We start from the raw sequence: 57,671 nt of genomic DNA, 5'->3' as shown, positions 1-57,671 counted from the left end.
GCCCGAGGTCGTGGCACACCGGGGTCTTGACCTCGACCTGCGTGGTGAGCAGCTCGTGGTCCAGGTCGAGCCCGAACCGCTCGCGCGCCGCGGCGACCACCTCGTGGGCCCTGGGCACCGGCACCCCGGTCGCGGGGTCCACCAGGAGGAACTCCTCCTCGACGCCGACCGTCGGGGCCGGGGGTGACGGGAGTGGCTGACCCATGGCTTCCACCGTTCTGCTCTGGCGCCCGGTGCCACGGGTGGGAGTGCCGCGCACGGCGACCACCACCCGGCGGCGCCGGCGCGCTGTTCGACCGGCTGAGCGGGCCACCCGTGCAGGGGAGGTGGCCCTGAAACCCCGGTTACCCGAGCGGGACAAGGCGAAAACCACCGGCCTGTTCGGACGGTCCGTTGTGGACTGACGAGGCGGCCGGAGGACGGGTGCGCGGAAGTCCCGGCGGGCACCGGGTGCGCACGGGAGGACGGCTGCCGCCCCCGCCCTACCCCTTCCCGGGACCATCAGTCAAGCCTCACCCGATCGGGCAAGGAATCTCACCCGTATGCCCGCCAGCCGGGAGAGAAGGCATACCGTCGAGGGGCGGTCCCGCCTGGCGGCCCGTCCGGAACTCCGCATATCTTCCACGCGGAGGGGGAAGGCTGTGTGCGTGGAACTGGCCAGGGTGCTGACGGAAGCGGCTCGGACGCTCGCCGCGCAGCAGTCGTTCGACGCGACCGCCGAGCACGTCGTGGAACTCGCGCTCGGCATCGTGCCCGGCGCGGGCTCCGCCTCGCTGTCGCTGGCCCGCACCGGCGCCCTCCAGACCGTGGCCGCCACCGACGAGGCGGCCGCGTCCGCCGACGCCGCCCAGTACGACGCCGGCGAGGGACCCGGCCTGCACGTGCTCCCCCACGACCGGGTGCTGCGGGTCGACGACCTGGCCGCGGAGACCCGGTGGCCGCGGTTCACCACGCGCGCGGTCGAGCGGGGTATCCGCGCCGTGCTGGCCTGCCACCTGCCCTCCCGGAACGGCGGGCGGGCGGCCCTCACCCTCTACTCCCGCGAGCCCGGCGCGTTCGACGAGGACAGCCTGGCGGTGGCGGCGCTGTACTCGACGCACGCGGCCCTCGCGCTGGACGCGGTGCTGCGGGAGGAGGACCTGCGCACGGCGGTGGTCAGCCGCGAGGCCATCGGCCAGGCCGTGGGCATCCTGATGCAGCGGCACCGCATCACGTCCGACCAGGCGTTCCAGCTGCTCTCCACCGCATCGCAGAAGCTGAACATCAAGGTGCGGCGCCTGGCCGGGATCGTCGTCGAGACCGGGATCGACGCCCGCGACACCGCCGAGCTGGCCCGCCAGGCGGCCAAGGACGCGGGGAACCGGGCGGACGAACTGCGCCACCGGCTCGCCTCCAAAGCCCCGATGAACGGCACCTCCGGTCCCCGGCACCTCGACGAGGCCAACCGCCGGGCCCGGCAGGCCGCGGCTCGGGCGGCCGACCGCCTGCAACGCACGATGGTCGCGTACCTGTCGGCGGCGGAGGCGCACGAACGAGCCGCGAAGCTGCACGAGAGGATCGCCGAGAACGGGTTCCGGGACGTCCGGGAGCACCACCTGAAGCAGGCCGAGGAGCACCGGCAGGCCGCCGTGGTGGCGCGGCAGGCGGTGGAGAACGGGTGGGCCGGGCCGCCGCCCACGTGACGGGTCCTCACCTCGCACCGGCCGGTCCACACCCGTCTCCGGCGGGTCCACGCCCGGAGCAGGTCCACGCTCCCGGCAGGCCCTCTTCCTCCAGTGGGTCCACGCCGCACCGGCAGGGCGATACCCACGACCAATCCGCCTGGCACTACGGTGATGAACGATTCAGCGAAGGACGTGAGGCATGTCGCAGGCACACCGTGACCTGATCGTGGTGGGCGCTTCGGCGGGCGGTGTGGAGGCGCTGCGGGCGCTCGTCGCCGGCCTGCCCGCCGACCTGCCCGCCGCGGTGGCCGTGGTGCTCCACATGCCCCTGGGCGGGGCCAGCGCGCTGCCCGCGATCCTGCACCGGTCCGGCGCCCTGCCCGCGGTCTTCGCGCGGTCCGGGATGCCGCTGACCCACGGGCGGATCCACGTGGCCCCACCGGACCACCACCTGCTCGTCGTGGAGGACCGGTTCGCGCTGTCTCACGGCCCGACCGAGAACGGGCACCGGCCCGCGGTCGACGCGCTGTTCCGGTCCGCCGCCATCGCGCTCGGCCCGCGGGTCACCGGCGTCATCCTCTCGGGTGTCCTCGACGACGGCGCGGCGGGAGTGGTGGCGATCCGCGCCCGCAGCGGCCGGGTCGCGGTGCAGGACCCGGCGGACGCGCTGCACCCCGGTATGCCGGAGAACGCGCTGCGCCACGTCCGGCCCGATCACGTGCTGCCCGCCGCGGACCTGGGACCGGCGCTGGCGAAACTGGTGCGGGAACAGGTGGCGCCGTCCTCCGCGCCACCCGCGTCACCGCAGGTCGAGCAGGAGAACCGGATCGTCCGGGATTGGCGGGTCACCATGGGCGCGGGCACGATCGGCGAGGCCAGCGAGTACACCTGCCCGGACTGCAGCGGGGTGCTGAACGAGGTCGAACCCGGCACGCTGCGGTTCCGGTGCCAGGTCGGCCACGCGTGGTCGGTGGAGGCCCTCGCGCAGGCCCAGGGCGACGCCTTCGAGAAGGCCCTCTGGACGGCGCTGCGCACGCTGGAGGAGAAGGTGCGGCTGTCCGAGCGGATGGTGGAATCGGCGCGCACCCGCGGTGACGGCCGCCAGGTCAACCGCTACCAGGGCCGGCTGGACGAGTCCGTCCGCGCGGTGGACGTGCTGCGCGACTTCCTCCTCTCCACCGGTGAACCGGTCCCGGTGGAGGAGACCGGCGCGACGAGCGGTGACCCGGCCGGCTGATCGGGTCACCGACGCGCGACGACCCGGCCGCAGCGGGTAACCTCCCCGCTCGTGGAGGCCAAACCCGTCGAGCCGGACAGCAAGCTCGAAGCCGTCCTCAAGTACCTGAAGGAAACTCGCGGGTTCGACTTCACCGGCTACAAGCGCACCAGCCTGGCCCGCCGCGTGCGACGGCGGATGAGCCACGTCGGCATCGACGACTTCGCCGACTACCTGGACCTCCTCCAGGTCAACCCGGAGGAGTTCGACGCGCTGTTCAACACCATCCTGATCAACGTCACGGACTTCTTCCGCGACACCGAGGCGTGGGAGCACATCCGCGCCGAGGTCATCCCCCTGCTGCTCGCCGAGCGCGGCCCGGACGACCCGGTGAGGGTCTGGAGCGCGGGCTGCGCGGGCGGGCAGGAGGCATACACGCTGGCCATGGTGCTCGCCGACGTGCTGGGCCCCGAGCGGTTCCGGCAGCGGGTGAAGATCTACGCCACCGACGTCGACGACGAGGCGCTGACGCAGGCGCGGCAGGCGTCCTACTCGGCCGGTGAGGTGCACAACCTCCCGGAGGAGCAGCTCCAGCGCTACTTCGAGCAGCAGGGCAACCGGTACGTCTTCCGCAAGGACCTGCGCCGGTCGGTGATCTTCGGCCGCAACGACCTGGTCCAGGACGCCCCGATCTCCCGCATAGACCTCCTGGTGTGCCGCAACACGCTGATGTACTTCAACGCCGAGACCCAGGGCAAGATCCTCAACCGGTTCCACTTCGCGCTGTCGCCGCGCGGGATGCTGTTCCTCGGCAAGGCCGAGATGCTGCTCTCGCACACCAGGATCTTCGACCCGGTCGACCTCAAGCGCCGCACGTTCCGCCGCACCCCGGGCGGACTGACGGGCATGGGCAGCTTCATCTCCCAGCCCCGGGTGCCCGACCGCGCCGGCGAGGTGGGCGGCTTGGCCGAACTGCGCGAGCACGCGTTCTCCGCCAGCCCCGTCGCGCAGGTCGTCATCACCGGCGAGGACATCGTCGCGCTGATCAACCAGCAGGCCGAGGTCGTGTTCGGGCTCTCCCACCGCGACATCGGCCGACCGCTGCGCGACCTGGAGATCTCCTACCGGCCGGTGGAGCTGCGCGCCTACGTCGAGCAGTCCAAGGTCGAGCGCCGGGCGATCCGGATCAAGGACGTCGAGTGGACCCGCTCGCCGGGTGACGTGATCTGGTTCGAGATCCACGTCAACCCGCTGGTCCACGCCGACAACGGCCTGCTGGGCGTCACCATCGTCTTCCACGACATCACCGCGGCGCGCAAGCTGCTGGAGGAGCTGGAGCACACCAACCGCCGGCTGGAGTCGGCGTACGAGGAGCTCCAGTCGACCAACGAGGAGCTGGAGACCACGAACGAGGAACTCCAGTCCACCGTCGAGGAGCTGGAGACGACCAACGAGGAGCTCCAGTCCACGAACGAGGAGCTGGAGACCATGAACGAGGAGCTCCAGTCCACCAACGACGAGCTCCAGGCCATCAACGACACCCTGCGCGAGCGCAGCGCCGAGCTGGACCAGGTCAACGACTTCATGGAGGCGATCCTGACCTCCGTGCGCTTCGGCGTGATCGTCGTCGACCCCGACCTGCGGGTGCTGGTGTGGAACCGGGGCACCGAGGACCTGTGGGGCCTGCGCCGCGACGAGGCCGTGGGGGTGCACCTGCTCAACCTGGACATCGGCCTGCCGGTCGGCGAGCTGCGCTCCGCGGTCCGGGCCGCGCTGGCCGGGGCGGACACCCAGGACGTGCTCATGCTCGACGCCATCAACCGGCGCGGGCGCAACACCACCGTCCGGGTGGTGGTCGCCCCGATGCGCGGCCAGGACGGCACCTCCCAGGGCGCGATACTGGTGATGGAGCCCTCCGAACAGCCGGAGTGACCGGCCTCACGCCGCGTCCAGCACCGCCCAGACCACCTTGCGCCCGTTCGCCGGGTCCGGCACGCAACCCCACGTCCGGGCCAGCTGCGCGATGACGAGCAGGCCCGTGCCGCGCTGCGGCGAACCGCCGGGGTCCGGCAGGACCACGGTCGTGGGATCGTCGTCGCCGACCGCGACGGTCAGCACGCCGCGCCGCAGCTCCAGCTTCAGCCTGGCCTCCGACACGGTGTGGCAGACGGTGTTCGTCACCAGCTCCGAGGCCACCTGGACCGCCGTGTGGACCACCGCCGCCGGCACCGACCAGTCCGCGCAGAGCTCGCGGACGAACGCCCGCGCCACCCGGGGGCTGCCCGGGGCCGGGGGCAGCACCCGGTGCGCCCGCCGGCACGGTGCGGGCCCGCCGACGTGCGCCAACGCGTCCTCGACGGTGGCGTGCACGGCCACGTACCGGCGCAGCGCCGTGCCCCGCGGCAGCTGCTCGGCCGCCCCGGCCAGCAGCAGCGGCACCGACGGCCAGTCGCAGGTCCGCAGCCACACTGCGGCGAAGACGCTGAGCAGGCACTCGTCCCGGACCTCCAGGTCCCCGAGGTCCACCACCACACCCCGCGGCTGCTCGACCGCGCACTTGAGCAGGGTGTTGCGCAACGACGCGTAGTTGGCCAGGTCGAGCACGCCCTCCGGGCGCACCACGAGGCAATCCCCCACCGGTCGCACCTCGCAGTGCAACCTGCTTCCCACCTGCATTGACCTCCCCATCCCGCCGTCCGGCTCCGCGTGCCCGGCAGGCTACCCGCCGCGCGGTGCGGGCAATCGTGGGTGAAGACCCGGTCGAACGGGGTGCGCCGGCGGGGCGTCACCCCTGGTCGAGGACCCCGGGTCACTCCAGGCGCAGCACGGCCGTCCCGCCGGCGGGCACGGTGGTCCCGGCGGGCCAGGCCGTGCCGGTGAGCAGGTCGACCCCGTTCAGCGCCACCTCGGCGGCGACGTCGGTGTGGTTGATGACGAAGGCGTAGTCCGCGTGGACGCCGTGGCGGCGCACGACCTCGACGTCCCGGGGCAGGTCGACGGGCACCACGCCGGCGTCGTCGCGGACCTGCCGCAGCACCCCGGCCAGCGATTCGCCGCGCAGCCGGGTGGACAGGTACCAGGCGCTGCCCGCGCCGAACCGGTTGCGGGTGACGGCGGGTCCGCCCGCGGCCGGGCCGTCGGCGTAGTCCAGCACGGACCGGGCGCCGGCCGGCCTGATGTCCTCCGCCCACACGTCGCCGGTGAGGCCGCCGGTCAGCGCGACCCGCTCGTCCCGGCGCAGCGGCAGGAACTCCTCCACGGTCAGCCCGAGCACCTCGCGCAGCGCGCCGGGGTGGCCGCCGGGGTGCACGACGTCGTTGCCGTCGACGACGCCGGAGAAGTACGACACGGCCAGCGTGCCGCCGCCCGCCACGTAGTCGGACAGCACCTTCGCCGCCGGGGTGGTGGTCAGGTACAGCGAGGGCACCACGACCAGCCGGTACTCGGACAGGTCGCCCTCCGGCGGGACGAAGTCCGCGGTCAGGTGGGCGTCCCACAGCTGCTCGTAGAACGCGCCGACCCGTTCCCGGTAGCCCAGGTCCACCGAGGGTCGCCAGGGCAGCTCCAGCGCCCACCACGACTCCCAGTCCCACACCACCGCCACGTCGGCGCGCACCAGGCTGCCGCGCACCTCGCGCAGCGAGGCCAGGTCCTCGCCCAGCCGCACCACCTCGCGCCACACCCGGCTGTCGGTGCCGGCGTGCGGCAGCATCGCGGAGTGGAACTTCTCGGCGCCGGACCGGGAGGCCCGCCACTGGAAGAACATCACCGCGTCCGCGCCCCTGGCCACGTGCGCCAGGCTGTTGCGGGCCATCTCCCCGGGCCGCTTGGCGAGGTTGCGCGGCTGCCAGTTCACCGCGCTGGTGGAGTGCTCCATCAGCATCCACGGCTGCCCGTCGGCGACCGCGCGGGTCAGGTCCGCGGTCAGGGCCAGGTCCACGTGGGGCCGCTCGGCCTCGGCGGTGAGGTAGTGGTCGTTGGCCACCACGTCGACCTCCGCGCCCCACCGCCAGTAGTCGATCGACCGGCAGTTGGTGGTCATGAAGTTGGTGGTGACCGGCAGCGACGAGTGCTCGCGCAGGACGTCGCGCTCGGCGCGGTAGCAGGACAGCAGCTCGTCGGAGCAGAACCGCAGGAAGTCCAGCTCCTGCGCCGGGTTGTTCGCGGTGGCCGTGGCGCGGGGCGGTTCGACCTCGTCCCAGTCGTCGTAGCGCTGGCCCCAGAACGCGGTGCCCCAGGCGGCGTTGAGCGCCTGGGGGCTGCCGTAGCGGGAGCGCAGCCAGCGGCGGAAGGCCCGCGCCGACTCCGCGCAGTAGCAGGCGCCCAGCGGCGCGCCGTACTCGTTGTGCACGTGCCACAGCGCCAGGGCGGGGTGACCGGCGTAGCGGGCGGCCAGGGTCCGGGTGACGCGCGCGGCGGCCTCGCGGTAGGCGGGCGCGCTCGGGCAGAACGTCGCGCGCGAGCCGAGGTCGAGGACCACGCCCTCGCGGGTCACCGGCCGGATCTCCGGGTGGGTCCGGTAGAGCCAGGCGGGCGGCACGACCGTGGGCGTGGCGAGGTTGACCGAGACGCCCGCGCCGTGCAGCAGGTCGAGCAGCCGGTCCAGCCAGCCGAGGTCGAACTCGCCGGGGCGCGGCTCCAGCAGCGCCCACGAGTGGATGGCGACGCTGACCAGGTTGACCCCGGCCCGGCGCATCAGCTCGACGTCCTCGACCCACACCGGCTCGGGCCACTGCTCCGGGTTGTAGTCGCCGCCGTACACCAGCCCGTCCACGCCCACCGGCCAGGGAGGACCACCCGGACGCGAGACCCCGAACGCCATGAACACCCCCGCGACTGTGAACGTGCACACCCTTCAACGCTGATTAACGACGTGCAACAACGCGATGTCAAGTGGTTGACACGGTCCCGGCCCGCAAAACTACTGTGCACGTTCACAGCGCGGTTCCCGCCGGCAAGGGCGTCGGCGACGCGTACACCCCGGAGAGATCCCATGCGACTCGATCTGGCGAAGAAGTCCCTCGCCGTCGGACTCGGACTGGCACTGCTCGCCGGCTGCGGCGGTGGCGCGGAGGACGCCGACGGCCCCGTCGAGCTGACCTTCTGGTCCTGGGCGCCCAACATCGAGGAGGTGGTCGAGAAGTGGAACGCCGGCCACCCGGACGCCCGGGTGGTGGTGAGCAAGCAGGCGTCGGGCGACGACCTGGTGACCAAGCTGCTCACCAGCGCCAAGGGCGGCAACCCGCCGGACCTGGCCCAGGTCGAGTACCAGGCGCTGCCGACCCTGGTGAGCAACGACGTGCTGGCCGACGTCTCCGGGGCCGTCGGGGACGCGGCGGACGAGTTCGCGCCCGGCGTGTGGGACCAGGTCACGCTGGGCGGCAGCGGCGTGTACGCCGTGCCCCAGGACTCCGGCCCGATGATGTTCTACTACCGCGCCGACCTGTTCGAGCAGTACGGCCTGACCGTGCCGAAGACCTGGGACGAGTACGCCCGCACCGCCCGCGACCTGCGGGCCAAGGCGCCCGACCGGTTCCTGGGCACCTTCTCCTCCAACGACCCGGGCTGGTTCGCCGGCCTGGTCCAGCAGGCTGGCGGCCAGTGGTGGTCGGTGGACGGCGACCGGTGGAAGGTCGGCGTCGACGACGCGGCGTCGCGCAAGGTGACCTCGTACTGGAGCGGCCTGGTCGCCGAGGGCGCGGTGGACAGGTCGCCGATGTACACCCCGGAGTGGAACAAGGCGCTCAACGACGGCGTCCAGATCGGCTGGCTCAGCGCCGTGTGGGCGCCGGGCGTGCTCCAGGGCAACGCCGAGGGCACCAGGGGCAAGTGGGCCATGGCCCCGATGCCGCAGTGGGACCCGGCGTCGCCGCGCACCGGCAACTGGGGCGGTTCCACCACGGCCGTCACCGCCGGCTCGGCGCACCAGCGGGCGGCCACCGAGTTCGCGGTGTGGCTCAACACCGATCCCGAGGCCGTCGCCGCGCTGGTGACCGAGAGCGGCGTCTACCCCGCCGCGACCGCCGCGCAGACCGGGGGCGCGTTGAGCGAACCGCCCGCGTTCTTCGCCAACCAGCCCGACTTCTACGCCCGCGCCGCCGAGATCGCGGACACCGCGGCGAGCTTCACCTGGGGCCCCAACGTGAACGTCGCCTACACCACCTACAAGAACGCCTTCGGCGAGGCGATCACGGCGGGTGCGGACCTGGTGCCCGCGCTGGCGCGGGTGCAGGAGGCGACCCTGGCCGACCTGAGGGCGAACGGGTTCTCGGTCGGATGAACAGGGCCGCCGCACGGCGCGGTACCACCTCCCGGCGCAGGACCACCTCCCGTCCGACGACCACCGGGGTGGCGCCGTACGCCTTCGCCGCCCCGGCGGTCGTGCTCTTCGCGCTGACGTTCCTGCTGCCCATCGGCTACACCGCGTACCTGAGCCTGTTCCGGGTCGAGGTCAGGGGGCTGGGCCTGGGCAGGGGCAGCCGCAGCGAGGTGTTCGCCGGCCTGGGCAACTACGCGCGCGCCCTCACCGACGCCGAACTGGGCGCGGGCGTGGTGCGGGTGCTCGTCTACGGCGGCATCCTGGTGCCGACCATGCTGGGGTTGGCGCTGGTCTTCGCGCTGCTGCTGGACGAGGAGCGCGCGCGGGCGCGCGGCTTCGCCCGGCTCGCCATCTTCCTCCCCTACGCGATCCCCGGCGTCATCGCCACCGTGCTGTGGGGCTTCCTGTACCTGCCCACCACCAGCCCGTTCACCCAGGCGCTGCGCGCGCTGTCGCTGCCGGAGGCCGACTTCCTGTCCCCCACCGGCATCTACTTCGCGCTGGCCAACATCGCGGTGTGGGGCGGCGTAGGCTACAACACGGTCGTCCTCCACACGGCGCTGCGGGCGATCCCGCGCGAGCTGTACGAGGCGGCCCACATCGACGGCTGCACGCCGGTGCAGGTGGCGCTGCGGGTCAAGGTGCCGCTGCTCGCGCCCGCGCTCGTGCTGACCACCCTGTTCTCGGTCATCGCCACGCTCCAGGTGTTCGCCGAGCCGACCACGCTGGCCCCGCTGACCAACTCCCTGTCGCGCACCTGGACGCCGCTGATGAAGGTCTACCAGGACGCCTTCGCCCGGGGCGACGTGCACTCGGCGGCCGCCACCTCGGTGCTGATCGGCCTGGGCACGGCCGTGATCTCGTTCGGCCTGCTGCGCGCCACGCGGCGGTTCGGTGGCCTGCGGTGACCGGCCGCCGCCCCCTGCTGCCGACGCTGGTGCTGCTGCTCGGCGCGCTGTACTGCCTGCTCCCCGTGGCGTGGGTGGTGGTCGCGGCCACCAAGAGCAGCGGCGAGCTGTTCGCCACCTCGACGTTCGAGCCGGGCTCGTCCCTGCCGGCCAACCTCGGGGACCTGTTCGCCTACCGGGAGGGGCTGTTCCTGACCTGGATGGCCAACTCCGCGCTCTACGCCGGCCTGGGCGCCCTGCTGTCCGCGGCGGTGTCCGGGGTGACCGGGTACGCGCTGGCCAAGTTCTCCTTCCGCGGTCGGGACCTGTTCTTCAACGCGCTCATCGCGGGCGTGCTGGTGCCCTCGGTGGTGCTGGCGATCCCCCAGTACCTGCTGCTCTCGGAGCTCGGGCTGACCGACTCCCACCTGTCGGTGCTGCTGCCGAGCGTGATCAGCCCCTACGGCATCTACCTGGCGCGCGTCTACGCGGCGGCGGCCGTGCCCGACGACGTGGTGGAGGCCGCCCGCACCGACGGGGCCGGCGAGACCCGCATCCTGACCTCGATCGCGCTGCCGATGATGCTCCCCGGCCTGGTCACGGTGTTCCTGTTCCAGTTCGTGTCCATCTGGAACAACTTCCTGCTGCCGTTCATCATGCTCGGTGACGACCGGAAGTTCCCCGTCACCCTGGGCCTCTACACGCTGCTCAACCAGGGCAGCACCGTCCCGGCGCTCTACACCCTGGTGATCGCCGGTTCGCTGCTGTCCGTCCTACCCTTGATCGTGTTGTTCCTGCTGCTCCAGAGGTACTGGCGGATCGACCTGATCTCGGGTTCGGTGAAGGCGTGAGGAAGGTATGACCGGCGATCGCGACAAGGCCCGGCACAGGGCGACCATCCACGACGTGGCGGCCGTCGCCGGGGTGTCCCGGGGCACGGTGTCCCGGGCGCTCAACGGCGGGCGCAACGTCAGCCCCGGCTCGCTGGAGGCGGTCCGCCGGGCCGTGCGCACCACCGGCTACGTGGCCAACTCGGCGGCGCGCAGCCTGGTGACCCAGCGGGCGCACTCGGTGGCGTTCGTGCTCACCGAGCCGCAGCAGCGGCTGTTCGAGGACCCCAACTTCAGCGTCCTGCTCCAGGGCTGCACGCAGGCGCTGGCCGAGCACGACGTGCCGCTGCTGCTGATGACCGCGGGCAGCGACGTCGAGCGCGAGCGCACCAGCCGGTTCATCGCCGCCGGGCACGTCGGCGGCGTGCTGCTGGTGTCCTCGCACACCGGCAACCCGCTGCTGGAGGACCTGCGGCACACTGGCATCCCGGTGGTGGCCTGCGGCAAGCCGCTGGGCCACGAGGGGCGCATCGCCTACGCCGCCGCCGACGACCGCGCCGGGGCGCGCCGGCTGGTGGAGCACCTGCGGGAACGCGGCCGGCGGCGGATCGCCACCATCACCGGCCCGCCGGACACCCCCGGCGGGGTCGAGCGGCTGGCCGGCTACCGGGACGTGGTCGGCGCCGGGGCCGCCGCGTCGCTGGTCGAGCACGGCGACTACAGCCGGGCCGGCGGCGAGGCCGCCATGGCCCGGCTGCTGGCCCGGGAGCCCGACCTGGACGCGGTCTTCGTGGCCTCGGACCTGATGGCCGCCGGTGCGCTGGACGTGCTGCACGACGCGGGCAGGCGCGTGCCGGGGGACGTGGCCGTGGGCGGCTTCGACGACTCGGTGACCGCCCGCTCGACCAGGCCGGCGCTGACCACGGTCCGCCAGCCGTTCGAGCGGATCACCCGCGAGATGGTCCGCCTGCTGCTGGACCTGACCGCGGGTCACCCGCCCGCGGCGGCGATCCTGCCGACGGAGCTGGTCGTGCGCGACTCCACCTGAGGCCCACCGGTCGCCGGGTCGCGCCGCGCGCCGCCGCCCCGGACCGCCAGGCGGGGTCGCAGGAGCCGGGTGGCCCGGTCGTCCAGCACCGCCCCGACGGCCGCCGCGCCCAGTTCGGCGGGCGACACCGAGACCGAGGTGACGCCCTCGGGTTCGGCGACCTCGTCCGGGCAGAGGGCGGCCACCGAGGCGTCCTCGGAGACCCGCACCCGGCCGGCGCGCAGGGTGGCGAGCACACCGCGGAGCACGGCGCCGCCGTCGGCCACGTAGGCGGTGGGCCGGGCGGTGTCCCCGAGCAGGTCCGGGGCGGGCCAGCGGTGGGGCCGGACCTCCACGCCCCGGGCCCGGCAGGCGCGGGCCAGGCCGCAGAAGAACTCCGCCAGCGGTTCCCCGTGCACGAACGCCACCACCCGGTGGCCGAGGTCGGCCAGGTGGTCGGCGCACAGCTCACCGGCCTCCGCCCGGTCCACGTCCACCCTCACCTGGTCGACGTAGCCGGGCCCGACCAGCACCACGGGCACCTCCGCCCCGAACGGGGCGGTGGCGGGCGCCAGCACGACCAGGCCGTCGTGCCCCTCCGCGTCGGCCACCGACGAGGTGACGACCAGGGAGGCGTCGTCGCGCCGGGCGCGGGCGGCGGCCGCGGCGAGGAACGCCTCCAGCCAGCCGGACCCGGCGTCGAACCCGGGCGGGACGACCACCGCGAGCACGAGGCCGTCGTGCCTGCGCGGCGGGTAGCCGAGCCGGCGCACGCTCTCCTCCACGCGCCGCCTGGTGGTGGGCGACACCGACCGCTTGCCGCTGAGCGCGTACGACACCGTGCTCACGGCGACACCTGCGTGCCGAGCTACCTCGGCGAGGGTGACCACGTCGTGACTCCTGTGACGAGGGGACGGGGGCCTCCCAACATGCAGACCCCGCCCCGGGAAGTCAATGACGAAATCAATTCAGTGGTCGAAACGCGAAACATTTACGAGAAATGTTCACGAATGTGAATAGTTTCGCAAGTACGACCGCCGCCGCACGACGCCACCAGGCAGGACGCGGCTCGGCGAATCGAAGCGATTCGCCTCCGGCGCCCACCCCTCAAACGTGTTTGGGTGAGCGGTTGAACTATTCCGCGGGCCCGCGTGGCGCACGGACAACCCCACTCCCGCCCAAAGGTGAATACGCACCTTCGGGCGAACTCCGGGCGGGGGGCGCGGTCGGCCGGGACACCCCGCCGAATCCGGCCGGGAGCGGCATCGGGGCACCCGGCAGCCGGGCGACAGGTCCACTGAGGACAGACGGCGACCTTCCCGCGCAACCCACCGCGCAACCCACCGCGCAACCCACCGCGCAACCCACCGCGCAACCCACATCGGGTCGCCCGCCGACCCCCGGTCGTTACACCCGCCCGATGCGCCTTCCCGAAGGTGTGATACGTATCACCGCTGTTCCGTTCCAATTCGCGCTTCCTCGCGGTGTGGAGTCGCCGGGCAGGCCGTTCGGCGTAAAACGGCGGTGGTCGCGACCGCGATGGCCACTGACCGTGAGGAATTTCCCACGATCCGGTACCCCGGCCCTGCTCCGACCGGTCCCGTCCGACGCCGCGCCGCTGCGGCACACCGGGTGACGGCACCTCCACCAGGGCAGACGCGGCTCGTTCGGGGCCCCGCCGCGCGTGGTCCCCCGGTCGGCGGCACCGCGCGCCGGGTGACGCCGTCCCAGCGCCCGCGAACCCGCCCCCACCGGTCGCCCACGCGGTCCCGGTCGGTGGGAACCCGTTGCGGGCCGCAGTAGTGTGGCAACAGTTCGACCTGGGGGGTCACAAATCCGTGACCGCACATCCCGTGGCTGCTCGGTGTCGACGAGCACCGGTGGAGCAGCCGACACAACATCGACCCGTCGTCCAGGGGGACACGACAGTGGCCGAGGGCTTGGGAGTGACCGTTCCACGATCGACCAACACCGGGGAGCGTGCCCGCGTGCTGGCCGTCGGCGGGACGGATGACCTGCTCACCTTCTTGTGGACCGTGGAGGCGCTCCAGGAGCTCGAGATCGCCGGAGTGGTGCGGGCCGACGCCGGGGCGCCGGACGTGATGAGGGCGCTGCGGCCGGACATCGCCCTGGTGTACTGCGAGACCGATGCCGAGGAGCAGGTGCTGGAACTGCTGGGGCGGATGCGGGAGGACGGTCGCCACCGGTGCGACGTGCTCCTGATCGTCACGCGGCCGCGGCCGGAACTCGTGCTCGCCGTGGCGCGGTCGGGCGTGTTCTCCTGCTTGGTGGCACCGGTGGAACCGCAGACGTTGCGCAACCTGATGGAGGCGTGGCTCGTCCGGTGGCGCCTCAAACGCGAGGCGCCCGAGCACCTGCCCGAGGACCTGCTCGACGACCGCCCTGCCGATCCCGGTCCGCGTGACGAGCCGCGGCCGTCCACCACCTCCACGCTCGGCCTGGTCGCGACGGCGCTGCGCGACAACCCCGGCCCGCTGTCGGCCTCCGAGGTGGGCGAGCTGTGCAAGCTGTCCGCGGTGGCCAGCCGGCGCTACCTCAAGCAGCTGGTGGACCGGGGTTCGGCCGTGATGACCGTGCAGTACGGCAAGACCGGGCGCCCGCGGCACCTCTACGGCTGGGCGGCCCACCTCATGCGCGGCTGACCCCACTCGCGGCCGACCCGCACGGAGCCGACCCACGCGCGGCCGACCTCACGCGTGGCTGAACGCCAGGCCCACGCCGAAGCTCACCAGCACACCGCCCATGGCGCCGTCGACGGTCCGCCGCACGACCGGGCGCCGCAGCACGTCGCCGATCTTCGCGAACACCAGCGCGTAGGCGGACATGCAGCCGAAGCTGACCACCGCGGTCACCGCCACCAGCGCGACCGGCAGCCACGCCGGGTCGCCCGGTCCGGTGAACTGCGGCAGCAGCGCCGACATGAACAGCGCCGTCTTGGGGTTCAGCGCGTTGGTGAACAGACCGTCCCGGTAGGACGCGGCCACGCCGCCCGGCGGGACGGCCCGCGCGCCGGTCGCGTCCGCCGACCCGTCCGGGCGGATGGCGCTGATCAACGACCGGATGCCGATGTAGCAGAGGTACAGCGCGCCGATCCACTTCAGCACGGTGAACGCCACCACCGAGGTGGCCAGCAGCGCCGCGATGCCCGCGATGGAGGCGAGCCCCCACCCGACCTGACCGGTGCTGCACCCCGCGGCGGCGGCCATCGCCGCCCGGCGCCCGCGCCCCAGCGAGTGCTTGATCACGACCGCCGTGTCCGGTCCCGGGATCAAGGTGGCGAGCAACGACACGCCGGCGAATGCGATCAGCGTCGCGAACATGCCCAGACGATAGCAGCACGGCAGGTCCCGGACCGCGAAGTGCGCGACACCGCCCGGTCGGGGTAGGTGGAGAAGTTTGGAAACTTTGGAAACTTTTCCAAGTGGGCCACCCCGGTGGCACCGGCTGGGCCACCCCGGTGACGACCCCGGACCCCAGTTGACGGCAAATTGTGCCGTGCTTACGTTGAGCCCGTCACTGATTTCCGGGTCTCGGTTCGATTCGTTTTCAGACAACGAGCCGAACCCCCGAGCGGAAACGGGTGGGATCACATGGACGACGTCGCCCTGTACGCGCCGATGACCTACGACGAATCGGGTTACCCCCGCTACGCGTTCCCGGCGAACCACCCCGCGCACGGCGACGAGCAGTACACCGAGCGCCGCAACCGCATCGCCCACCAGGGCGCGCGGCACGTCTACGGCACGCCCGCGCCCGAGATCGACTACCACGAGCAGGACAACGAGACCTGGCGGGTGATCCAGCGGTCGCTGGCCGAGCGGCACGACGAGTACGCGGCCGCGGACGTGGTCCGGTGGGCCGCCGAGCTGGACCTGCCCACCGACCGGGTGCCGCAGCTCAACGAGGTGACCGAGCGCCTCACCGCGATGTCCGGGTTCGCCCTGGAACCCGCCGTAGGCTTCGTGCCGATCGAGCAGTTCTACGGCGTCCAGGCGGATCGGAAGTTCTTCGCCGCCCAGTTCATCCGGCACCACTCGCAGCCGCTGTTCTCGCCCGAGGCGGACGTGGTGCACGAGCTCGTGGGCCACGCGCCGGCACTGGGCAACCCCAAGGTCTCCGAGCTCTACCGGCTCACCGGCGAAGCCGTGCGGCGGGTCACCCTGCCGCGCACCGTCGAACTCGTCTCGCGCGTTTTCTGGTTCACCCTGGAGTACGGCGTGATCGAGGAGAAGGGGCAGCCCAGGGCCTACGGCGCGGGCCTGCTGTCCTCGTTCGGCGAACTGGAGAAATTCCGCGGGGCGGACATCCGACCGCTGGACCTCAAAGGCATGGCGACCACCGAGTACGACATCACCGATTACCAGCACGTGCTGTTCGCGGGACGGTCGATCGACCACGTCCACGACTTCTTCTCGGAATTCTTGCTGACCGTGGACGACGAGGACCCGGACCGCATCGGCGTCTCTTTCTAGGAAACCACCGGCCCGACATCTCCTGGGAGTTCTCAGTGGCCGTACGGACAGGCACGCACGTCACCCCCGCGCGCAGCCGGATCGACGATCTCGACACCAAGCTGATCGCGCTGCTGCACGAGCGGCGGCGCATCTCCGCGGGCATCCAGCGGGACCGGCTCGCCAACGGCGGTGTGCGCACGGACACCGCACGGGAGCGGGAGATCTTCCGCCGCTACCGCAGCGAGTTCGGCAGCGCGGGCACCACGCTCAGCTCGACGGTGCTGGAGATCTGCCGGGGCAGGCTCGGCGCCGAACGCGCGCACCACGCGATCGAACCCGAGACCGGGCCGCTGCGGCTGGGCACGTTCTCCTTCGCCAACTGCGGCACCGTGCGGTGGGGCCTCGCGGACGTGCCCACCGAGACCGGCACCCCGGCGGCCATGGCCGCCGCGCTGCTGGTGGGCGAGGTCGACGTGGCGCCGATCAGTCTCGTGGAGTACCTGCGGCACCACGACGAGCTGCTGGCCCTGCCCGGCCTGGCGATCGGCAGCGACGGCCCGGTCCTGTCGTGCCAGCTGTTCACCCGCGGCCCGCTGGAGGACCTGGCGGGCGGCCGGGTGGCGCTGGGGTCCACCAGCCGCACCGCGGCGCTGCTGGCGACGGTGCTGCTCGCCGAGTGGGCGGGCGTGGACGTCGAGTACCGGGTCGAGCCGCCGGTGCTGGCCGACATGCTGCGGCAGGCCGACGGCGCGGTGCTGATCGGCGACGCGGCGCTGGCCGAGACGCTGCACCCGCGGCCGGGTCTGCGCGTGCACGACCTGGGCGCCCTGTGGCGGGACTGGACCGGGCTGCCCATGGTGTTCGCGGTGTGGGCGGTCCGCCGGTCGACGGCCGCCCGCCGGCCCGACGACGTGCGGGCCGCGCACGCCGTGCTGCTGGAGGCCGCGGGGCGCGGTGCCGCGAACCTGGCGGACGTCGCCGAGTCGCTGGCGCACAACGGCCTGTTCAGCGGCGACGAGCTGACCCGCTACCTGGGCACGCTCGACCACTCGCTCGGCGAGCGGCAGCTCGCGGGCATCCGGCACTTCGCCAAGCTCGCCGCCCGGCACGGCGACGTGGCCGAGGACGCCGACCTCACCTTCTTCGGAGGAGACGCATGATCCGGCACATCGTGCTGTTCAGGTTCAAGCCCGGCGTGTCGTGGGAGGACGACGCCGCGCTGGCCGCGGAGGCCGTCGCGCGCCGGGTCGGCGACGAGGTCCCCGACCTGCGGTACTGGTACGCGGGCCGCAACATCTCCGACCGGCCGGTGGCCTACGACTTCGTGGTGGTCGGGCTGCTCGCGGACGAGGACGCGCTGGGGCGGTACATGGTCCACCCGTTCCACCAGGACGCCATCGCCCGGTGGCGGGAGATCAGCGAGTGGGTGATCGCGGACGTCGTCGAGCAGGACGCGACCGTGGTGACCAACGACGTGCCCGTCACCGCCGCAGGCTGACCCCGGGAGCCGAACGATGTTCACCATCTTCAACGAGGAACTGGCCGAGGTCGCCCGGCGCTTCCGCGACGACCACCGCGAGTTCGCCGCGGGCGGCTGGGACGCGGACCGCCTGGAGGCCCACCGGGTCGCCTCGCTGCGGGCCACCGTGGCGTACACGCGGGAGAACTCGCCGTTCTACCGCGAGCGCCTGGCGCACGTGGACCCGGCGGGCATCACGTCCTCCGCCGGCGCGGCGTGGACCTCGGTCCCGTTCACCACCAAGGACGACCTGCGGTCCGCGCGGCACGACCTGCTCTGCCGGCCGCTGTCCAAGGCGTGGATCTTCTACGAGACCACGGGCACCACGGGCGCCGCGACGCCGTGCCCGCGCGACAACGTGGACTCGCTGGCCAACAACACCGTGCTGACCGTGCACTACGACACGATCTTCCGGCGGCACGGCGACGAGCAGGTCATCGGCGTGTCCGGGCCCACGGAGCTGCACGCGTTCGGCGACACGTTCGGCGACGTGTGCCGCAACCTCGGCCTGGCGGTGGCCAAGATGTGGCCGCACTCCCCCATGGTCGGCTTCGACCGGGCCATCACGGTGCTGCGCGAACTCGGCATCACCGGCCTGTTCTGCACCCCCGGCATGGCCCTGACGCTCGCCAAGCGGGTCCGCGCGGCGGGCCTGGACCCGCGGCGCGACCTGCGCGTCCGGGTGCTGATGCTGACCGGCGAGCTGGCCTCGCCGGAGCTGCTGGCCAACATCGGCGAGGTGTGGGGCGCCCGCGCCTACAACGCCCTGTACGCCTCGCAGGAGGCGTCCGTGCTGGGCGCGGCGGGCGAGGACGGCGGGCTCTACACCGCGCCGCTGATCAACCACTACGAGGTGGTCGACCCGATCACGGGCGCGCCCACCGCGGCGGTCGGCGGCGTGCGGACCGGGGAGCTGGTGGTCACCGCGCTGTACCAGGGCGCGAAGCCGCTGGTGCGCTACCGGACCGGCGACCTGGTGCGGCTCACCGCGGGCGACGGGGCCGCCACGCTGCCCGCCGACCGGCTGGAGGTGCTCGGCCGCACCCGTGACGAGCTGGTCGTGGGCGGTCGCCCGATCAGCGGCTACGACCTGGAGAACCTGCTGCTCGGGCACGTCCGCGGCTACCTGGACTACCAGGTGGTGATCGACACCGACGGCGCGGGCGCCGACCGGCTCGTGCTCAAGCTGGAGGCGGCGGAGGGCGAGCCGCCGCGGGTGGACCCGGCCATCCGGGAGCACTGCCGGGACGTCCTGGGCGTGGACGTGAGCGTGGGCCACGACCGCTTCGGCAGCATCACCGGCACCGGCGCCATGGTCAGCTGGAAGGCCGCGCGCGTGGTGGACAACCGGTCGGAGGTGGACGCCGAGACCGCGACGGCCCGCGCCCTGGCGTCGGCGAGGTCGGCGCCGTGACCGCCGGGACCGCACCGGCCGAGCGCACCGGCAGCAGGCCGGTGACCACGGCGTGGGCCTACCACCTGGACGGCTTCGTGCCGATGGCGCAGGCCACCCTGCCGGTCACCACGCAGGGGCTGCACTACGGCACCGGCGTGTTCGAGGGCATCCGCGCGCACGTCGTGCCGGACCGCGCCGAGCTGGCGGTCTTCCGCCTGCACGACCACCTCGCGCGGTTCGAGCGGTCGTGCCGGCTGCTGCGCATCGACCTGCCGCACGACGTGGACGAGTTGGCCGGCATCGTCGTGGAGCTGCTGTCCCGCAACGGCGTCGTGCAGGACACCTACGTCCGGCCGCTGGCCTACAAGCACCGGCTGCTGCCCGGCACCCCGCCGGGGGTGTCGCTGCGGGGCAACTCCGACGGGCTGTCGGTCATCGCGTTCGCGCTGGGCGCCTACTCCCCCGAGGGCGGCGTCCGGTGCGCGATCAGCTCGTGGGCGCGGCCGTCGGCGCGGTCGATCCCGGTGCGCGCCAAGGCGACCGGCGCCTACCTGAACAACGCGCTGGCCGTGGACGAGGCCCGCGCGGCGGGCTACGACGACGCGATCCTGCTCAACGACCGCGGCCGCGTCGCCGAGGCGAGCACGGCCAACGTGTTCGCGGTGCGCGGCACCGCGCTGGTCACCCCGCCGCCGGACGCCGACATCCTGGAGGGCATCACCCGCGACACCGTGCGGGTGCTGGCCGCCGACCTCGGCCTGGAGCACGTCGAACGCGACCTCCAGCCCGCCGACCTGCTGCTGGCCGACGAGGTCTTCCTCACCGGCACGGGACTGGGCGTCACCCCGGTGGTCGAGCTCGCCGGACGGCCGGTCGGCCGCGGCGAACCCGGCCCCGTCACCACCGAACTGCGCCGCCGCTACCACGACCTGGTGCGCGGCCGCGACGAACGGCACGAGCACTGGCTCACCCGCGTGCCCGTGCCCCGGAACGCTTAGGGAGAGCAGATGTCACTGGCAGAACCCGTGCTGTTGGCCGAACCGCGCTTATCCGTGCTGGCGGCCCGCGACGTGCCGGTCCGGTCGGTGGGCACCCTCGGCCCGGTGGGCACGAGCAGCGAGCAGGCCGCCCGGCACGTCTGGCACGGCTTCGCGGGCAGCGGTGACCCCGTCGTCCGGCTGTTCGACACCTACGAGGACGCGGGCGACGCGCTGCGCGCGGGCGACGTGAGCCACGTCGTGGTGGCCAGCGCGTACGCGGCGGTCAGCGCCTTCTACATGGACACGCGGCTCGCGCTGGCCGGCGCGTTCATCCGGGACACCCCGCTGTACGGCATCGCCCGGCGGCGTGGCGCGGAGGTGCCCGCCGCGCCGCGGATCGCCACCCACCCGGCGCCGCTGCCGCTGGTCGCGCAGCTGCTGCCGGACCGGTTCACCGGCCACGAGACGGTCAAGGTCACCTCGACCAGCGCCGCCGCGATCGCGGTCCGCGACGGCGTCGTCGACCTGGCCCTGACCACCCAGCCCTCGGCGGCGGCCTACGACCTGGAGTTCATCTCCCGCACCCGCACGATCCGCATGCTGTGGTCGGTGTTCACGGCCGCGCCGGCCTGATCGGAGTCCCATGCTGTTCCTCGACGAGCACGAAGTGCACCGGCTCTACCCGGTGAAGGCGGCCATCGACCTGATGGCCGAGGCGATGCGCCGGTACAGCTCGGGCCTGGTGACCCAGCCGCTGCGCACGATCCTGCGCCCGCCGACCGAGACGGGGCTGCTCGGCACCATGCCGTGCCACGTCGCGGGCGACGGCCACGCCGGGTTCGGGCTCAAGGCGATGGTGCTCAAGCCGGAGAACCCGGCCCGCGGCCTGGACCTGCACATCGGCGTGGTCATGGTGTTCGACCCCGACACCGGGCGGCCGCTGGCCGTGATGGACGCGGGCGCGATCACCGCCATCCGCACGGCCGCGGTGTCCGCCGTGGCCACCGACGCCCTGGCCCCGGCGGGCGCGGGCGACCTGGCGGTGCTGGGCTCCGGCGTGCAGGGGCGGAGCCACCTGCGGTCGATGGCCGCGGTGCGCGAACTGCGCCGGGTCCGGGTGTGGAGCCGGACGCCGGAGCACGCCGCGGCCTACCGGGAGTGGGCGGCGACGGAGCTGGACGTCGACGTCGAGGTGGCGCCGGACGTGCGGTCCGCCCTGGCGGGCGCCGACCTGGTCTGCACGACGACGGCGAGCAAGGAGCCGATCGTCGAGCCGGGCTGGGTCGCGCCCGGCGCGCACCTCAACGTGGTCGGCGGCTCGTTCGCCGACGCGCGCGAGCTGGCGTCGCGGGTGGTCGCGGACGCGGCCGTGTTCGTGGACAGCCGCGAGTCGGCGGCCACCGAGTCCGGCGACCTGCGCGCGCCGCTGGCCGAGGGCCTGATCGGGCCGGACCACGTGCGGGCGGAGCTGGGCGAGGTGCTGCTGGGCGGGCACCCGGGCCGCGGCTCGGCCGACGAGACCACCCTCTACAAATCGCTCGGCCTGGCCGTGCAGGACACCATGTCGGGCTTCTACGTGGCCCGCGCCGCGCTGGAGGGAAGATGACGCCGGTACCCCGTCCCGCGCTGGACACCGTGCCGCTGTACGTGCCGAAACCGCCGGTCGCGCGGGCGGACGGCACCTCGCACCGGCTGTTCCTCAACGAGAACCCGTACCCGCCGCTGCCGTCGGTGCTGGCGGAGGTGGCGCGGGCGGCGCGGGTCGCCCACCACTACCCGGAGATCATGCCGGGCGACCTGGTGGCCGCGCTGGCCGCGCGGCTGGGCGTGCCGGAGTCCGACGTGGTCACCGGCCCCGGCTCGGTGGGCATCTACCAGCAGATCGCCCAGGCGGTGCTCGAACCCGGCGACGAGGTGGTCTACGCGTGGCCGTCGTTCGAGGCTTACCCGATCGTGGCGCGGATCGCCGGCGCGCGGGCGGTCGAGGTGCCGCTGCGCGACGGCGCGCACGACCTGGCGGCCATGGCCGCGCGGGTGACGGACCGGACCCGCCTGGTGTTCCTGTGCGAGCCCAACAACCCCACCGGCACCTCGGTCCGGCCGGCCGACCTGGAGGCGTTCCTGGCCGCCGTGCCGTCCTCGGTGCTGGTGGTGCTGGACGAGGCGTACCACGAGTTCTCGGACTCCGGCGTGGACGGCGTGGCGCTGTACCGCGACCACCCCAACGTGGTCGTGCTGCGCACGTTCTCCAAGGCGTACGGGCTGGCGGGGCTGCGCGTCGGGTACGGCGTGGCGCACCCGGTGATCAGCGCGGCGCTGCGGAAGTGCGCGGTCCCCTGCGGGGTCAACGGGATCGCGGTGCGCGCGGCCATCGCGTCGCTGGCGGTGGAGGACGAGCTGTTCGCCCGCGTGGACGGGATCGTGCGGGAGCGGGACGCGCTGCGGGTGGCGCTGGCCGAGCGCGGCGTGCCGGTGCTGCCCAGCGAGACCAACTTCCTGTGGCTGCCGCTGGGACCGCGCGCGGCGCCCGTGGCGGCGACCCTGGAGGCGGCGGGTCTGATGGCCCGCCTCTACCCCGGTGAGGGCATCCGGCTGACCGTCGGCACGCCGGAGGCCAACGCCCGGGTGGTCACCGTGCTGGAGGACGCGCTGGTGCGGGCCTGAGAGCCGGTCGGCGGGGGTGGCCGGCCCGGCCACCCCCGTTCGTCACCGAATTCACCGGTCCACCGGATCGTTCGGTCCACCGAATTACCGGTAGAGGCCGAAGTTGCCCACGAGCTTGTCCACGGGCTTCTTCGGCCCGGCGAGGCCCACCCCCACGTAAGGCAGGTCGCCGGTGCCGATCTCGGACATCCGCGAGATGTACTCGTCGTAGGTGCGCGAGGTCTGCGCGGTCCGGGTGAAGTCGACGACGAACACCTCGGGCACCGCCGCGGCCCTCACCACCAGCGAGGCCAGCGAGGCGGTGTCACCGCGCAGGATCGGGACGGGGATGCCGGTGATCCCCTGGTGCAGGAAGCCGTCGGCGTCCTTCACGTCGTCCCCCAGCACGCCGTCGACGTGGCGGCCGATGGTGAGCGAGAGGATCGCCGCGGTGTTGAGCGCCAGCCCCACGGGCAGCTCACCGTCGACGACGATCACACATTTGTCGGGTGCGTTGACCACCATGGCGCCACCGTACCAATGGTGATCTTGATCGATGCCGTGGGGCGGACCGGTGGTACTGTTGGGGGGTGCCGGGGGGTGATCGACCGGCTGCGGTGGGGATTCGAACTTCGCCCAACAGGCCCTCTTCGGCTTTTCCGTTCCGCAAACGAGACGTGGATTACACGAAGTCCTGTCTACCGGAGGGCTCACAGCGGGTAATGATGGCCACGTGACGAAGGCCCAGAGGATCGCGGCGGCGTGGGCGACCCTGCCCGCAGCGGAACTGCTAGAGCAGGTGCGCGGCATGGTCAAGGCGGGGGACGCGGTCGCCCGCGCCGTCTGGGCCGTCGTGCGGGAGGACCCGGTGGTCGCGGCGCGCGTCCGCGGCGCGCTGGCCGGTCTCAAGGCCGAGCACCGCGGTCACCGCGACGAGTCCATGTGGCTGCTGTGGATCAACCGCGCCCAGCGGCAACTGGCCGCCGACGCCGCGCCCGTCGCCCCGGTGGCCGTGGAGGTGGTGCTCGACGCCCCCGCCGACACCACGTTCGACGAGACCGCGTTCGGGGGCGCCGCGGCGGGCCACCAGCCGCTCGGGCAGGAGGCGTTCGGGCAGGAGGCGTTCGGGCAGCAGCCGCTCGGGCGGCAGGTGTTCGAGCAGGAGGCGTTCAGCAGGCAGCCCTTCGCGCAGCAGCCCTTCGGTGAGCAGGCGCCCGGGAACCGGGCTCCCGGGAACCACACGGCGGGGAACCGCACGGCGGGGAACCAGGCGCCCGGCGGACCCGCCTTCGACGAGACGGCGTTCAAGGCGCCGGAGGTCGTGGCGCCCCGCCCGCGGACGAGCGCGCCGGCGGTGCTGTTCCAGGAGCCCACCACCGCCTGATCCGGCGCACCCGCCCGGGTTCGTTCAGCCCACCCGCACGTCCAGGTAGTCCTTGAACTGCACGCTGACCGAGTGCCGGTCCGACGGCCAGTTCCGCACCGCGACCGTGCGCGACCCACCGCCCGTGCCCCGGGCGACCTGGGTGATCAGGAGGGCCCCGGCGGCGTCGGCGCGGGCGGGCAGGTAGGTGTCCGTCGCGGTCAGGAACGGCAGTGAGCCGAACGGCGGCACCACCGCGCCGGGCGTGGACGCGAGGTCGCAGCCGTCGTCGAACACGAACGCCGCCAGCACCTGGCGCACCCGGGGCGCGACGGCCGGCGCGAGCACGTCGACGCCGTCGAACTCCAGGCGGTCGTTGTCGGCGGGCTGGTCGGCCCACCACTCGCGGTTGCGGACGACGGTGACGGCGGTGTGCGTCGGGCACCGGTCGACCTGGTCCCCGATGCCGCCGGGGACCGACACCTGGAGCCGCAGGAAGCGGTCGTCGCGCTCGAACGGCTCGAAGTAAAAATGGTGCGTCGGCTCCCCCTCGCGCAACAGCACCAGTTCGTGGTGCCTGCCGCCGACGACCGGCAGCGGGCCGAACGAGCCGTCGGGCGCGGTGCGCGCGGTGTGCCGGGGAAGGCCGCGCCGGGCGCCGGTCCGGCCGTCGACCTCCCACACCACCAGCAGGCCCTCCACGCCGGTGTTGCGCGGGAAGTAGGTGGCCCGCCCGGCGATCTCGACCGAGGTCGGGGCCTCGGGCAACACGCGCGTGGTGAGGGCGTCCCGGTCCCTCAGGAACCGGTGGACGTGCGCGAACCCGTCGGCCGAGGTGGCGGTCTCGGTGTGGCCGAGGGTGGTCAGGTACACGTTGGTGGCGCCGCCGATCGACCCCGTCGGTTGCAGGCTCCCCCACAGCGCCAGCGTCGGCACCCCGCCGGGCGGCGAGGCGCTGGAGCGGCCGTCCACGTTGACGTACCGGCGCACCAGGGCCGCCCGCTCCGGGGTGGCGAGGAAGGTGTGCAGGACGGTCGTGCCGCGCGAGTGGGCGACGACGTCCACCACGGGCGAACCGGTGCGGGCGCGCACGTCGGCCAGGAACGCGTCGAGCCCGGTGACGGCCTGGTCGTTGGTCGCCACGCCCGTGTCGTACTCGTAGGCGTGCAGCAGGCGGTCCGGGAAGCCGTTGGAGGCGAACCGCTTGGCGTTGGACTGCCACTGCTGCGCCGAACCCTGCTGGCCGTGCACGAAGACGACCGGGGTGCGGGTCTCGGCGTGGGCCGGGACCGCGGTCGCGGGCAGCAGCAGCGCGATCGCGAGCAGGAGCCTCATCGCGCGCCCACCGCGTCGCGCAGGTTCCGCTTCGCGTCGGCGGGCAGCAGGTGGCCCGCGCGGACGTTGGCGAGGTCGGCGGCCACCACGCGCCGCACGTAGGCGGCGCGGTCCGGGTAGAGCCTCGCCAGGGTCTGCTCGTCGAAGGGGACGTGCGTGCCGAACAGCCGGCAGAACGCCTCCCCGGAGTTGTCGCCGGTGTTGAGCGCGGTCGGCGCGGCGACCTGCGAGAGCCGGATGCCGCCCAGCGCCAGGCCCAGTGCGTCCCGCTTCCTGGTCACGCCGTCGGCCTCGAACTCCAGCGGCGGCGCCGTCGGCGGTGGGGTGCCGCGCTCGACCCACCGCCGCAGGTGCTCGTGGGCCGCCGCGGTCACGTGGTGCACCGGCACCCGGCTGAACGGCGGCCGGTCGCAGTCGTACGCGGGCGCGCCGCCGAGGTCGCGCTCGGAGATCGGGGCCCGGTAGACCTGGCCGGCGTGGCCGGAGTGCGCCCCGCCCGCCACCTCCCAGCGGCGGAACCGGTCGGTGTCCGGGGGCCGCTGGGAGGTGCGGACGTCGGTCTCGGACAGCACCTGGAAGACCGGTTCCGCGCCGACCCGCGTCGGGGCCGGGCCGACGACGAAGCCGTAGCCGTCGAACACCGGCTCCCGCGCGGGCAGGACCCGGTCGTAGAGCACGGTCATCCGCGCGGCGGACTGCGACGCGCCGATCGCCAGCAGCGTCCGGGGGCGCAGCCCGCCGGTGACCGAGCCGTTCGCGACGGCGCGGCCCGCCTGCGTGAACACGTCGTAGGACAGCTCGTCGGCGGTGAGGCGTCCCCCGCCGGTCACGTCCAGGCCCCCGTAGCGGGCCGGGCTCCACGCCCGCAGTTGGTCGACCCCGACCCGCTGCGCCGACACCCCGACCCAGGCGTGGCCCTCGCGCACCACGGACTCGGCGTGCCACAGCGCGTCCAGGTCGTAGCCCGCGGTGACGTTCTGCCACTCGACCAGCGCGGTGCCGCTGAAATCGCGCGCGTGCGCCGGCCGCCGCACCACGACCCGGGTCGCGTAGGGCACGTCGGCGGCCACCGGCGCGCCGTCGGTGGCGAAGCCGTCGGCCGTGCCGGAGACGTGGAACTCCTGCTCGACGTAGCCGGCGGCGGCCAGGTCGTCGGGGGTGGAGAAGAACGGGTAGGTGTCCTCGATCCGGTCCGCGAGCCGGTCGCCGGGCAGCGCGCCGGGCAGCGGGCCGACCACCCGCGGCCCCGGTTCGGTCGCCGCCGCGAGGGCGGTGGCGGGGGCGGTCGGGAGCAGGAGCCCCAGCAGGGCCGCGAGCGGGACCAAGCGCCTGAGCGACATACCGACTCCCTCGTCGGGGGCAGGGCACCTGCGAACCTGCCGGCCGCCGGTGACGGGCGCCAGCACGTGCCGGGATCGTGAGACCGCGGTCTCAGCGGCGCAGCACGGTGCGGGCGGCCCGCTCGACGAGGTCGGGGTCCAGCGGCGTGCCGCCCAGCAGCTCGGCGTAGAGCGCGGACTCCACGATGCGCACGTAGAGGAACGCGACCTGGCCGAGCGCGGGCCCCGGCGGGCCGGGTTCGCCGCGCACCTCCAGCAGGATGCGCTCCTGCGCGCGGACCGCCCGCCGGTGGACCGCGTCGCAGCCGCCGAACAGCACCCGGGCGGCCGTGTCGGGTTCGCCGCGCAGGAACGCGCGGAACGGCGCCGCCGCCCGCAGCCGGTCCACGAAGCAGCGGGTGACCTCCAGGACACCCTCGACGCCGTCGTGCGCGCGCCGCTGCCGCGCCCGGACCAGTTCCCGGTCCGCGAGCAGCCACAGCACGTCCCCGAGCAGGCCGTCCCGGCCGCGCACCACGCGGTACAGCGTCGCCCGGCTGATGGCGAGGGTCGTGGCCAGCCGCTCCATGTCCACCGCGCCGTGCCGGAGGAACAGCTCGCAGGCGGCCCGCACCACCTGGTCCCGGGTCACCACCCGCCGCGCGCCGTCCACCATCGCCAACCCGCTCCCGCCGGACCCGCTCCCGCCAAACCGCGCCTGCCGGCCCGCGCCCGCCGAACCACGCGCCGCCGACCCGCGCTCGCCAACCCGCTTCCGCCGGATCACGCGCCCGGCCCACCGGCATCATGGACCGGGCGCGCCCGGCGGCGTAACGGTGGAACCACCGGTGTCGCCGGAGGCGGGCACGTGCGCCCCGATCAGGAAGGCCGACCGCGCCCCGCCAGGAACACCTCGACCCCGTCCAGCACTCGGGCCAGGCCGAAGTCGAACTCCGCGTCGAGGTCCACCTCGGGGGTCGCCGGGTCGACCGTCAGCCACGGGTGGCGGCCGGTCCCGATCGCGCCCGCGAGCCTGCCGAGCCGCGCGGTCCACCAGCGGCGGACGGTCACGCCGGTGTCGCGCGCCGCGTCGTGCTCCGCCGCCGCCGTGGTGGCCAGGCCCTGCACGTAGCCGCTGACCAGCAGGTACACCGACAGCGCGGTCCGGTGGTCCAGGCCGTGGCCGGAGAGCGCGGCGAGGAACCGGTCCACGGTCGCGAGCACCCCGGGTCCCAGCGGTGGGCGCGTGGTGGCGAGCACGGCCACCGCCCACGGGTGCCGCCGGTAGCGCGCCCACTCCTCGCGCGCCTCGTGCTCCAGCACCACCCGCCAGTCCGGGGAGCGGACCGGGCGGTGCTCGGCGAGCACGGCGTCCACCACGGCGGTGAGCAGGGCCTCCCGGCTGGGCACGTGCCGGCGCAGGGAGGTCACCGGGATGCCGAGGCGGCGCGCGAGGACGTCCGGCGACAGCGCGCCCAGCCCCTCCGCGTCGGCCAGGTCGATCGCCGCGCGCACGACCGAGGTCCGGTCCGGCCGCTCCGGCGGGGGTCGCCGGCTCGGGCGCCCGTGGTCCCGGCGGGCGCGGTAGGCGCGGGCCTGGCAGGCGCGCCCGCAGTAGCGGCGCGGCCGTCCCCGCCCGGACGGCGTGATCACCGTGCCGCACTGGGCGCAGCCCACCTGCCCACCCCTTTCGTCACACCTCGACGGTGTGACGCAATCGCTCGACCGCCGGGCCCGTCGGGACCACTGTGGACTCCACAGCCTACGGAGAGGAACCCCCGTGATCGTGCGCCGTGCGGCACCGGACGAACTCGACGCCCTCGGCCGGGCCTATGCCGGGGCGTGCGCGGACGAGGCGGTCACCGCGTGGGTGGGCGCGGGCCGGGAGGAGGTGCCGGTCGACTTCGCCGGGGTCTTCCTCGACCACGCGCTGCGCGAGCACGAGGTGCTGGTGGTCGAGGGACCGGAGGGCATCGAGGGCGTCTCGACGTGGTCACCGGGCCCGGCGGCCGTGCCGGGGGTGGAGGGCCTGCCCGAACGCCTCGCCACCGTCCTCACCGCCACCGCCGCCCGCCACCCGGAGGCGCCGCACCTGTACCTGGCGTCGATGGGGGTGCTGCCCCGGCACCGGGGGCGGGGCGTGGGGGGCGCGATCCTGCGGCACCGGTTGGCCCGCGCCGACGCCGACGGGCAGCCCGTCTACCTGGAGGCGAGCACGCCGCGCAGCGCGGAGTTGTACGCCCGGCACGGGTTCCGCCCCCTGGGGCCGCACATCGACCTGCCCCCGGACGGGCCCCGGCTGCGGCCGATGTGGCGGGGTGCCCGGACGTCGGCGGATCAGCCGACCTGACCGCCGCGGCACGACCGGAGGGCCGTCAGCGCAGGGCCGGGACGTCCGCGTCCGGCACGCGGTGGGAGCCGACGAGCGGAGGATCGCGGCCGGGGTGCGCCTCGGTGGCGTCAGCGACTCGCGCTGTCGCGGGTCGGCGGCGCGGGGCGGGGGTGCCGGTCGCGCCGCCGGACCACCGCGCGCCCTCCCCGGCCCGGCGCGCTGGCGACCCCGCGCGAGTACCACCGCTCGTCGCGCTCGTCGGTCGGCTCCAGGTGGAAGTCGCGCAGCAGGGTGCGCAGCACGACGTCCATCTCCATGGTCGCGAAGGCGGCCCCGATGCAGCGCCGGGTGCCGCCGCCGAAGGGGATCCACTCGTACAGGTCGGGCTTCGCGTCGAGGAAGCGGGTCGGGTCGAAGGCGCGGGCGTTCGGGAAGACCGACTCGTCCTCGTGCACGAGCGAGATGGCGACGAGGACGTTCTGCCCGCGCGGCAGCGTCCAGCGGCCCAGCCGGAAGCTCTCCGCCCTGACCTGGCGGCCGACGAGGTCGATGACCGGGCGGGTGCGCTGGACCTCCAGCAGGGTCGCGTCGCGCAGCGCCCGGCCGCCCGCGTCGGACTCCTCGACCAGCCCGCGCAGCACGTCGGGGTGGCGGCGGAGCCGTTCCACCGCCCAGGCGAGGGTCGTCGCGGTGGTCTCGTGCCCGGCGCTGAGCAGGGTCAGCAGCTGGTCGGCGATCTGGGCGCGGCCGAGCGGGGAGCCGTCGTCGTAGCGGCTCTGGACCAGCAGGGCCAGCACGTCGTCGCGGTCGTCCAGGTGGTCGTCGTGGGAGGCCCGGGTGATCAGCCGGTCGACGATCTCGTCGTACCGGCGGCGCATCCGCCGGAACCAGCCCCAGGGACCCGCGCCGCCGCGCGGGAACGGGAGGGTGGCCAGGCGGGACCCGAGGGCGACCATGCGCGGCAGCAGCGCGCGCAGGCGGTCGAGCTCGGCGCCCTCCGCACCGAAGACCGCGCGCAGGATGGCGTTGAGGGTGATGCGCATCATCGACGGCAGGGTGGCGAACGCCCGGTCGCGCGGCCACGTCGCCAGCTCGCGCGCCGCCTCCTCCTCGACGATCCGCTCGAACGCCGCGAGCCGGCGGCCGTGGAACGGGGGCACGAGCAGTTTGCGCTGCTTGTGGTGCTCCTCGCCGACGAGCGCGAAGAACGAGCCCGGACCGAGCACGCGGCCCAGGTTCGGCTGGATGTTCTCCACCGTCCCGGAGCGGCTCAGGAACAGCTGCTTGATCTCGGCGGTGTTGGCGAGGACCAGGGCGTGGCCGAAGATCGGCACGTTGACCGAGAAGGCGTCGCCGTAGCGCTCGCGCATCTGCCTCAGGCCGCGACCGGGGACCGTCAGGGCGTAGGCGCCCTGCACCGCGCGGGGGACGGTGGGGCCGGGCGGGAGGACTCTCGACGTCATCGGCCGGCACCCCTTCGTTGGTACGTTGGCGTACCAGGGTGACGGTACGCCGGCGTACCATGCCTCACAAGGGGCTGGACGGAGGGCGGCGTGCAGGAGGCGACCACGGCGGGGCCGGGTGTGGCGGGGCCGGGTGTGGCGGGGCCGGGTGTGGCCGGGCCGGGTGTGGCCGGGCCGGGCGAGGACGACCGGGCCACCGGCTACCGCAGACGACTGCTCGACGGCCTGGCCGCGTGCATCGCCCGCGACGGCTACCGCGCCACCACGGTCGCGGACGTGGTGGCGCACGCGCGCACCTCCCGCCGCACCTTCTACCAGCACTTCCCCGACAAGGAGGCGTGCTTCGCCGCCCTCCTCGCCGACACCACCGCGAACATGGTCCGCCGGATCTCCGCCGCCGTGGACCCGACCGCGCCGTGGGACGCGCAGGTGCGGCAGGCGGTCGAGGCGTGGATCGGCTGCGTCGAGGCCGCGCCCGCCCTCGTGGTCAGCTGGATCCGCGACGTGCCCGCCCTCGGCCCCGCCGCGCGCCGGTTGCAGCACGACGCGATGGAGGCGTTCATCGCCATGGTCCAGGAGCTGAGCGGCACCGAGCGGTGGCGGGACCTCGGGGTCGAGCCGGTGTCGCGGGAACTCGCCGTCATGCTGCTGGGCGGGCTGCGCGAGCTGAGCGCCACCACCACCGAGAGCGGCAGGCGGATGCGCGAGGTCGCCGACGTCGCGGTGCGGGCGTCGACCGCGCTGCTGGGTCCGCGGCCCCGGTAGACCACCCGCGCGGGCGGTTTCGACCGCCCCGGTCGGCAACCCGGGTCCGGACGGACCAACGGCGATCGCGCCCCGAGGACGTCCCCACAGGAGCGAACGGGCGCCCGCCGCCGCCGGAACGGACTGATCCTCGATGTCCCGGAAGCGCCACACATATTTACAACGTTGGAAAAGTGGGCTAGAACCATCTCATCGGCAACCGCGCGGGGTGGCGCACCCACGAGCCCCCGTCGGCGCCGCCCCGACGAAGAACGGGAGCCGCCCGTGCCGCCCTTCCGCCGTCCCGGAGCCGTCCTCCTCGCCGTCGCGCTGGCCACCGGCGCGACCACGCCCGTCGCGGCCGCGCCGACGCCCGCACCCGCGCCCGCCGCCGAGCCGTACCCGATGTACCCGCCGGTGGGCGCGGGCACGGCGCTGTTCGACCACGGGGCGAAGCTGGCCGGTTTCGTGGAACCGGACTGGTACGAGGCGAACATCCCGTTCGTCGACCTGCCCGACGCCGAGATCGAGGACACCTACTACTACCGCTGGCGCACCTACAAAGAAGCCCTCAAGTACACCGGCCCCGAGGACGGGTGGATCGTCTCCGAGTTCCTCGGCCCGGTGGGCTACTCCGCCCCCGGCGGCGGGATCGTGGCCGCCGCCGGGCACCACGTCTACGAGGGCCGCTGGCTGCGCGACAGCCGCTACCTCGACGACTACCTGGACTACTGGCTGCGGGGCAGCGGCGCGGGACCCAAGCCCGCCACCGACTTCCTCAACGAGCACACCACCGACTGGGCCCACCAGTACTCGTTCTGGGCCGCCGACGCGGTGGTGGCCCGCGCCCGGGTGGACGGCCGGTGGGACTTCGCCGTGGACCGGCTGCCGGAGCTGGAGCGGCAGTGGGCCGCGTGGGCGCCGCAGTTCGACCGCGAGCTGGGCCTGTACTGGCAGGTCCCGGTGTGGGACGCGATGGAGTACACCGCGAGCGCCTACCAGAGCGACGACCCGTACCACGGCGGCGACGGCTTCCGGCCGACCATCAACGCCTACCAGTTCGGCGACGCGGTGGCCATCGCCGAGCTGCTGCGGTCACGCGGTCGGTCCGGCGACCAGCAGGCCGCCGCCCGGTACGAGGAGGCGGCCCGCGCACTCCAGTCCAATGTGGACAAGCACCTGTGGAGTGCCGACGAGCAGTTCTACCGGCACGTCATGCGCGACGACCGGACCGCGGTCCCCGACCGCGAGCAGATCGGGTTCGTGCCCTGGTACTTCCGCATGGCCCCGCCGAGCGCCGCCCCGGCGTGGGCGCAGCTGACCGACCCGATGGGCTTCGCCGCGCGGTTCGGCCCGACCACGGTGGAGCGCCGCAGCCCGTGGTTCATGCACGACGCGCTCGTGGGCTGCTGCCGGTGGTCGGGACCGAGCTGGCCGTACGCCACCAGCCAGGCGCTGACCGCGATGGCGAACCTGCTCACCGACTACCCGCCCCAGCCGTACGTGGACCGGCGGGACTACTACGACGTGCTGCGCGGGTACGCGCTGACCCAGCGCAAGGACGGCCGGCCGTACGTGGCCGAGGCGCACCACCCGGACGAGGACCGCTGGCTCTACGACGGCCGGGGGCACAGCGAGGACTACAACCACTCGACGTTCAACGACCTGGTGCTGTCCGGGCTGCTGGGCGTCCGGCCGCGCACCGGCGAGCAGGTGCGGATCTCGCCGCTGGTCCCGGCGGACTGGGGCCACTTCGCCGTGGAGAACGCCCCGTACCACGGGCGCAACCTGACCGTGGCGTGGGACCGGGACGGCGACACCTACCACCGGGGCGCGGGCCTGCGCGTGTGGGTGGACGGGCAGCTCGTGCACCACCAGGCGGACCTGCGCCCCGCCGACGTGCGGGTGGGCCCGGCGCGGCGGGTCTCGGCCGTGCCGCTGGTGGACGACCTGGCGAACGTCGCCGGGACCGGCCACCCGGCGGCCTCGGCCTCCCACACCTGGCACGCCGACTCGCCCGCGGACGCCGTCGACGGCCAGGACTTCCACCTCGACGTCCCGTCCACCCGCTGGACCAGCTACGGCAGCCCCAACCGGCAGGACTGGCTGGCCGTGGACCTGGGCGCGCCGACGCCGGTCTCCGACGTGCGGATCTCCTTCTACGACGACGGCGGCGGGGTGCGCACCCCGGACGCCTACGACCTCCAGTACCGCACCCCCGCGGGCGGGTGGGCCGAGGTGCCGGGGCAGGTCAGGACACCGCGCACGCCCGAGCGCGGCCGGGTCCACCGGGTGCTGGTGTCGCCCCCGGTGCCGACCGACGGGCTGCGGGTGCGGCCGTCGCGCGCGGACGGCGGCGCGGTCGGCATCACCGCGCTCCAGTCGTGGCGCGCCGAGGACCCCCGCGTCACCGCCCGGCTGCGCGCGGACGACGACGGGGCGCTGCGCGTGCGGCCGGGGCTCGTCACCGAGGTCGTGGCGGAGGTGCGCGCGAGCGGTCCGCTGACCGTCCGGCCCGCGTTGCTGGTGCCCCGGGGCTGGCGGGCGGAACCCCTCGGGCCCTCCGGCGACCTGGCGGTCGCACCCGACCGGCCGGTGGAGCCGCGCTGGCGGCTGCACGTGCCCGCGGACGTCGCGCTGGGGCAGCGGGCACCCCTGCGGCTGGTGGTCTCCACGCCCCCGCCGGACGGCCGCGACACCGCCGACCTGGTGCACGCCGAGGCGGTGTTCGACCCGGCCGACTTCACCACCCCGGTGTGGGACGACCGGTTCGACGGCCCGCTCGGCGCGTACCGGGTCGGGTCCCGCTTCGGCGAACCGGTGCCCGACCTGCGCGCGGAGGGCGGTGCGCTGGTGGTCGAGGCGCGGCGGCAGTCCGCCGCCGTGCTCGCCGCCCCGGTCACCGCGCCGCCGGGCGACCTGGCCGTGGTGCTGGAACCCCGGTCGTTCGCCGGGGCCGCGCCGGAGGACAGCGTCCTGCTCGGCCGCGCGAACGGCCCGGACGACCTCGTGCTGGCCTGGTACAACCACCACTTCCGCACCTCGGCCGCCGATGTCCGGGTCGGGGGCCGCGACCGGGGTGACGCCGCCGGCGGCTGCTGCGCGAACGTGACGTGGACGCCCGGGGACCGGTTCGCGGTCGTGTTCGACGGGGGCGTGATGACCGGCTGGGTCGAGCACGGCGGTCGGTGGCGGGGACTGCGCGAGGTCCCGTTCGGCACCGCGGTCGACCCGGCGCGGGTCGAGGGCTGGTCACCCGCGATCGGCGTGCGGGTGACCGGCGGGCGGCTGGAGCTGGAGCGGATGACCGTGCTGGGGCGGCGGTGACCGGTCAGGGGGCCACCCGCAGCACGAGCTTGCCCCGCACGCGCCCACCGCCCAGCAGTTCGTGCGCCCGCGCGGCCTGCTCCAGCGGCAGCACCTCGGCCACCTCGACCCGGACCACGCCCCGGTCGATCAGCCCGGCCAGTTCGGTCAGCGCCGCGCCGTCCGGCTCGACCAGGAACGACCGGGCCCGCGCGCCCCGCTCCCGCGCCGCCCCGACCAGTTCGGGCGACGCCCCGCCGGGCACCGCGACCAGCAGCCCGCCGGGCGCCAGGGTGGTCAGGGAGCGGGTGCCGGTGTCGTCGACCTCGTCACCGATCAGGTCCACCACCACGTCCACGTCCCGGACCGCGTCCTCGAAGCGGGTGGCGGTGTAGTCGACCACCTCGTCCGCGCCGAGTTCGCGCAGCCACCCGTGCTTGTCGGCGCGGGCGGTGCCGATGACGTGCGCGCCCAGGTGCCTGGCGAGCTGGACGGCGAAGTGGCCCACTCCCCCGGCGGCGGCGTGGACCAGCACCCGTTGGCCGGCGCGCACGTCGGCGGTGTCCACCAGGACCTGCCAGGCGGTGAGCGCGGCCAGCGGCACCGCGGCCGCCGCGTCGTGGTCGAGGGTCTTCGGCTTGCGCGCGAACTGCCGGGAGGGCGCGGTGACGTACTCGGCGTAGCCGCCGGCGGCGCGCGGGAACCACGGCATCCCGTAGACCTCGTCGCCGACCTCCAGCGTGTGCACCCCGAAGCCGACCTCCTCGACCACCCCGGAGACGTCCCAGCCCACGGTGAACGGCGGCGCGCCGAGGACCCCCGCCATCCCGCCGCCGCCCCGGGTCTTGTGGTCGACCGGGTTCACCCCGGCGGAGACCACGCGGACCAGGACCTCCGTCGGCAGCGGCGCGGGCTTCGGCACGTCGGCCACCCGCAGCACGTCCGGACCGCCGAACGCGTCCTGGACGACGGCGCGCATGGTGCTCATGGAATTCCCTCCCACCGGTCGGGCCCCGTGCCCGGCAACACCCGGAACGCTATGCCGCGGGGATCGGCAACCCGCGCCACCGCGTCACGACCGGCGCGTCACGACCGGCCCGGTCGAGGACCGCACCACCAGCTCCGTGGCCAGCTCGACGCGCCCGACCGCGGGTTCCCGACCCTCGATCAGGTCCCCCAGCAACCACCCCGCGCGCCGCCCCATCTCAGCGAGCGGCTGGCGGACGGTGCTCAGCGCCGGCGAGGAGCGCCCGGCCGCGGGCAGGTCGTCGAACCCGATGACGCTCAGGTCGCCGGGCACCGACAGCCCCGCCGCGCGGGCCGCGTCGATCACCCCGAGCGCCTGTTCGTCGTTGGCCGCGAAGACGGCCGTGGGCCGCCGGGGCGAGGCCAGCAGTTCGCGCGCCTCCCGGTGACCGCCCTCGCGGGTGAAGTCGGCGTGGCACACCAGCGCGGCGTCCGGTCCCGCCCCGGCGCGGGCCAGGGCGGCGCGGAACCCGTCGAGGCGGGCGGTGCCGCACAGCACGTCGCGCGGGCCGCCGACGACGCCGACGCGCCGGTGACCGAGCGACAGCAGGTGCTCGGCGGCCGTCGCGCCGCCCTCCCGGTTGGCGGCGGCGACGCTCGGCAGCGCGGGGTCCGCGACGTCGACGGGGTCGATGAGCACCACCGGCATCCGGGCGCGGGCGAACACGTGCCGCTCGGCGGGGTCGAGCGGGCACAGCACCAGCAGCACGCCGGCCCGGCGCGCCTCGACCAGGCCGGTGACCGGCGACGGGCCGCGGCCGTCCAGCGAGGACATCACCACGTCCAGCCCGGAGTCCACCACGCCGCGCATGAGCTCCATGGCCCAGGAGCTGTTCAGCGCGGGCAGGACGAGTTCCACCAGCGGCGCCGACCCGGCTTCACGCGGGCGCCACCCGGTCGACGGGCCGACGTGGCACCGGCGGTGGGCGACCCCGGCCACCGCGGCGGACCGAACCCCTGCCGTGGTCGCGACGCTGGCCATCGTCAGTCGGCACATGGCAGCGATAGTATCGATCCGAGCGCGAAAGACAATCACCATTGTGAACAGCCACAACGTTCCACAGGGCTGAATCGATGCATCCCATTGCGGGCCACCAAGGTGAAGCTGACCGGTCAACGGTCGAGAATAGTTTCGCAACATTTCGACAGCGATGACCCGATCGGGCCGAATTCCCGGGTGGAGGTGAGGCCCGGTCCCCAGCGGGTACGCCACCCGCTGATCCCCCACCACGCCGAACCGGGAGAGCCGATGTCAGACCTGAAGACCGCGGTCGTCTACTACTCCGCCACCGGCAGCGTCCACGCCATGGCCCAGGCCGCCGCCGAGGCCGCCGAGGACGCCGGCTCCGAGGTGCGGCTGCGGAAGGTGCGGGAGCTGGCCCCGGAGGAGGCCATCGCGAGCAACCAGGGCTGGGCGAGCCACGCCAAGCAGACCCAGGACCTCCCGGAGGCGACCCTCGACGACCTGGAGTGGGCCGACCTGCTGATCTTCGGCGCGCCCACCCGGTTCGGCATGCCCGCCGCGCAGCTGAAGCAGTTCCTGGACACCACGGGCCCGCTGTGGGGCGCGGGCAAGCTGGTGAACAAGGTGGCGACCTCGTTCACCTCGGCGGCCACCGCGCACGGCGGCCAGGAGACCACGATCACCGCGCTCAACAACACCTTCTACCACTGGGGCTGCGTCATCGTCCCGCCCGGCTACGCCGACCCGATCCAGTTCCAGGCGGGCAACCCCTACGGCGCCAGCCACGTGTCCAACAACGGCCAGGTCCCGCCCGGCCAGGTGGAGCTGGACGCGATCTCGTTCCAGGCGCGCCGCGCGGTGGGGATCGCCCGCGCGCTGAAGGTGGGCCTGGCGTCGGCGTAGCCGCAGCCGGAACGGGCCGCTGACGGCGTCCAGGGCCCGTTCCGGCTGCTCAACCACCCACCCGCGGCTCAACCGCCCAGCAACGCGGACCGCACGGCGTGGTAGGCGGGCTTCTCCTCACCCCGGCCGTCGAACAGCAGCGGTGTGCCCGAGGCCCGCCACGAGTCGGTGTCGCGGATGCCCCACACGGTGATGCCGGCGCACCGCGGCACCGCGAGGCAGTCCCGGACGACCCGGCGGTAGCCGTCGGCCTGGGCCTGCCCGGAGCCCTCGACGTCCAGTTCGGTGATCTGCACGTCCACGCCCAGGTCGGCGAAGTTGCGCAACGTGGTCCGGAAGTCGGCGGGCACCGGGTTGCCGCTGCCGAAGTGCGACTGGAGGCCGACGCAGTCGATGGGCACGCCGCGCGCCCTGAAGTCCTGGACCATCCGGTGCACGGCCTGGGTCTTCGCGTGCGCCCAGCTCTCGGTGTTGTAGTCGTTGTAGCAGAGCTTCGCGCCCGGGTCGGCGGCCCGCGCGGTCCGGAACGCCGCCTCGATCCAGTCGTCCCCGGTGCGCTGGAAGGAGGAGTCGCGCCGCCGGCCCGAGGTCCCGTCGGCGAACGCCTCGTTCACCACGTCCCACGAGTGGACCCTGCCCCGGTAGTGGGTCACGACCCCGGTGACGTGGTTCAGCATCGCCTGGCGCAGCGCGGCGCCGCTCAGGCCCTGCAACCACCCCGGCAGGCCCGCGTGCCACAGCAGGGTGTGCCCGCGGACCCGCGCGCCGCGCGCCAGGGCGTGGTCCACGATGCGGTCGGCGTTGGTGAAGTGGAACTCGCCCTGCCTGGGCTCGGTCGCGTCGAGCTTCATCTCGTTCTCGGGCGTCACCACGTCGAACTCGCGGTTCAGGATGCCCGCGTACACGGGGTCGGCCAGCTTGTTCGCGGCCACGGCGGTGCCGAACCAGCGACCGGTCAGGTTCGCCGCGGCGGCCAGGGTCGTGCCGGTGCGGGCCGCGGCCGCCACCGCGTCCGCGTCCGGCAACGGCGCGGCGGACGGCGCGGGGCCGGTGGCGAGCAGGAGGCCGGCGGCCACCACGGGCACGACGGCGAGGGACAGGGCGGTTCGGGAGGATCGGCGCACTCGACGGGTCCTTTCCGGACGCGGGGCGCGGCGCCGGCACGGACCGGGAACGGGACCTGGCCCCGGTGCGGGTTCGCGCGATGGGCACGATCGTCAGCCGGGGTCCTCGACCGGGTCAAGGGTTGTCGAGAGCTTGCGCAAGGTCGCGCCACGACCGGGCGGCCCGGGGAGTCGGCCCCGGGCCGGGTCCGCGTGGTCAGGAGCGCTCGTGCGGCGTCTTCTCCCCCGCCTCGACCGCGAACGGCAGCCGGTTGCCCTCGGGCGGCAGCGGGCAGGTGGCGTGGTCGGTGAAGGCGCACGGCAGGTTCACCGCGCGGTTGAGGTCCAGCACCACCGTGCCGTCCGCCGCGGGCGGCGGCACGGCCAGCGACCGGTTCGCCGCGTAGGTGGTCACCCCGCTGGTGGCGTCGGTGAACAGGATGCTCAGCCCGCCGTCCCTGCCGTTGAACGCGGTCAGCGCGTGCTCCGCCCCGCCGTGCCCGAAGCGCACGACCCCGGGCGCGGCGTAGACGTGGCTCAACCCCGGCACCACCGCGCCGACGGTCGTGGGCCTCGGCTCGTCGAAGGGCTCGTACACGCCGGTGAGCACCCACTCCGGCCGCGGCTCGTAGGCCGGCACCCCGCGGAAACCCCTCAGCACCGGAGCCTCCGGGTCGTGCACCCGGATCAGGTAACCGCCCCGGCGGGCCACCTCGATCTCCACGCCGCCGGCCGTCACCCGGGTGCCCGACCCGCTCTGGACCAGCTCGAACCGCAGCGGCGCGGTGACCGGCCCGCCGTCGTGGAAGACGCCCCCGGCCCCCCGCGGGTCGAAGTGCGCCGCCTCCTCGTCCTGCCACCACGCGCCGGGTAGCCCGGGGTAGGCGCGGGGCGCGTCCTCCAGCCAGTCCAGCGAGACCAGCGCCAGCCAGCCGTACGGGTCGGCGAGGTCCCGCTCCCGGTCCTCCTTCCACGCCCGCCAGTCCGCGACGAACCGGTCCACGTCCACCTGGCCGCCCACCACACCGATGTCCATGTCCGGGCCAACGGGGTGCCGCCGGTCCTCATTCCGCGTCCCGCGATGTGGGAACCACGGGTTCCCCGCCCGGGTCGGTGGGGCCGGGACCACCCGCCAGCCGGCCCGGCCCCACCGACCCGGGCGCCGCACCGCGCGGGATCAGCGGACCTCGGTCAGTCGCCCTTCACGTTGACCACCTGCCGCAGGGTGTGGCGCACCTCCACCAGGTCCTCGGCGTCCCGCATCACCACGTCGATGTCCTTGTACGCGGCCGGGATCTCGTCGATGAACGCGTCCGTGTCCCGGTACTCGATGCCCTCCATCGCCTTGCGCAGGTCGGCCCGGCTGAACGTCCGCCGCGCCCTCGACCGCGAGTACTCGCGACCCGCGCCGTGGGGCGAGGAGTTGAGCGAGACCGGGTTGCCCTTGCCCACCACGACGTAGGACGCGGTGCCCATCGAGCCGGGGATGAGGCCGGGACGGCCCCGCTCGGCGTTGATGGCGCCCTTGCGGGACAACCACACGTCCTTGCCGAAGTGCTTCTCCTGCTCGGTGTAGTTGTGGTGGCAATTTAAAACTTCCAGCCGCCGCACCTCCTGGCCGATCCAGTCGGACAGGCGGTCGACCACCCGGTCCATCATCTCCTCGCGGTTGAGCCAGGCGAACTCCTGGGCCCAGCGCATCTCCCGGATGTAGCGCCAGAACTGCTCCTCGCCCTCGACGAGGTAGGCCAGGTCCGGGTCGGGCAGGTCGATCCAGCGCCGCTCGCACTGCTGCCGGGCGATGGCGATGTGCCTCTGCGCGATCTTGTTGCCGACGCCGCGGGAGCCGGAGTGCAGGAACAGCCACACCTGGTCGGTCTCGTCGACGGTCACCTCGATGAAGTGGTTGCCGCTGCCCAGGGTGCCGAGCTGGAGCTGCCAGTTGCCCGCGTACGAGGCGGGGTCGAAGCCGGCCCCCTCCGCGCTGCGGGTGAGCGCCTCGACGCGCTCGCGGGCGGTGTCGGTGAGCGAGTTGTTGTACTTGCCCGCGGAGAGCGGCACGGCCTTCTCGATGGCCTGGCGGAGCGGCGCGAGGGGGCGGGAGCGGAGGTCTTCCCGGGTGAACTGGGTGCGCACGGCGATCATCCCGCAGCCGATGTCCACGCCGACGGCGGCGGGGATGATCGCGCCCAGGGTCGGGATGACGCTGCCGACGGTGGCGCCCTTCCCCAGGTGGGCGTCGGGCATGAGGGCCACGTGCGGGTGGATGAACGGCATGCGCGAGGTCTTCTCGGCCTGCTCGCGGGTGCCGGGGTCGAGGATGGACGCCCAGTTCACCAGGCGCTTGTTGATGTGCTCCACGGTTCTCCTCTGCTCGTGGAGGAAGTTATGCGGCGGCGGGCGGTGCCGCGACCGATATTCCCCCGGCGATCCCCGACCGCTCGGCGCGTCCGGTCAGGCCGGGCGCGGGTCGACGTGGACCTTGGGGCCGGGGCCGGCCCCGGCGGGTCGCCGCCCGGCGAGCACCGCGCCGACCTGGTCGAGGCCGACGGTGGCGGCGACGAGCGGCCTCGGGTCGACCGCGCCGGTGGCGTAGGCGTCGATGGTGGCGGCCAGTCCCGGCGAGGCGGACAGGACGCCGACCGCGGTGACGTCCTTGAGCGCCAGGGTGCGGGTGTCGACGCTGCTCGGGGCGCCCGCCAGCCCGATGTAGACGAGGCGGCCGGCGGGTTCGACGACGTCGAGGGCCAGGGCGGGCAGGTGCCGGGCGTTCGAGGCGTCCACGACCGCGTCGAACGGCAGGTCCGGGAGGTCGTGCTCGGTCCAGGTGTGGGCGAAGCCGAGGGAGCGGGCGAACGCGAGGGAGTCCGGGGTGACGCCCATGAGGTGGACCTCGGCCCCGGCGGCGCGCAGGAACATCGCGACCAGCAGGCCGATGGTGCCCGGTCCGAGGACCAGGGCCCGGTCGCCGGGTCCGGCGGCCGCGGCGCGGGCCGCGCGCAGGGCGTTGCCGCCCGGTTCCACCAGCGCGCCGAGCACGGGGTCCACGGCGTCGGGCAGGGCGTGCAGCGACGAGGCGGGCACGGCCAGCCGCTCCGCGAGCGCGCCGGGGCGGCCGTCGCGGATGCCGACCTCCTGCCGCCGCTCGCACACGTGCCGGTGCCCGCGCCGGCAGCGGCGGCAGGAGCCGTCGCCGATCATGGTGTCGCCCATGACGCGCCGGCCGAGCCAGGCGGGGTCCACGCCGTCGCCGAGCGCGGACACGCGGCCCGCCCACTCGTGCCCCGGCCGCAGCGGGTAGGAGGAGTGCCCCTCGTGCAGGTAGGCCATCTCTCCGGTGAAGAACTCGACGTCCGTGCCGCAGACGCCGACCCGCTCGACGTCCACGACCACCTCGCCGGGCACGGCGACCGGGACCGGGACGTCCCGGACCTCGAACTCGCCCGGTCCGGTGAGCACGAAGGCGCGCATGGCGCCCGTCGCGGCGCGGGCGCGTCCTGCCCGCCGGTCGGGTGCTGTCGCGGCGTCGGGCATGTGCGTACCTTCGGGGTTGTCGGGCATCCGGATCACCGTACCCAGTGCACAGGAGGCGGTCGGGGATGGAGCTGCGCAGCGCGCGGTGGTACGCGGGTCGGGACCGCGACGCCTACATCCACCGGGCGTGGATGCGGCGGGGCGCGCCGGGTGACGCCTTCGACCGGCCGCAGGTCGCGATCGCCAACACCGCCTCGGACCTCACGCCGTGCAACTCGCACCTGACCGAGGTCGCCCGGTCGGTGCGGACCGGCGTCCACGAGGCGGGCGGGGTCGCGCTGGAGCTGCCGGTCGTGTCGCTGGGCGAGACCCAGGTGCGGCCGACCGCGATGCTGTGGCGCAACCTGGCCGCGATGGCCGCCGAGGAGCTGCTGCGGGCCAACCCGGTCGACGGGGTGGTGCTGCTGGGCGGCTGCGACAAGACCATCCCGGCGCTGCTCATGGCCGCCGCGTCGGTCGACCTGCCCGCCGTGGTGGTGCCCGGCGGGCCGATGCTGACCGGCACGTTCCGGGGCGTGCCGCTGGGGTGCGGCACCGACGTGTGGCGGCTGTCGGAGGAGGTCCGGGCGGGGACGCTGTCGGCCGAGCAGTTCACCCGGTCGGAGTCCGCGATGATCCGCAGCCGGGGCCACTGCAACACCATGGGCACCGCCTCCACCATGGCGCTGGTCGCCGAGGCGCTGGGCGTGGTCGTGCCCGGGGTGGCCGGCACGCCCGCGCCGGACAGCCGCCTGCTGGAGGCCGCCCACGAGACCGGACGGCTGGCGGTGTCCCTGATCGCCGCCGACCGGCGGCCGAGCTCCTTCCTGACCGCCGGGTCGTTCCGCAACGCGATCGTGGCGCTGGCCGCGATCGGCGGGTCGACCAACGCCGTGGTGCACCTGCTGGCCATCGCCGGGCGGCTCGGGATCGAGCTGACCATCGACGACTTCGACCGCGTCGGCTCGCGCGTGCCGGTGCTGGTGGACCTGCTGCCCGCCGGGCGGTTCCTGATGGAGGACCTGCACCGCGCCGGCGGTCTGCTCGCCGTGCTGCGGGAGGTGCGGGACCTGCTCGACCCGGACGCGCTGACCGTGACGGGCAGGCCCCTGGTCGACTACCTGGACGACGCCCCGACCTGGGACCCGGAGGTGATCCGCCCCCGCGCCGCGCCGCTGGTGGCGGAGGGCGGCATCGCGATGCTGCGCGGCAACCTGGCGCCCCGGGGCGCGCTGATCAAGCCCGCCGCCGCGTCGCCGGGCCTGCTGCGCCACCGGGGCCGCGCGGTCGTGTTCGACTCCGTCGAGGACTTCCGGGCCCGCGTGGACGACCCTGACCTGGACGTGGACGCCGACTCGGTGCTGGTGCTGCGCGGCTGCGGGCCCCGGGGCTACCCCGGGATGCCGGAGGTGGCCAACATGCCGCTGCCCCGGAAGCTCCTGGAACAGGGGGTGCGCGACATGGTCCGGGTGTGCGACGGCCGGATGAGCGGCACCGCCTACGGCACCGTGGTCCTGCACGTCACCCCCGAGGCGGCCGCCGGGGGTCCGCTGGCGCTGGTGCGGACCGGCGACGTCGTCGTCCTGGACGTGGCCGCCCGCCGCATCGACGTCGAGGTGTCCGACGCGGAGCTGGCCCGGCGCACGCCCGACGCGGCCGCGGTCGCCGGGTTCGCCGACCCCCGGCGCGGCTGGGAGCGCCTCTACGTCGACCACGTCCTCCAGGCCGACACGGGGGCCGACCTGGACTTCCTGCTCGGCTCCAGCGGCTCGGTGGTCGGCCGCGAGTCGCACTGACGGTGCCGGAACCACGGCGCCGGGGTCCGGGGTGCGGGGTGCCGGGGTGCCGGGTCCGGGGTGCCGGGTCCGGGGTGGCACCGGGTTCTCGCCGCGGTGGTCCCGCCGAACCACCCCCCGAACCACCCGCCGGTCAGGGCGCGGGCACCGAGACGAAGCCCTCCCGGACCAGCCAGTCGCGCGCGACCACGGCCGGGTCGCGGCCGTCCACGTCGACCTCGGCGTTGAGCTCGCGGATCGTGTCGTTGTCGAGTTTCGCGACGATGGGCGCGAGCACCTCCCGCACCGTCGGGTGGGCCCGGTCGAACTCGTCGCGCAGCACCACCGCGGCGTTGTACTGCGGGAAGAACCTCTTGTCGTCCTCCAGCACCACGAGGTCCAGCGCCAGGATGCGCCCGTCGGTGGTGAACACCTCGCCGAAGTTGCACAGCCCGTCGGCGGTGGCGGTGTAGATGGTGCCGGTGCCGAAGGTCTTGACCTGCGCCGAACCCGGGTCGAACCCGTAGGCGCGGGCCACACCGGGGAACCCGTCGTTGCGGCTGACGAACTCGGTCTCCAGGCAGAAGACGCCCTGGGCCGGGTCGCGGCGGATCAGCTCCGCCATGTCCGAGGTGGTCCGCAGGCCGTGGGTCTCGGCGAAGGGCCGGGTGACGGCGAAGGCGTAGGTGTTGTTCACCGCCGAGTAGTCGAGCCAGGCGAGGCCGTTGCGGGCCAGGTCGGCGTCGCGGACGGCCTCGTACTGCTCCTGCTCCCCCGGGATCGGCTCGGTGTTGCCCAGGTAGCTGATCCACCCGGTGCCGGTGTAGTCCCACGACAGGTCGATGTCGCCGGTGATCAGCGCCTGGCGCGAGCTGTTGGAGCCCTGGATGTTGGTCATGTCCCGCACGTCCGCGCCGGCCGCCACCAGCGCGACCTCGGCGAGGTAGCCCAGGACCTGGTTCTCGGTGAAGTCCTTGGAGCCCACCGCGACGTCCACCCCGGCCAGCTCGGGCACCGGCCGGATCGAGCCGGGCCCGACCTCGAACGGCAGCGCGAACGACGACTCCAGCCCGCAGCCGGACGCGAGCAGGCCGGTGGCGGCGAGCGCCAGCGCCGCCAGCCGCCGGGCCGTCGGTCCCCCGCTCATCGCAGCCCCTTCGGTCCGAGGTGGGTCTCGGCGACCGCGCCGAGCCAGTCCACCAGCAGCGCCAGGCCCACGGCGAGCACGGCGCCGGTGATCAGCACGGTGACCCGGGCGAGCTTGTATCCGGTGTCGATCAGCAGCCCCAGCCCGCCGCCGTTGACGAACACCGCGAGGGTCGCCACGCCGACCGCGTGCACCAGGGCGGTGCGCAGCCCGGCCAGGATCAGCGGCACGGCCAGGGGCAGTTCGATGCGGCGCAGCACGGTGGCGGCGGACATGCCGATGCCGCGCCCGGCGTCGACCAGCGCCGGGTCGACGCCCTGCAACCCGACCACGGTGTTCCGCAGCACCGGCAGCAGCGTGTAGAAGGCGATCGGCAGCACCGCCGCCCACAGCCCGTCCAGGCCGGACACCAGGAAGAACAGCACCAGGATGCCGATCGCCGGTGACGCCTGGCCGATCGTGGCGATGCCCAGGAACACGGGCGCGGCGCGGCGGGCCCACCGGCGGGTCAGCACCACGCCCAGGGGGACGGCCACCACGAGGACCAGCGCGGTCACCGCGAAGCTGATCACCAGGTGGTCCCAGGTGGCCGACGTCAGCGCCGGGGCGTTGATGCTCTGCCGCTCGATCGAGTCGAGGTCCCGGGAGAACGCCCAGGCCAGCACCCCGCCGACCAGCACCAGCACGGCGATCGGCTGGATCAGCAGCCGCAGCCGGTCGGCGCGGCGGACCTGTGCCGCGGTCGTCACGTGCCCACCTCCGCGTGGTCCTCGCGCAGCTTGCGGACCGTGCCGATGACCGCGTCCATCTCGACCACGCCCACGTACTCGCCGCGCGCTCCGGTCACGACGGCCGCGCCGCCCTCGGTGAGGATGGCCTCCAGGGCGTCCTGGAGCGTCGACTGGAGCGACACCGAGTCGCCGACCGGGCGCGGCTGCCGCGGGTCGCGGGCGTGCACCCAGCTCACCGGCCGGTCGCGGGCGTCCAGCAGCAGCGCGTACTGGTGACCCGACCCGGCCAGCCTGCGGCCGACCTCGGCGGGTTCGTCGCCCACCGACGCGGTCACGGCCTGGCTGAGCTCGACCTCGCGCACCCGGCGCAGCCGCAGCTGCTTGAGCGAGGCCCCGGCGCCCACGAACCCGGCGACCGTGTCGTCCGCGGGGTTGGCCAGGATCGCCTCGGGCGTGTCGTACTGGAGGACGTGGGACTGCTTGCCGAGCACCGCGATCCGGTCGCCGATCTTGACCGCCTCGTCGAAGTCGTGCGTGACGAACACGATGGTCTTGCGCAGCTCCGCCTGCAACCGCATCAGCTCGTCCTGGAGGTTGCCGCGCGTGATCGGGTCGACCGCGCCGAACGGCTCGTCCATCAGCAGCACCGGCGGGTCGGCGGCCAGCGCCCTGGCCACGCCCACGCGCTGCTGCTGGCCGCCGGACAGCTGCCGGGGGTAGCGGTCGCGGTAGTCGGCCGGGTCCAGCCCGACCAGGTCCAGCATCTCGTCCACCCGTTCGGCCACCCTGGTCCTGCCCCAGCCCAGCAGGCCCGGCACCGTGCCGACGTTCTGCGCGACCGTGAGGTGCGGGAACAGCCCGGCCTGCTGGATGGCGTACCCGATGCCGCGGCGCAGCTCGTCGGGGTCGAGCGACAGGGTGTCCCGGCCGTCGATGGTGATCCGGCCCGAGGTGGGCTCGATCAGCCGGTTGATCATCCGCATGGTGGTGGTCTTGCCGCAGCCGGAGGGGCCGACGAACACCACGATCTCCCCGGCCGGCACGGTCAGGCTGACCGAGTCGACGGCGGGTTCCGACGCGCCGCCGTACCGCTTGGTCACGTCGACGAGCTCGATCTCACTGGCCACGGATCCCCCTGGAGGTGGTGAAACGGCCGATCAGCGCGAAGACGCCGTCCAGGACCAGCGCGAGGACCACGATGCCGAGGGTGCCGGCGATGGCCTGGTTGGTCGCGTTCGCGCTGCCGGCCCTGGTCAGCCCGGCGAAGATCTCCACGCCCAGCCCGGGACCGCGCACGTAGGCGGCGATGGCCGCGATGCCCATCAGCATCTGGGCGGAGATGCGGGTGCCGGTCAGGATGGCGGGCCAGGCGAGCCGCAGCTCGATCCTGGTGAGGGTGCCCAGCCGGGTCATGCCGATGCCCCGGGCCGCGTCCCGCACGGCGCCGTCGACACCGGACAGTCCCACGATCGTGTTGCGCACGATCGGCAGCAGCCCGTAGAGCACCAGGGCGACCACGGTCGGCTCCACGCCCAGCCCCAGCACCGGGATGAGCAGGCCGAGCAGGGCGAACGAGGGGATGGTGAGGATCGCGCTGGTCAGCGCGGTGGCGATGGTCGAGCCCACGGGGCTGCGGTACACCGCGACGCCGACCCCCACGCCGATGACCGCGGCCAGCACCGTGCACTGCACCACGGCGCTGACGTGCAGCAGGGCCTCCACCAGCAGGCGGTTCCACCGGTCGGCCACGAACTCCCAGAAACTCACGGCGACCCCCCACCGGACCCGCCCACCTGTTCGGGTGGGCGCCGGACGGGTACCCGTGGCGATCTTGAGGCGAACATCGCTCCCATCATCCGGGACATCATCCCGGATCAACCTGACGATCGCCTGACGATCGGGGGTCCGCGCGGGTCGTCGGGGCGCGTCTCGTGTGGACGGGTGGTCGATCCACAGTGCACGGAGCGTGACCCCGCCGGGGCGGCGACACAGCGGATGACGTGGTGGTGGAACGGGTCCGGCCCGGGGGGTGGGCACCCCCCGGGCCGGACCGCGGACCGACGTGGTTAGTGGACCTTCACCTCCGTCAGCGCGGTCCTGAAGCCCGACGCGTGGGTGAGCAGCACGCGCAGCCGCTGGGTGGTGACCGGGGTGAAGGTGACCCGGTTGTAGTTGGCGCGGGCCGCGGCCGGTTGTCTGACCTGCGACGGCACCGCGACCCAGGCGCTGCCGTCCCAGCGCTGGACGGTGTAGGAGGCGGGCGCGCGGTAGCGGTTGGCCGCCCGGTCGTCGCGGAAGTACAGGCGCACCTCCCCCACCGCGCGGGACTGGCGGAGGTCCAGTTCGTACCAGTCCTGGGCGTTGGGCGAGCCCGCCGTGCCCCACAGCGGTTCGTTGGTCGGCAGGTCGTCGACCGCCGCCGCGGTGGAGGTGCCCGACGCGGTGTAGGAGGCGGACACGGCGGCGCCGCGGGCGAGGTTGGGGGCGGTCGAGGTCAGGTTCACGCCGGCCTTGGCGAAGACGTCGACCACGCGCGCTCCGGTGTGGACCACGTCCTGGGGCGCGCGCAACCCGGCGAACGGCGTGCTGAAGCGGACGGTGCCGCTGCCGGACGGGAACGTCACGGCGCCGGTGGTCGGGTCGTAGAGCACGCGGGTCAGCCGGTCGACGGTGAACGCGCGGGTGCCGTTGAGGTAGACCGAGTAGCCCTCCGGCACGCCCTGGTAGCGGGTGACGCCGTCGGCGGGGTCGTCCCAGACGACGCTGAGGTCCAGGCCGCGGTAGCGCAGGTTGTTCACCGCGAAGTGGGACCAGCCGATGTCGATGGGCGACAGCTCCACCCGGGTGTCGGTGCGCGGGCGCAGGCCGGCCACGTCCTCGACGAGGGTCCAGTTGGAGCTGCCGAGGATGTTGTGGTGGATCCAGGAGCGGTAGTCGATGGTGCGGCCGGAGGGGTTCCAGTTGGCCCAGAACTCGTTGGCGTCGGGCCACTGGGTGTTGCCGCCGACGTACTGGGCCCAGGTGTTCCAGTACAGCAGTTTCTTGTAGTCCTCGGCGGTCGTCCACTGGTTGGGGTAGTTGCGCAGCACGGAGGAGTAGAAGCGGAACTGGACGGTGGAGTTGATGGTGGAGAAGTTGTTCGACCCGGGGTGCCCGGCCGCCGCCGCGACGGCCTTGTCGCGCTGGTTGGCGGTGTAGAACGGGAACACCGGGTACTCGGCGGGATCGGCGAACAGGCGCAGCGCCTGCTTGTACTGGTCGGTGTCGGGCATCAGGCCGACCGAGTACGGGTAGTAGTTGTTGATCTCCTTCCACGGCACGTGGGTGTTGGTGGAGACGTGCTTGTGCTCCAGCAGCTGCCGGGACGGGTTCCACAGGGTGTTGATCACGCCGGTGCGGACGCGGTCGGCCAGGGCCTGCATCTCGTTGGCCTTGGCGGTGTTCCCGACCAGGGCGTACGCCTGCCGCGCGGCCGTCGCGCCGCTCCAGACGTAGGCGGTTTCGGCGCGGTCGAGGTTGCCGGGTCGCCAGTCGAAGGAGACGGCGTCGGCGTCGTTGCCGGTCATCGCGCCCCAGTCGTACTCGATGACGCCGTTGTCGTTGGTGTCGTAGGTGGCCAGTTGACCCTTGGCGTCGCCCTCGGCGTAGCGGGCGAGGTTGCCGGCGATGGCGGGCTGGCCGCCGTGGACCTGGTAGGCGCGCCAGGCGGCCTCGGAGATGTACTGGGTGTAGGAGTTGGACCAGTTCTCCGGGTCGCCGGGGTTGTCCACGAACCGGCCGCCCTTCGACGACTGGCCCGCCGACAGCCACGGCCCGTAGGAGTACACCGGGTCGCGCAGGTACTTGAGGTCGTCGATGTGCATCGGCTGGGTGAGGGCGATGGCGTTGTTGTAGCCGGTCACGCCCTCGATGGAGACGGGGAACTGGAAGTCCTGGCCGGGGATGTCGACGTCGAGGTGGTTGAACCGCATCAGCCACCAGCGGTAGTAGATGTTCTTCTTGATCGCCGGGTCGGGCACGTCGAGGTAGGGGACGTTGTCGGCCCACCAGCGGTTGTGGTCGCGCACGTGGGTGGCGAACGCGTCGGCCGCCGTGCGGGCGCGGTAGGCGTTGTACTCGGTCAGCGACTCGGGGATCTCGTCGGTGACGAACCCCATGACCACCTTGGTGGTGAGCGACTGGCCGGCGGCGAGGGTGATCGACCGGTCGAGGCCGCCGTTCGCGGGCGTGAACCCGTCACCGGCCAGCCGGGGCCGGATGGTGGTGAGGTTGTTCTTCACCTGCCGCTGCCCGGTCAGCTCGGTACCGGTGGCGGTGGTGGCGTAGGGCGAGGTGACGCGCAGGGGCAGCGTGGTGGCCGCCGAGCCGGTGTTGGTGACGGTCAGGTTGGTGACGGCGACGTTGTTGTGGGTGATGAACTTCGCGACGTCCACCCGCACGCCGGTCCGGGTGTAGACGCCCTTCCAGTGGCTGGGCGCCTGCCACCGGTTGGCGACCTGCTCGGTGAGCGCGCCCGAGCCCACGGTGATGGCGTAGGCGTTCTGGCTGCTGATGTTGTCCCAGTACGCGGCGTTGCCGCCGAACCCGAGCACGCCCGGGTTGTGGGTGTACATGAACAGGCCCCGTCCCCGGGTCATCAGCCACGGGCCGGCCGGGTCGTTGCCGGGGCGGGCCAGCAGCCGGTCCACCCAGAAGTCGGTGCCGCCGGCCTCGGCGTCGTAGATGGCGCGCATGGTGCTGCCCGTGCTGTAGCCGACCGGCGGGGCGGGGATCGCCGGGCCGGAGAAGGTCGGGTAGCCGATGGTCTGCGCGGCCACCGCCTGTTCGGCGGGGACGAGCAGCGCGCCGAGCAGGGTGAGGACCGCCAGCCGGCGGGTCACGCGGCGAACGCTTGCCATTCCAGCACCCCCGTCGAGGAGTCGGGCTTCGAGGTGATCGACAACCGCAGCCGCGTGGTGCTCACGGCGGTGAACGTGGTGGTGTTGACGGTGTCGCCCGCGACGCCGCACGCCGACTGGCCGGGCACCGGCGCGTAGGCGCTGCCGGTCCAGTACTGCACCTGGCAGGAGGCGGGCAGGTCGATGCCCTGGCCGTCGTCGAACCAGTAGGTGGACACGCGGTCGACCGATCTCGCGGTGGGCCAGGTGTACTCGACCCACTGCGTGCCCCGCTCCGGCCAGTTGCCGTAGGCGAGGTTCGAGCGGTCCGCCGAGTTCGCGGGCGTGCCGCCGTTGTTGAGCGCGGCCAGCGACTCCCACGCCGAGACGTGCGAGGTGGACGCGGTCGCCGACGGGGCCAGGTTGCCGCCGCCCCCGCCGCCCGGGTTGGGCGGCGGCCCGGTGGTGGTCTGCACGACCTTGCGCATCGTGCCGTCGGCGTTGAAGTGCAGCAGGTCCACGGCCACCGAACGGCGGAAGTTGCCGCCGCCGGGCGCGTTGGCGTTGTGGTAGACGATGTACCACTGCCCGTTGAACTGCACCACACCCGCGTGGTTGGTGGTCGAGGAGACCTGGTCGAGCACCACGCCGCGGTGCGTCCACGGGCCCATGGGGTTGGTGGCGGTGGCGTAGCGCTGGCAGGCGTAGCTGGAGGAGGTGACGCAGCCGTTGGTGTCGTTGGCGGCGTACACCATGTAGTACAGGCCGTTGCGCTTGAACATCCAGGGCGCTTCCCAGAAGTTCGCCAGACCGGTGGGCGTGACCACCGGGCCGTCCAGCTCGATCATGTTGGGCTTGAGCTTGGCGGCGCGTGCGCCCCAGTAGCCGCCCCAGTACAGGTAGGACTGGCCGTCGTCGTCGGTGAACACGGTCGGGTCGATGTTGAGCCCGGACGAGTTCGGGGTGCTGTCGCTGATCAGCGGCCCGCCCTTGGCGTCGCGGAACGGCCCCAGCGGGCTGTCGCCCACCGCGACGCCGATGTCCATCCACCCCGCGCCGTTGCCGTTGACCGAGGTGTACCAGTAGTACCTGCCGTCGCGCGGCTCGACCTCGCTCGCCCAGGCGTCCGCGCCCGCCCACGGGAACGTGGCGACGTTCGCGCGGGCGCCGTGGTCGGTCCAGGTCGCGGCGTCGGTCGAGGACAGCACGCGCCACTCGCGCATCTGGAAGTTGGTGCCGCCGGACGGCGCCTCGTCGCGTCCGGCGTAGACGTACATCGTGTTCCCGACGACCAGCGGGGCCGGGTCGGCGGTGTAGTAGGAGGTGACGATCGGGTTCGCGGCGAGCGCGGGCGGCGCCAGGGCGGCGACGAGCACCAGGGCGGCGAACGGGCCGAACGCCCGCTTGCGGTTGGGCATGGTGGGCTCCATGGGGGTCGCGTGGGGGTCAGACGCGCCAGTAGACGGTGTAGCGCTGCCGGTGCGTGCGGTGGAACGGCGCCAGCCGGACCTGGCCGGTGGAGGCCGTCGCCGTGTACTCCAGCGGGGTGGAGGTCGGCCGCAGCGTGTCGGGGCGCAGCACCGGCAGCGAGGTCAGGTCGGTCGTGCCGTAACCGCCGGCCAGCACGATCGGGCCGTGCTTGACGACCTGCACCGCCGGGTCGTCCGGGGCGCTCTCCCTGGTCAGCGCCATGGGCAGGGACAGGTCCACCACGTCGCCGCTCGCCCAGGTCCGGTCCAGCCGCGCGTAGCCGCCCGGGGTGACCGGGACGTCCGCGCCGTTGAGCCGCAGCCGCGCGCCCGCCGCCCAGGACGGGACCCTCAGGCGCAGGTCGATCGCGCCGGAGCCGGTGACGGTGAGGCGGGTGCTCGGGGTGTCCGGGAAGCCGGTGTCCTGGCGCACGGTGATGCCCCGTCCCGGCCAGGTCAGCACGGACGGGATGAACAGGGTCACCCACAGCGTGGTGCCGGAGTGGAAGTAGGTGCTGTCGCCGTGCTTGGTGTTGGTCTCCATCCCGGTGCCGTGGCAGCAGGTGAAGTTCTGGTAGTCGTTGCTGTAGGTGCGCTGCCCGCCGGGCCGCAGCGGCACGTAGTAGCTGTGGTGGCCGTGCGCCGAGTCCGGGTCCTGCGCGCCGAGCAGGTGGTTGTAGAGGGCTTTCTCGTAGAAGTCGAACAGCTCGGGCCGGCCCGGGGTGGTCCGGAACAGCTGCCGGGTCAGCTTGAGCGTGTTGTAGGTGTTGCAGCACTCGCAGGTGTGGTCGGACAGCTCGGAGGCGATCCGGTTCGGCGCCCGGAAGTACTCGCCGTTGGAGTTGCCGCCGATGGCGTAGGTGTGCGTGCCCACCACGAGGTCCCAGAAGGTGCGGGCGATGTCGCGGTACCGGGTCTCGCCGGTGGCGTGGTACTCGCGCAGCGCGCCGAGCGCCTTGGGGATCTGGGTGTTGGCGTGGTAGCCGGCCAGGGCGTCCCGACCGGCGGCGAGCGGGTCGAACACCTCGGCGTGGTCGAAGTACCGGGCGGCGGTGAGGTGCGCCGGGTCGCCGGTGAGCTGGTGCAGGTTGGCCAGCACCTCGTTCATGCCGCCGAACTCGGTGTCGAGCATGTCCTGGCGCTGGGCCTGGGTGAGCCTGCCGTTGCGCCACCCGACCCAGCCGGCCAGGCGGGTCAGCACGGTCAGCGCCTGGGCGTTGCCGGTGAGCAGGTGCGCGTCCAGCAGGCCGGCCAGGATCTTGTGCAGGGTGTAGTAGGGCGCCCAGACCTGCCGGCGCGCCTCCACCCGGTCGATGAAGCTCTCCGGGAACGCCGACAGGTAGCCGGTGGTGAACCCGGCGGTCCGGGCCCGGTCCTGGCACACGGCCAGCTGCGCGACCAGGTGGTCCGACTTCGCCTTGAAGTCGGCGCCGCCGGTGCTCGCGTACGCCTGGGCGAGCGCGGTGAGCACGTGCCCGGTGGAGTGGCCGCGCAGCTCCGTGGTGGGGGATTCCCAGCCGCCGCAGGGGGCGGCGGAGGACGGCAGGCCGACGTTGAGCCGGAAGGTGTGCAGCAGCCGGTCCGGGTCGAGGAACCTCAGGTAGGCGTGGGTGCGGGCGGTGTTGCGCTGGAACGGGCCGGCCAGCAGCGCCACCGCGGACAGCGGGAACGGGTCGGCGGACGTGCCGATGTCGGGCCGGGCCGCCGGCTGGACCGGGGCGGTGGTCACGGCGGTGGTCGCGGTGGCCTGGCCGGGCGGGGTGGTGGCGGGCAGGGCGGTCGCGGCGAGCGCCGCTCCCGCGCGCAGCACGGCGCGCCGGGGTGGTTGGTGCGGGGACATGCGCGTCACCTCTCGTGACGGGTGCGGGGGTGGCCGGCGCCCCGCCGACGCGGGGTGGGGCGGGGCGCCGACCCGGGATCAGCGGCCGTACCGGCTCTTGAGGTGCCGCCACCAGTCGCGGAACATCCACGCGTCGAACTCGGTGATGTTCGGGGCGCTGCCGGCCTTCATGATGAAGCCGGACACGCCGCTGGGTGTCCAGTCGTAGAAGTCGTCCAGGCCGAACGTGTGGCCGATCTCGTGCAGCAGGATCGTCACGTCGTTGCTGTTGAGGCTGTTGACGAAGTACTCGCTGCCCACGCGCTGGCCCCAGTCGCCGCCCGCGCCGCCGCCCATGCCGGCGGTCAGCCACAGCGACTGGTCGTAGTGCCGGGCCACGCCGCCGGGGCAGTTGCGGTAGACGCCGTCGCGGACGAAGAACCGGCCGCACGGCTCGGCGCACTGCGGCGCGTTCTCGCGGATGTTGTTGACGTAGATGTCGACGGAGTTGTCCGACCACTGGAGCTGGGCGCGGTCGCGGACGGCCCACCCGACGACCTTGACCGGCACCGTGGCGTAGGGCCAGTTGTTGTGGCCCACCACCAGGTCCACCCACTTCTTGTACTGCTCGGCCAACTTGGCGTGGATGCGGTCGCGCAACGACGCCGACACCGGGGCCGGGGAGTCCCAGCGGACGCAGAAGTTCAGGTAGCCGCCGTTGGCGAACACCTGGTCCCAGCCGTAGTTGCGGAAGCCGTAGAGGTTGCCGTAGGTGCTCTCCTGGTGCGACCACACCTGGTTCAGGGGGGTGACCAGGCTCGACGGCGGGCTCCAGCCGGGCGGGTTGGCGGCGGGCGCGATGTCCGCCGAGGCCGGTTGCACGACCCCGCCGACGGCCACCGCGCCGAGCAGGACGGCCAGGACTGTTCTCTTCCAGGATCGCGGCACTGCGATCCTCCTTCCGGGTTGTCGGTGGCGGCGGATCAGTCCTGGGGCGCTCCCGGGGTGGGGTCGCGGTCGGGTCGGGGCGCGGTCGGGTCGGGGCGGGGCGGGTCGCGGTCGGGGCGCGGTCGGGTCGGGGCGGGGCGGGTCGCGGGCGGGGCGGGTCGCGGTCGGGGGCGGGTCAGTCGGTGGGCAGCCAGACGCGCATGGTGGACGGGCCGCCGCGGGCCCAGCGGTGGTAGGGCACCAGCGCCAGCGGCGCGCGCGGTCCGGTCGCGGCGGGCGGGGGCGGGCCGTAGGGCCACGGCGCGTCGGCGGGGGCGTGGAAGCGGGCGTCGACCAGCACGCCACCGGGGCCGTCGGCGGGCGGGGTGGTCGGGTCGACCCGCAGCGCGTCCAGGTCGTGCCCGGCGCTCTCCGCGCAGTACACGACCGGGCCGCGCTCCACCGCGACGCAGCCGCGCACCGCGTCCACGCGGGGGTCGGGGTGGGTGAAGCGCGGCGTCACCGGCAGCTCCAGCCGGATCTCCTCGCCGGGCCGGAACCTCCGGTGCACCACCACGTCGCCCACGGGCGCCGGGTGGCGGCCGTAGCTGGTGTGCAGCACCGCCCCGGTCGCCCAGGGCGGCACGCGCAGCGTGACCGACCACGGCTCGTCGTCGGTCTTGACCACCCGCACGGTGACCACGCCGTCGTCGGGGTAGGCGGTGCGGACCCGCAGGCCGACCTCGCGGCCGTCGGCCAGGCGGGTGTCGATGTCGGTGTCGGCGTACTGGTGCAGCCGCACGCCCGTGTCGTCCACGGTGGCGGTGTAGCAGGCCAGGGAGGCGAGCAGGCGGGCCACGTTGGGCAGGCAGCACGACACCTCGAACCACGGCGCGCGCGGTCCGCCGCCGAACCCGAGCTGCTCCTCGTCGGCGGGCACGACGGCCGTGGGCGTGCGCTGGTGCAGGGTGTGGGCGTAGAAGAAGGACCGGCCGTCGTCCGCGACCGCGGTGGCCACGACGTTGTAGAGGATGCGCTCGACCACGTCGTCGTAGCGCCCGTCCCCGGTGGCCAGCAGCAGCCGCCAGGCGAGCATGATCGCGGCGACCCCGGCGCAGGTCTCGGAGTAGGCCCGGTCGGCGGGCAGCTGGAAGTCGTCGCCGAACGCCTCGTCGGTGTGCCGCGACCCCATGCCCCCGGTCAGGTAGGTGCGGCGGGCCAGGGTCCGGTCGAACTGGGCGGCGACCGCGCGCAGCAGGTCGTCGTCACCGGTCTCCACCGCCACGTCGACCGCGCCGCACGCCAGGTACAGCGCCCGGACCGCGTGGCCGCGCAGCACGGTGGCCTCGCGGATCGGGACGTCGTCGCCGAAGTAGGACCAGCCGAACCGGTGGCGGGGCAGGCTGCGCCGACCGCGGCGCTCGACGAACAGGGCCGCCTGGTCCAGGTAGCGGCGCTCCCCCGTGGTGCGGGCCAGCTCGACCAGCGCCACCTCGATCTCCGGGTGGCCGCACACGTCCTGCCTGCCGTCCGGGCCGAACTCGGCGCACACGTGGTCGGCCACGCGGCGGGCGACCTCCAGCAGCCGGTCGGGACCGGCGGTGCGGGCACGCGCCACGGCGGCCTGGAGGAGGTGGCCCGCGCAGTAGAGTTCGTGGCCCCACGTCATGTCGCTGTAGCGCGCCGGCCGGCCGGGACCGCCGAACGCCGTGCCGAGGTAGCCGTCGGGGGCCTGCGCCGACGCGATCGCCCCGGTCACCTCCGCGATCGCGGCCTCCAGCGCCGGGTCGGGCGACCGGCCCGCCTCCCAGGCCATCGCCTCCAGCAGCTTGTAGACCTCGGAGTCGGAGAACTCGCGGCCGAGCCGGTCCGGCGAGCTGACGCCGGAGGTGAGGTTGCCGGTCCAGCCGAGCCGGTCCTGCCAGGCGCGGGCGTGCGGCAGGGTGGAGGAGGCGTTCACGCCCTGCCGCACGGCCCAGAAGCCGCCGGTGACGCGGACCTCGTGGAGGCCCAGCGGCCGCAGGGCGCCCCGGGCGGGTACTACGGGACGACCCCCGACAGCGGTGGTGTCCGGTGACGTGAGGGTCATCCCAGCCTCCCGCGGTGGCGGCGGACCGGGTCGGTCGGCCGCACCTCCAGCACTCTGGCAGTCGAAAAGGTTTTCGGCAACGGTGGGGTTCTGCTGGTGCGGGTTCTTCGGGGGTGCTCATGATCTGCGGATATTGTTGAAACGTCATTCGACAAACTGTCGAAATGGTTTCGACGGATGGGGGCATGGTGGCCTGTGGGGAGGGTTGACGACGTGGACGAACCGGGTGGTGTGCCGATCCCCACCGGGGGGAGGCGGGAGAACGGCGGGTGGGGGCGAGCAGGGTGGCAGGGCAGGGCGGCAGCTGGCAGGACGGGGCGGCCGAGCGGGGCGCAGCGGGGCTCGGGGCGGCGGGGTGCAGCGCGGCGGGTGGGGCCGCGCGGGGTGGGGCAGGGCGGGGCAGGGCGCAGCGGGGCAGGGCGGCAGGATGCGGCGCGGGGAGCGGGGCAGTCGAGCGGGCGCGGGGCAGAGCGCGGCGCGGCGGGCAGAGCGCGGCGCGGCGGGCAGAGC

General features: G+C 73.8%; 48 protein-coding genes (1 of these 48 running past the window's edge). 22 read left to right on the top strand and 26 right to left on the bottom strand.

Annotated elements, in window-relative coordinates:
• Positions 1-205 carry the 5' end (the start) of a carboxylate-amine ligase gene (locus tag ACFP3R_RS25450; RefSeq protein WP_380639039.1) on the bottom strand. The gene continues 1,004 nt to the left of window position 1, outside the view, so the window shows 205 of its 1,209 coding nt (coding positions 1-205); its start codon is at positions 203-205; the stop codon falls past the left edge of the window.
• A 442-nt stretch (positions 206-647) separates the two neighbouring features.
• Here ACFP3R_RS25450 and ACFP3R_RS25445 point away from each other — a divergent pair, with 442 nt between their 5' ends.
• The 3 genes from ACFP3R_RS25445 (at position 648) to ACFP3R_RS25435 (ending at position 4,812) form a co-directional block, all read left to right on the top strand.
• Positions 648-1,682, top strand: a complete 1,035-nt coding sequence (locus ACFP3R_RS25445; RefSeq protein ID WP_380639037.1) for a GAF and ANTAR domain-containing protein — start codon at positions 648-650, stop codon at positions 1,680-1,682.
• A 181-nt stretch (positions 1,683-1,863) separates the two neighbouring features.
• The gene (locus tag ACFP3R_RS25440) at positions 1,864-2,901 is read left to right on the top strand and encodes a chemotaxis protein CheB (protein ID WP_380639035.1); all 1,038 of its coding nucleotides are present in this window, start codon (positions 1,864-1,866) and stop codon (positions 2,899-2,901) included.
• 51 nt (positions 2,902-2,952) lie between these two features.
• Positions 2,953-4,812: a CheR family methyltransferase gene (locus ACFP3R_RS25435; RefSeq protein ID WP_380639033.1), complete on the top strand. Its 1,860-nt coding sequence runs from the start codon at positions 2,953-2,955 to the stop codon at positions 4,810-4,812.
• A gap of 6 nt (positions 4,813-4,818) precedes the next feature.
• On the opposite strand, the gene ACFP3R_RS25430 is transcribed toward ACFP3R_RS25435, so the two are convergent.
• Complete coding sequence (locus tag ACFP3R_RS25430) at positions 4,819-5,517, bottom strand: ATP-binding protein (RefSeq protein ID WP_380639031.1); 699 nt, start codon at positions 5,515-5,517, stop codon at positions 4,819-4,821.
• A gap of 172 nt (positions 5,518-5,689) precedes the next feature.
• On the bottom strand, positions 5,690-7,732 hold the full coding sequence (locus ACFP3R_RS25425; RefSeq protein WP_380639028.1) for a beta-galactosidase: 2,043 nt from the start codon (positions 7,730-7,732) through the stop codon (positions 5,690-5,692).
• A 141-nt stretch (positions 7,733-7,873) separates the two neighbouring features.
• On the opposite strand from ACFP3R_RS25425, the gene ACFP3R_RS25420 reads away from it, so the two are divergent.
• From ACFP3R_RS25420 to ACFP3R_RS25405, 4 genes are all read left to right on the top strand, one after another.
• Positions 7,874-9,160 carry an extracellular solute-binding protein gene (locus tag ACFP3R_RS25420; RefSeq protein WP_380639025.1) on the top strand — a complete coding sequence of 429 codons (1,287 nt, stop codon included), beginning with the start codon at positions 7,874-7,876 and terminating at the stop codon, positions 9,158-9,160.
• A 68-nt stretch (positions 9,161-9,228) separates the two neighbouring features.
• Complete coding sequence (locus ACFP3R_RS25415) at positions 9,229-10,107, top strand: carbohydrate ABC transporter permease (protein ID WP_380639023.1); 879 nt, start codon at positions 9,229-9,231, stop codon at positions 10,105-10,107.
• Positions 10,104-10,937 carry a carbohydrate ABC transporter permease gene (locus ACFP3R_RS25410; RefSeq protein ID WP_380639020.1) on the top strand — a complete coding sequence of 278 codons (834 nt, stop codon included), beginning with the start codon at positions 10,104-10,106 and terminating at the stop codon, positions 10,935-10,937. Before ACFP3R_RS25415 ends, ACFP3R_RS25410 begins: the two co-directional genes overlap by 4 nt.
• 7 nt (positions 10,938-10,944) lie before the next feature.
• The gene (locus ACFP3R_RS25405) at positions 10,945-11,964 is read left to right on the top strand and encodes a LacI family DNA-binding transcriptional regulator (protein WP_380639017.1); all 1,020 of its coding nucleotides are present in this window, start codon (positions 10,945-10,947) and stop codon (positions 11,962-11,964) included.
• On the opposite strand, the gene ACFP3R_RS25400 is transcribed toward ACFP3R_RS25405, so the two are convergent.
• Positions 11,907-12,833: a LacI family DNA-binding transcriptional regulator gene (locus ACFP3R_RS25400; RefSeq protein ID WP_380639015.1), complete on the bottom strand. Its 927-nt coding sequence runs from the start codon at positions 12,831-12,833 to the stop codon at positions 11,907-11,909. The two genes, ACFP3R_RS25405 and ACFP3R_RS25400, sit on opposite strands and share 58 nt — an antisense overlap.
• Before the next feature lie 1,056 nt (positions 12,834-13,889).
• On the opposite strand from ACFP3R_RS25400, the gene ACFP3R_RS25395 reads away from it, so the two are divergent.
• A complete protein-coding gene (locus ACFP3R_RS25395) occupies positions 13,890-14,606 on the top strand; it encodes a hypothetical protein (protein ID WP_380639012.1) in 717 nt (238 codons plus the stop codon).
• Between the two features lie 48 nt (positions 14,607-14,654).
• Here ACFP3R_RS25395 and ACFP3R_RS25390 read toward each other — a convergent pair whose 3' ends face one another.
• Complete coding sequence (locus ACFP3R_RS25390) at positions 14,655-15,284, bottom strand: LysE family translocator (protein ID WP_380639009.1); 630 nt, start codon at positions 15,282-15,284, stop codon at positions 14,655-14,657.
• A gap of 270 nt (positions 15,285-15,554) precedes the next feature.
• Here ACFP3R_RS25390 and ACFP3R_RS25385 point away from each other — a divergent pair, with 270 nt between their 5' ends.
• Genes ACFP3R_RS25385 through ACFP3R_RS25350 form a run of 8 tightly spaced genes read left to right on the top strand, consistent with a single transcriptional unit; the run spans position 15,555 to position 22,977 of the window.
• Positions 15,555-16,436 (top strand): phenylalanine 4-monooxygenase, encoded by an 882-nt coding sequence (locus ACFP3R_RS25385; protein WP_380639006.1) that lies wholly within the window; start codon positions 15,555-15,557, stop codon positions 16,434-16,436.
• Between the two features lie 35 nt (positions 16,437-16,471).
• Positions 16,472-17,578, top strand: a complete 1,107-nt coding sequence (locus ACFP3R_RS25380; RefSeq protein ID WP_380639004.1) for a chorismate mutase — start codon at positions 16,472-16,474, stop codon at positions 17,576-17,578.
• On the top strand, positions 17,575-17,916 hold the full coding sequence (locus ACFP3R_RS25375; protein ID WP_380639001.1) for a Dabb family protein: 342 nt from the start codon (positions 17,575-17,577) through the stop codon (positions 17,914-17,916). The genes ACFP3R_RS25380 and ACFP3R_RS25375 overlap by 4 nt, the downstream gene beginning before the upstream one ends.
• A gap of 16 nt (positions 17,917-17,932) precedes the next feature.
• Positions 17,933-19,351 carry a phenylacetate--CoA ligase family protein gene (locus ACFP3R_RS25370; RefSeq protein WP_380638998.1) on the top strand — a complete coding sequence of 473 codons (1,419 nt, stop codon included), beginning with the start codon at positions 17,933-17,935 and terminating at the stop codon, positions 19,349-19,351.
• A complete protein-coding gene (locus tag ACFP3R_RS25365) occupies positions 19,348-20,331 on the top strand; it encodes a branched-chain amino acid transaminase (RefSeq protein WP_380638995.1) in 984 nt (327 codons plus the stop codon). Before ACFP3R_RS25370 ends, ACFP3R_RS25365 begins: the two co-directional genes overlap by 4 nt.
• 9 nt (positions 20,332-20,340) lie before the next feature.
• Positions 20,341-20,946 (top strand): hypothetical protein, encoded by a 606-nt coding sequence (locus ACFP3R_RS25360; protein ID WP_380638993.1) that lies wholly within the window; start codon positions 20,341-20,343, stop codon positions 20,944-20,946.
• A gap of 10 nt (positions 20,947-20,956) precedes the next feature.
• Positions 20,957-21,919 (top strand): ornithine cyclodeaminase family protein, encoded by a 963-nt coding sequence (locus tag ACFP3R_RS25355; protein ID WP_380638991.1) that lies wholly within the window; start codon positions 20,957-20,959, stop codon positions 21,917-21,919.
• A complete protein-coding gene (locus ACFP3R_RS25350) occupies positions 21,916-22,977 on the top strand; it encodes a histidinol-phosphate transaminase (protein WP_380638989.1) in 1,062 nt (353 codons plus the stop codon). Before ACFP3R_RS25355 ends, ACFP3R_RS25350 begins: the two co-directional genes overlap by 4 nt.
• 84 nt (positions 22,978-23,061) lie before the next feature.
• Here ACFP3R_RS25350 and ACFP3R_RS25345 read toward each other — a convergent pair whose 3' ends face one another.
• A complete protein-coding gene (locus ACFP3R_RS25345; RefSeq protein WP_380638987.1) occupies positions 23,062-23,481 on the bottom strand; it encodes a DUF2000 domain-containing protein in 420 nt (139 codons plus the stop codon).
• A 208-nt stretch (positions 23,482-23,689) separates the two neighbouring features.
• Between ACFP3R_RS25345 and ACFP3R_RS25340 the strand changes: the two genes are divergently transcribed.
• Positions 23,690-24,340, top strand: a complete 651-nt coding sequence (locus ACFP3R_RS25340; RefSeq protein ID WP_380638985.1) for a hypothetical protein — start codon at positions 23,690-23,692, stop codon at positions 24,338-24,340.
• A 24-nt stretch (positions 24,341-24,364) separates the two neighbouring features.
• On the opposite strand, the gene ACFP3R_RS25335 is transcribed toward ACFP3R_RS25340, so the two are convergent.
• From ACFP3R_RS25335 to ACFP3R_RS25320, 4 genes are all read right to left on the bottom strand, one after another.
• Positions 24,365-25,654: a hypothetical protein gene (locus tag ACFP3R_RS25335; RefSeq protein ID WP_380638983.1), complete on the bottom strand. Its 1,290-nt coding sequence runs from the start codon at positions 25,652-25,654 to the stop codon at positions 24,365-24,367.
• Positions 25,651-26,994 carry an alpha/beta hydrolase domain-containing protein gene (locus ACFP3R_RS25330; RefSeq protein WP_380638981.1) on the bottom strand — a complete coding sequence of 448 codons (1,344 nt, stop codon included), beginning with the start codon at positions 26,992-26,994 and terminating at the stop codon, positions 25,651-25,653. The genes ACFP3R_RS25335 and ACFP3R_RS25330 overlap by 4 nt, the downstream gene beginning before the upstream one ends.
• 91 nt (positions 26,995-27,085) lie before the next feature.
• Positions 27,086-27,649, bottom strand: coding sequence for a QsdR family transcriptional regulator (locus ACFP3R_RS25325; protein WP_380639098.1), 564 nt, complete (start codon positions 27,647-27,649; stop codon positions 27,086-27,088).
• A 203-nt stretch (positions 27,650-27,852) separates the two neighbouring features.
• On the bottom strand, positions 27,853-28,650 hold the full coding sequence (locus ACFP3R_RS25320) for a TetR/AcrR family transcriptional regulator (RefSeq protein WP_380638979.1): 798 nt from the start codon (positions 28,648-28,650) through the stop codon (positions 27,853-27,855).
• Between the two features lie 103 nt (positions 28,651-28,753).
• Between ACFP3R_RS25320 and ACFP3R_RS25315 the strand changes: the two genes are divergently transcribed.
• On the top strand, positions 28,754-29,323 hold the full coding sequence (locus tag ACFP3R_RS25315; protein ID WP_380638977.1) for a GNAT family N-acetyltransferase: 570 nt from the start codon (positions 28,754-28,756) through the stop codon (positions 29,321-29,323).
• 110 nt (positions 29,324-29,433) lie between these two features.
• On the opposite strand, the gene ACFP3R_RS25310 is transcribed toward ACFP3R_RS25315, so the two are convergent.
• The gene (locus ACFP3R_RS25310) at positions 29,434-30,768 is read right to left on the bottom strand and encodes a cytochrome P450 (protein WP_380638975.1); all 1,335 of its coding nucleotides are present in this window, start codon (positions 30,766-30,768) and stop codon (positions 29,434-29,436) included.
• A 90-nt stretch (positions 30,769-30,858) separates the two neighbouring features.
• Here ACFP3R_RS25310 and ACFP3R_RS25305 point away from each other — a divergent pair, with 90 nt between their 5' ends.
• Together ACFP3R_RS25305 and ACFP3R_RS25300 are read left to right on the top strand one after the other, a co-directional pair.
• Complete coding sequence (locus ACFP3R_RS25305; protein ID WP_380638973.1) at positions 30,859-31,533, top strand: TetR/AcrR family transcriptional regulator; 675 nt, start codon at positions 30,859-30,861, stop codon at positions 31,531-31,533.
• Between the two features lie 264 nt (positions 31,534-31,797).
• Positions 31,798-34,839 carry a discoidin domain-containing protein gene (locus ACFP3R_RS25300; RefSeq protein ID WP_380638971.1) on the top strand — a complete coding sequence of 1,014 codons (3,042 nt, stop codon included), beginning with the start codon at positions 31,798-31,800 and terminating at the stop codon, positions 34,837-34,839.
• A gap of 4 nt (positions 34,840-34,843) precedes the next feature.
• On the opposite strand, the gene ACFP3R_RS25295 is transcribed toward ACFP3R_RS25300, so the two are convergent.
• Together ACFP3R_RS25295 and ACFP3R_RS25290 are read right to left on the bottom strand one after the other, a co-directional pair.
• Complete coding sequence (locus ACFP3R_RS25295) at positions 34,844-35,797, bottom strand: NADP-dependent oxidoreductase (RefSeq protein WP_380639096.1); 954 nt, start codon at positions 35,795-35,797, stop codon at positions 34,844-34,846.
• 93 nt (positions 35,798-35,890) lie between these two features.
• Entirely contained in the window at positions 35,891-36,841 is a 951-nt protein-coding gene (locus ACFP3R_RS25290; RefSeq protein WP_380638969.1) for a substrate-binding domain-containing protein, read from the bottom strand.
• A gap of 252 nt (positions 36,842-37,093) precedes the next feature.
• On the opposite strand from ACFP3R_RS25290, the gene wrbA reads away from it, so the two are divergent.
• Complete coding sequence (wrbA, locus tag ACFP3R_RS25285) at positions 37,094-37,711, top strand: NAD(P)H:quinone oxidoreductase (RefSeq protein ID WP_380638967.1); 618 nt, start codon at positions 37,094-37,096, stop codon at positions 37,709-37,711.
• Positions 37,712-37,779: 68 nt separating this feature from the next.
• Here wrbA and ACFP3R_RS25280 read toward each other — a convergent pair whose 3' ends face one another.
• The 4 genes from ACFP3R_RS25280 to ACFP3R_RS25265 form a co-directional block, all read right to left on the bottom strand.
• The gene (locus tag ACFP3R_RS25280; RefSeq protein WP_380638965.1) at positions 37,780-38,835 is read right to left on the bottom strand and encodes a glycoside hydrolase family 10 protein; all 1,056 of its coding nucleotides are present in this window, start codon (positions 38,833-38,835) and stop codon (positions 37,780-37,782) included.
• A gap of 196 nt (positions 38,836-39,031) precedes the next feature.
• Entirely contained in the window at positions 39,032-39,850 is an 819-nt protein-coding gene (locus tag ACFP3R_RS25275; protein ID WP_380638963.1) for a DUF1684 domain-containing protein, read from the bottom strand.
• 155 nt (positions 39,851-40,005) lie between these two features.
• On the bottom strand, positions 40,006-41,175 hold the full coding sequence (locus ACFP3R_RS25270) for an RtcB family protein (RefSeq protein WP_380638961.1): 1,170 nt from the start codon (positions 41,173-41,175) through the stop codon (positions 40,006-40,008).
• A 93-nt stretch (positions 41,176-41,268) separates the two neighbouring features.
• Positions 41,269-42,285: a zinc-dependent alcohol dehydrogenase gene (locus ACFP3R_RS25265; RefSeq protein WP_380639094.1), complete on the bottom strand. Its 1,017-nt coding sequence runs from the start codon at positions 42,283-42,285 to the stop codon at positions 41,269-41,271.
• Between the two features lie 128 nt (positions 42,286-42,413).
• Between ACFP3R_RS25265 and ACFP3R_RS25260 the strand changes: the two genes are divergently transcribed.
• Positions 42,414-44,123, top strand: coding sequence for a dihydroxy-acid dehydratase (locus ACFP3R_RS25260; RefSeq protein WP_380638959.1), 1,710 nt, complete (start codon positions 42,414-42,416; stop codon positions 44,121-44,123).
• Between the two features lie 133 nt (positions 44,124-44,256).
• On the opposite strand, the gene ACFP3R_RS25255 is transcribed toward ACFP3R_RS25260, so the two are convergent.
• The 9 genes from ACFP3R_RS25255 to ACFP3R_RS25215 all read right to left on the bottom strand — a co-directional run bounded on the left by ACFP3R_RS25255 (position 44,257) and on the right by ACFP3R_RS25215 (position 57,161).
• The gene (locus tag ACFP3R_RS25255) at positions 44,257-45,249 is read right to left on the bottom strand and encodes a glycine betaine ABC transporter substrate-binding protein (protein WP_380638957.1); all 993 of its coding nucleotides are present in this window, start codon (positions 45,247-45,249) and stop codon (positions 44,257-44,259) included.
• Entirely contained in the window at positions 45,246-45,998 is a 753-nt protein-coding gene (locus ACFP3R_RS25250; RefSeq protein ID WP_380638956.1) for an ABC transporter permease, read from the bottom strand. The genes ACFP3R_RS25255 and ACFP3R_RS25250 overlap by 4 nt, the downstream gene beginning before the upstream one ends.
• Positions 45,995-47,107 (bottom strand): ABC transporter ATP-binding protein, encoded by a 1,113-nt coding sequence (locus ACFP3R_RS25245; RefSeq protein ID WP_380638955.1) that lies wholly within the window; start codon positions 47,105-47,107, stop codon positions 45,995-45,997. Before ACFP3R_RS25245 ends, ACFP3R_RS25250 begins: the two co-directional genes overlap by 4 nt.
• Complete coding sequence (locus ACFP3R_RS25240) at positions 47,097-47,747, bottom strand: ABC transporter permease (RefSeq protein WP_380638954.1); 651 nt, start codon at positions 47,745-47,747, stop codon at positions 47,097-47,099. The genes ACFP3R_RS25245 and ACFP3R_RS25240 overlap by 11 nt, the downstream gene beginning before the upstream one ends.
• 299 nt (positions 47,748-48,046) lie before the next feature.
• Entirely contained in the window at positions 48,047-50,878 is a 2,832-nt protein-coding gene (locus ACFP3R_RS25235; RefSeq protein ID WP_380638953.1) for a discoidin domain-containing protein, read from the bottom strand.
• Positions 50,857-52,275 carry a glycoside hydrolase family 43 protein gene (locus tag ACFP3R_RS25230; RefSeq protein ID WP_380638952.1) on the bottom strand — a complete coding sequence of 473 codons (1,419 nt, stop codon included), beginning with the start codon at positions 52,273-52,275 and terminating at the stop codon, positions 50,857-50,859. Before ACFP3R_RS25230 ends, ACFP3R_RS25235 begins: the two co-directional genes overlap by 22 nt.
• 28 nt (positions 52,276-52,303) lie before the next feature.
• Positions 52,304-54,166, bottom strand: a complete 1,863-nt coding sequence (locus tag ACFP3R_RS25225) for a glycoside hydrolase family 127 protein (RefSeq protein ID WP_380638950.1) — start codon at positions 54,164-54,166, stop codon at positions 52,304-52,306.
• A 78-nt stretch (positions 54,167-54,244) separates the two neighbouring features.
• Complete coding sequence (locus ACFP3R_RS25220; protein ID WP_380638948.1) at positions 54,245-55,093, bottom strand: hypothetical protein; 849 nt, start codon at positions 55,091-55,093, stop codon at positions 54,245-54,247.
• 175 nt (positions 55,094-55,268) lie between these two features.
• A complete protein-coding gene (locus ACFP3R_RS25215; protein WP_380638946.1) occupies positions 55,269-57,161 on the bottom strand; it encodes a glycoside hydrolase family 127 protein in 1,893 nt (630 codons plus the stop codon).
• Positions 57,162-57,671: the final 510 nt, after the last annotated feature.

The sequence above is a fragment of the Saccharothrix lopnurensis genome, assembly GCF_042658445.1.
Classification (GTDB): Bacteria; Actinomycetota; Actinomycetes; order Mycobacteriales; family Pseudonocardiaceae; genus Actinosynnema; species Actinosynnema lopnurensis.
Note: the sequence above shows the minus strand (reverse complement) of the source record. Positions and strands in the feature narration are given on the sequence as shown.

What these genes read in the sequence shown, in the direction of transcription:
- ACFP3R_RS25440 (WP_380639035.1), top strand. Translation starts at nt 1,864, where the DNA reads ATGTCGCAGGCACACCGTGACCTGATCGTGGTGGGCGCTTCGGCGGGC.
- ACFP3R_RS25420 (WP_380639025.1), top strand. Translation starts at nt 7,874, where the DNA reads ATGCGACTCGATCTGGCGAAGAAGTCCCTCGCCGTCGGACTCGGACTG.
- ACFP3R_RS25405 (WP_380639017.1), top strand. Translation starts at nt 10,945, where the DNA reads ATGACCGGCGATCGCGACAAGGCCCGGCACAGGGCGACCATCCACGAC.
- ACFP3R_RS25390 (WP_380639009.1), bottom strand. Translation starts at nt 15,284, where the DNA reads ATGTTCGCGACGCTGATCGCATTCGCCGGCGTGTCGTTGCTCGCCACC.
- ACFP3R_RS25385 (WP_380639006.1), top strand. Translation starts at nt 15,555, where the DNA reads ATGGACGACGTCGCCCTGTACGCGCCGATGACCTACGACGAATCGGGT.
- ACFP3R_RS25375 (WP_380639001.1), top strand. Translation starts at nt 17,575, where the DNA reads ATGATCCGGCACATCGTGCTGTTCAGGTTCAAGCCCGGCGTGTCGTGG.
- ACFP3R_RS25370 (WP_380638998.1), top strand. Translation starts at nt 17,933, where the DNA reads ATGTTCACCATCTTCAACGAGGAACTGGCCGAGGTCGCCCGGCGCTTC.
- ACFP3R_RS25360 (WP_380638993.1), top strand. Translation starts at nt 20,341, where the DNA reads ATGTCACTGGCAGAACCCGTGCTGTTGGCCGAACCGCGCTTATCCGTG.
- ACFP3R_RS25355 (WP_380638991.1), top strand. Translation starts at nt 20,957, where the DNA reads ATGCTGTTCCTCGACGAGCACGAAGTGCACCGGCTCTACCCGGTGAAG.
- ACFP3R_RS25350 (WP_380638989.1), top strand. Translation starts at nt 21,916, where the DNA reads ATGACGCCGGTACCCCGTCCCGCGCTGGACACCGTGCCGCTGTACGTG.
- ACFP3R_RS25345 (WP_380638987.1), bottom strand. Translation starts at nt 23,481, where the DNA reads ATGGTGGTCAACGCACCCGACAAATGTGTGATCGTCGTCGACGGTGAG.
- ACFP3R_RS25335 (WP_380638983.1), bottom strand. Translation starts at nt 25,654, where the DNA reads ATGAGGCTCCTGCTCGCGATCGCGCTGCTGCTGCCCGCGACCGCGGTC.
- ACFP3R_RS25330 (WP_380638981.1), bottom strand. Translation starts at nt 26,994, where the DNA reads ATGTCGCTCAGGCGCTTGGTCCCGCTCGCGGCCCTGCTGGGGCTCCTG.
- ACFP3R_RS25325 (WP_380639098.1), bottom strand. Translation starts at nt 27,649, where the DNA reads ATGGTGGACGGCGCGCGGCGGGTGGTGACCCGGGACCAGGTGGTGCGG.
- ACFP3R_RS25310 (WP_380638975.1), bottom strand. Translation starts at nt 30,768, where the DNA reads ATGACGTCGAGAGTCCTCCCGCCCGGCCCCACCGTCCCCCGCGCGGTG.
- ACFP3R_RS25295 (WP_380639096.1), bottom strand. Translation starts at nt 35,797, where the DNA reads ATGCGCGCCGTCGTCCAGGACGCGTTCGGCGGTCCGGACGTGCTGCGG.
- ACFP3R_RS25290 (WP_380638969.1), bottom strand. Translation starts at nt 36,841, where the DNA reads ATGTGCCGACTGACGATGGCCAGCGTCGCGACCACGGCAGGGGTTCGG.
- wrbA (WP_380638967.1), top strand. Translation starts at nt 37,094, where the DNA reads ATGTCAGACCTGAAGACCGCGGTCGTCTACTACTCCGCCACCGGCAGC.
- ACFP3R_RS25275 (WP_380638963.1), bottom strand. Translation starts at nt 39,850, where the DNA reads ATGGACATCGGTGTGGTGGGCGGCCAGGTGGACGTGGACCGGTTCGTC.
- ACFP3R_RS25265 (WP_380639094.1), bottom strand. Translation starts at nt 42,285, where the DNA reads ATGCGCGCCTTCGTGCTCACCGGACCGGGCGAGTTCGAGGTCCGGGAC.
- ACFP3R_RS25260 (WP_380638959.1), top strand. Translation starts at nt 42,414, where the DNA reads ATGGAGCTGCGCAGCGCGCGGTGGTACGCGGGTCGGGACCGCGACGCC.
- ACFP3R_RS25255 (WP_380638957.1), bottom strand. Translation starts at nt 45,249, where the DNA reads ATGAGCGGGGGACCGACGGCCCGGCGGCTGGCGGCGCTGGCGCTCGCC.
- ACFP3R_RS25235 (WP_380638953.1), bottom strand. Translation starts at nt 50,878, where the DNA reads ATGGCAAGCGTTCGCCGCGTGACCCGCCGGCTGGCGGTCCTCACCCTG.
- ACFP3R_RS25230 (WP_380638952.1), bottom strand. Translation starts at nt 52,275, where the DNA reads ATGCCCAACCGCAAGCGGGCGTTCGGCCCGTTCGCCGCCCTGGTGCTC.
- ACFP3R_RS25225 (WP_380638950.1), bottom strand. Translation starts at nt 54,166, where the DNA reads ATGTCCCCGCACCAACCACCCCGGCGCGCCGTGCTGCGCGCGGGAGCG.
- ACFP3R_RS25215 (WP_380638946.1), bottom strand. Translation starts at nt 57,161, where the DNA reads ATGACCCTCACGTCACCGGACACCACCGCTGTCGGGGGTCGTCCCGTA.